This is a genomic window from Lachnospiraceae bacterium (assembly GCA_022794035.1).
Lineage (GTDB): Bacteria > Bacillota > Clostridia > Lachnospirales > Bianqueaceae > CALWPV01.
This window is the reverse complement of the sequence record JAAWDX010000001.1, coordinates 230,376-288,046: the sequence shown is the minus strand read 5'-3', so window position 1 is coordinate 288,046 and position 57,671 is coordinate 230,376. Positions and strand designations below refer to the sequence as shown.

Sequence of the window (57,671 nt, the reverse complement as noted above, 5' to 3'; positions counted from 1 at the left end):
TCTGCAGCGTGGGCGCATAGGAGCTGCCATCCCATTTTTCATAATGCGGCACCTCCAGCAAATCCGCCACGGTGGGCACCAGATCGATCTGATAGTGGAAGGCCTCATCGACAATGCCCTTCTGACAGCCGGGCCACTTGATGATCATGGGGATGTGACAGGTGGGGTAATCTGCGGTGGCATGCTCGGCGTACAGCCCCAGCTCGCCCAGATTTTCGCCGTGATCGGAGGAAATGATGATGGCTGTGTCTTCATAAATGCCCTGCTGCTTCAGCTTGTCAAAGATTTGTCCAATCAAATGATCAGCCCAGTACACGCCGCAGTCGTACTGATCGATAAAGTCCTTGAGCTGCTCGGGCGTGTCTACGCGGCCGGGATGGCGCGGATAGCGCGGATTGGGTGCATCGGTATACATGCCGATTTCCTGCGCGCCATGCGGTCCGGTCATCTGTTTGTGCTCCTCCAGCACCTCGTCTGTGAGCCATGGCAGCTGCGGCTCGTCCTTAAAGGGATTGCCGAGCTCGGCAGGCGCACGGTACGGCGTATGCGGATCCCACAGGTGCACATGCATGTACCAGCTATCGCGGTCCTGATTGCGCTCCAGCCAGTCCAGTGCGATCGGCAGCACTTCTTCGCCGGATTCCATACCGCCTTTTCCTACATTATACATCTCGTTAAAGCCTGCATTATACCACCATGAGGAATGACGCTCCGGGAAAGAGCTGATGGACACGGTGTGCATGCCGGCCTTTCGGAAAATATTGTTAAAGTTATTGCTGTCGTTGCGGTCGCGAAAATCGCGCGGTGCTCCCACATAACGCTTGTCACCGGCTGTGCCGCCATGACCTACCGCGCCGTTATGGATGCCGAACATACCGCTGATAAGGGCGGCGCGGCTGGGCAGACAGGGGGCGTCGCTACAGTAATATTCGTCAAAGCGCACACCTTCTTTGGCCACCTCGTCAAAATTGGGGGTTGTGTTGCGGCTGTACCCATAGCAGCCCATATGATCCGGGCGCAGGGTATCGATGTCTACATATAATACTCTCATTTCACTTCTCCATTCCGAAGCGCTTTAACGCTGAGGGGCGCGGTGCAAATATCAAATTTGCTCCTGCGCTAAAAGCTATTTGTGGCGCTTCGTCACAAATAGCCATGTGAAAAATCAGCTATCGAGCTGATTTTTCACATTACTCTCCTTATATGCTTTATTGCGTGCATTTACCGCAGAGCTCGCAGGCCGTCGGCGTTGCGGCCACGCCGCCCAGCGCCGTTTCACGCAGCTCATAGGGAAGGCTGCGGCCGACCTTATACATGGCTTCTACCATCTCATCAAACGGAATCAGATTGCCTACGCCGCTCAGCGTCATCTCTGCGCAGACCAGCGCATTGGAGGCGCCGACTGCATTGCGCTTCTGGCATGGCGCTTCAACCAAACCGCCGATGGGGTCGCAGACAAGTCCTAGCATGGTGCCGATCACAGAGCTGGCGGCGTCTAAGCACTGCTTGGGCGTGCCGCCCATTAGCTGTACGGCTGCTGATGCTGCCATGGCCGCTGCCGCGCCAATCTCTGCCTGACAGCCTCCCTCGGCGCCGGCGACGGTTGCATTATAGGTAATCAGATAGCCTACGGCGCCGGCGTTGAACAGCGCCTCGACCATCTCTTCATCAGAAAAATGATACTCCTCCTGAAGCGCTCTAAAAACGCCCGGGATTACTCCGGAACTGCCGGCTGTCGGCGCTGCTACGATCAGACCCATGGAAGCATTGACCTCTAATACGCCCATGGCATATGACATGGCTTTTGAGATCATACTGCCGCAGATGGGCTCTGTCTCCTTACGATGCGCGGTAATCTTTTTCGCCTCGCCGCCGATCAGGCCGCCCATAGAATGAATCTCCTGCGTCTGCCCTTCCTCCACTGCTTCCTTCATAATATCATAAGAATGCCGCATACGCGCGCGGATGCTCTCCTCATCACTAGAGAAATAACGGATTTCCCGATCAATCATTGCCCGGGAAATGCTGCAATTTTGCTGACGGCAAATTTCCAATAATTCTTTTCCATTTACAAAATTTAGCATGGCTTTTCTATTTCTCCTTATAATTGAATCAGATTCACCTGCTGAATCGCCGGAAAAGCCTTTACCTTTTCTACAAGCGACTCCGGCAGTTCATCATCGGCCTCGATAACGGAAAAGGCAATCTCGCCTTTATTTTCACGATATATATTAAGAAAGGCAATGTTGATCCCCTCCTCAAAAAAGCATTTAGTCACATGGGCTGCCACACCCGGCTCATCCTTCTGCATGATGATCATGGTCTGATAATTGCCAGTGATGCTGATCTCGATGCCGTTGATCCGGCGCAGCAGCGCATTGCCGCCGCCAATGGACTCACCCATGATCTCCATATGCCCGCCCTCGGCATCATCGATCAGAATCTCTACTGTATTGGGGTGCACATCGCGGTTGGTGGTATTGATATCAAACTTATACTCAATCCCGGCTTCTGCGGCATATTGAAAGGAATCACGAATCCGCTTATCCTCTGCGTCGTATCCTAAAATACCGCCGAGCAGCGCCCGGTCTGTGCCATGCCCCTTGTAGGTCCGTGCAAAGGAGCCGTATAAAATGAACCGTACCTTTTTAATCGGCGCCTGCACCATTTTCTTGGCCATCAGCGCAATGCGCAGCGCCCCCGCCGTGTGTGAGCTGGAAGGTCCGATCATATTGGGACCGATTACGTCAAACACACTGATTTCTCTCATGCCTACCTCCCTTTTAAAAATCGGGCGGCCGCCGTCAGAGCGACCACCCGGATTTGATTTCCGCCTGCGGCGGTCAAACAATCGATGATTTGATTTATAGCTGAATTTCTTTGTGTGCTTCAGAAGAATCGTAAATCGCCTGCATCATGCGAGAAGTAATGATATTGACGTCGATATGGGACGGCAATTTTTCACGCGTCTGCGTGCAGTCGAGGAAGGCGCCGATTTCGTTCTCAAAATGATTGGTCATTTTGTAGGTAGGCGTTGTCTCTGTCAGAGCGCCGTCTTTGGTGCTGTACATGGTGAAGCCGCCGCCGTACTGCAGACGAATGCCGGCTTTGGTGCCCATAAAGTCGATATAGGGCTCTGACTTGCCGATGTTCTGCGCCCACGCACCGTTAATGGTGATGACGGGTCCCTCGGTGCGGATGATGCCGACCACGGAGTCTTCTACATCATAGGTACCGTTGACGTCTTTGGTCATTTCGGACCACATATGAGTATACACATAATTTTTCATGTCCTTGCCCAGCTTGCAAAAGGCCTCGCCGCTGACGGTCAGCGGTTTGGGATCTCCGGAGCAGTACATAACGATATCAAGGTAGTGCACGCCCCAGTCGATCAGCGCGCCGCCGCCTGCGATGGCTTTGGTGGTGAAGGGGCCGCCCAGTCCGGGAATCGAACGGTGTGCGCGGAAGCTAACATAGATGCTATACAGCTCGCCCAGTTCGCCGGCGTCGATAATTTTTTTGATGCGGTTGACGCTGTCATTGAAACGGTTGACCACGCCGATGTTTAAAATGCGGCCTGTCTCATGCTGCACCTTCTGCATTTCCAGCGCCTCCTGATAGGTGCGGGCGGCAGGCTTTTCGCAGAGCACATCCTTGCCGGCGCGCATGGCGTCGATAGAAATCTGCGCATGCATGTTGTTGGGCGTGCAAACGGAAATAGCCTGAATCTCCGGATCGGCCAGCGCTTCATGATAGTCAGTAATGGCCGTGCCGCAGCCGTAGGTCTCTACTGCCTTCTCTGCCCGCTCGGGGATGATATCGCAGAAGTATTTGATCTCTGCCTTTTCATTTTTCATGTACGCGGGGATATGCGCTGAATTGGCAATCGTACCGCAGCCGATCACGGCTACCTTGATTTTATCCATAGATAAATCTCCTTTTCGTTGCTCCTCTTTTTTATGAGGATGCTTTATGCCCTTATTGTAAACGCAATGACCTCATTTTTCAATAGTTTTGTGAGGGAAGTTGTAACGCTAGGCCAATCAATCGATCCGTCTGATCCGCCATGAACAGGGGGATATTTAACATATCACCAATCAGAAAATCTACTAAAGCTCTAAAACCTGATCCTCTAATTCATATAGCGTTTTAATCACGGCATCCGGAGCAATCAGCCAGTTTTCATTTACATATCGATTTTTACGGTCAATCAAAACTGCTTTCATCCCAATCGCTTTAGGGCCCACAACGTCTTCTAAATATGAATCCCCCACATATAATGATTCTGCCGCCTTCCAGCCCTGACGCTGCAAAATTTGTTTATAGAATTCTCCCCTAGGCTTATAAACCTGCAGCGACTCCGATGTATACACAGCTTCTATTTCCAGTCCATTCAGAGCCATATTTTCTTTTAATGGCAGCGAATCTGTCGTAGAACCGATTGCAATCCGATACTTCTTTTTGAAATCTGCAATTACCTTTAGCGTATCTTCAAATACACACCTTCCATACAAGGATTCAAGCATAGGCTCTACATCCTTTTCCGCCTCTCCCATAATGCCGTACTCTTCATATATTCGGGCTAAGTCCTTAATAAAAATCTCTTTCTCTGTTACGAATTCAGTCAATGCTTCCATATGCTCCCTATGATATATTTTCCAGACCCTATATACATCATTCGGGTTTAATGTCAGCCCCTTATGATTCAGAATACGTCTTGTTGCTTCTACTGATCCGCTTCCTGTTGAGATCAGAGTGCCATACACGTCAAATATAATATTTTTAATCATGATCTCATCGCTTATAACAGCTTCTCCGCCCACTCCGCTTCTTTAAAGCCAACCAGCACCGCTTCCTCCGTCACCACAAGCGGCCGCTTGACCAGCATCCCGTGACTCGCCAGAAGCTCCAGCTGCTGCTCCTCACTCATGGCCGCCAGCCGATCCTTCAGCTGCATCTCCTTATACATCAGGCCGCTGGTATTAAAAAACCGTTTCAGCGGCAGTCCGCTCCTTTCATGCCACTGCTTCAGCTCCTCATAGGCAGGATTCTCCTCCACGATATGCCGCTCTGTATAGCGTATACCGTGCTCGTCCAGCCATTTTTTAGCCTTCTGGCAGGTAGAACATTTAGGATACCATATCAATATCATCGCAATCTCCTCCTCATTAAAAGTGGTTGAAATTATATCAATAAAATAATATACTGTCAATTGTACCCTTTTCTTTAGAGTAGCATAAATTACGATATATTTTCCAGAAAGGAGCCCCGCTCATGAAACAAGTCGATTTCGGCAGCAGCAAAATCGCACGCGGCATCGCCAAAACCGCCCTCCCCATGCTGGTTGCCCAGATGCTCAGCCTGCTCTACAGCGTCGTAGACAGGATTTACATAGGAAGAATCCCCGGTGAAGGCTCCGCCGCGCTCGGCGCCGTCGGCCTCTGCTTTCCCGTCATCATGCTCATCACCGGCTTCACCAACATGTACGGCATGGGCGGCGCGCCGCTCTTTTCCATGGCCCTTGGCCGCGGTGAAGCGCCAAAGGCGCAAAAACTCATGAACACCGCCTTCCGTCTGCTGTGCCTCACTGCTTTTTTAATTACCCTCTTTGGGGAGCTGTTTGCAGAGCCGCTGCTGCGTCTATTTGGCGCCTCTGCGCTCACCATGCCGGCTGCGCTGAGCTATCTGCGCATCTATCTTTTGGGCACACTGTTCTCGATGATCACCACCGGCATGAACCCTTTCATCAACGCACAGGGCTTTCCTAATATCGGCATGCTCTCTGTGGTGATCGGCGCTGTTTCCAACCTGCTGCTGGATCCTCTGTTCATCTTCGTTATGGATCTCGGCGTGGCGGGCGCCGCGATCGCAACTGTGATTTCTCAGGGGCTTTCGATGCTCTTCGTGCTTTTCCATATCCGCGCGGGCAGGCTGCCGGTCACACTTTCTTTTAAGCGCGAAACCCATGTAAAGGATTATTTTCCATTTGCCAAAGACATCATAGGCCTCGGCAGCGCACTATTTATCATGCAGTGCACCAACAGCCTTGTGCAGATTTCCTGCAACACCATGCTGATGCGTTTTGGCGGCGAGATCTATGTTTCGATCATGACCATCGTCACCTCGGTGCGCCAGATCATGGATACGCCCATCACGGCCATCGTCGAAGGGGCCTCGCCCATCATCAGCTACAACTACGGCGCCCGGCAGGCGCAGCATGTCCGAAAGGCCATCTTTTTGATGACGGGGATCACCATTTTTTACACGCTCATTATGTGGCTGCTGATCGAATGGAATCCGGCGCTCTGGATCTCCATTTTCAGCACCGATGAAGTGCTGCTGCCCAAGGCGGCCCCGGCCCTTCACCTCTATTTCCTGACCTTTGTTTTTCAATCGCTACAGGCCGTGGGCCAGACCGTATTCAAAGCGCTTGGCAAAAAGAAGCAGGCCATCTTTTTCAGCCTCTTCCGCAAGGCCATCATGGTCGTTCCGCTCACCTATCTGCTGCCGCATATTGCCGGCCTTGGCACGAGCGGCGTATTCATGGCCGAGCCCATCTCCAACTTCATCGGCGGCCTCGCCTGCTTCATCAGCATGCTGCTCATCGTGCTGCCCGAGCTAAAGGCCTTTCAAGACGCCTAAACTTCCCCTCCTTCTGATACTATAAATTATTCAAAAACTGACACTTTCAATATGGTCAGTTTGCGATATAATGGGAAATCATTACTACAGAAGGAGGGGGTTTTTTTGTTATCCACCGCGCAAAGCGCTAACCAGACGGCGGCAAAAGCCATGCCCAAGCGGATTGCCGTCATCAATGACTTAACCGGCTTCGGGCGCTGCTCTCTGGCGGTGCAGCTGCCGCTCCTCTCTGTACTTGGGCTGCAGTGCTGCCCTCTGCCCACGGCCATTTTATCCAGCCATTGCGGCTTCGACCGCTTTTTCTTTGATGATTATACCGCCAAGATGCCGGCCTATCTGGCTGAATGGGAGCATCTGCAGCTAACCTTTGACGGCGTGTACACTGGTTTTTTAGGATCAGCCGCGCAGATTGACATTGTACGGAGTTTCATTCAGCGCTTTGCTGAAAATGCATTTGTACTCGTTGACCCTGTGATGGGCGACGACGGCGTGATTCCGCCGCCCTATACCGACGCCCTCTGCGACCAGCTGAGGCGGCTGGCTGCGCTGGCCGATCTCATTACCCCTAATCTGACGGAGGCTGCTAAACTGACTGATATGCCCTATGAGCCTGAGCCGAATGATAAGACCTTATTTTGCATGGCGTCCCGCCTGCTGGCTCTCGGCTGCCAAAGCGCTGTGATTACCGGCATTTTGCGCGGTAGTCAAATGGGCAATCTGATTATCCGGCCTCATGCTGATCCTGAATGGGTTTGGACGGAGCCTACCCCGCAGCGGCGCGTAGGCACAGGCGATCTGTTCAGCTCGCTTCTTTTAGGCCGTCTCCTACAGGGCTATTCGTTAAAGCAGGCTGTTTGTGAGGCTGCCGATTTTGTCGGCAGGGCCATGCATGATTCAGAGCAGCGCCAAATTCCTCTGCAGGAGGGCATTGCCTTTGAACCCTTGCTTTCTTCTTTGTTTTCCGGAAAGGAGCCTCTGCATGCGATCTCCTAAAACTAAAACGCTGGTGCTTTCGGCGTTATTTACCGCCATCATCTTCGTATTTACCGCCTATATCCTACATATTCCGTTTTTAAACGGCTACATTCACTTTGGCGATGCCTTTATATTTTTGGCGGCTTCTCTGCTGCCGCTTCCGTACAGTGCTTTCGCTGCCGCCATCGGCGCCGGGCTTGCTGATCTGCTTACCTTTCCTCTCTGGACGGGGCCTACGCTTCTGATCAAGGCTCTGATCGCACTTTGTTTTTCGGCGCGCACTGAACGCATTATCTGTAAGCGCAATCTCATCGGCCTTGCCGCTGCGCTCTGCATCAACCTAGTCGGCTATTATATTGCCACAGGCCTGCTCTTTGAGGACTGGCTCATCCCCGTTATTCGCTTAGGCACCGATCTTGCCCCGCCTCTTATCAGCGCCTGTCTGTATGTCACTTTGGGGCATTTGCTTGACCGCCTTTCCATCCGCACTCTATTTCAGTAAATCCGGAGGTTTTTTCATGAGCGTTTTATATACCTTTTCTGATAATCTGTATATCAATCTCACCAACCGCTGCACCTGCGCCTGCACCTTCTGCGTACGCAATAAAAAAGACGCTGTTGGCAGCGCCGATTCCTTATGGCTGGAGCATGAGCCTTCTGCTCAGGAAGTCATCGATGAGCTAAAGGGCTGGGATCTGTCCCCCTATCATCAAATCGTATTTTGCGGCTATGGAGAGCCCACTGAGCGCTTAGATGTGCTGCTGGAGGTTGCTCGATACCTAAAGTCCGTCACCGCCACTTCGATTCGCATCAATACCAATGGTCTTTCCGACCTAAGCTATGGAAAGAATACCGCTGCTCTACTGGAGGGCCTGATTGACTCTGTCTCTATCAGCATGAATGCAGGAAATGCAGAGAATTATCTGCAGATCACCCGCAGCAAATTTGGCATCGGCTCTTTTGATGCGCTGCTTCAATTTGCCCAGAACTGTTTGAAATATGTTCCTCATGTGCGCCTAAGCATTGTGGATATTTTGGATCCTGAGGAAATCGAGACCTGCAAGGCCATCAGTCAGCGTATCGGCGTTCCTTTGCTCATCCGCCGGTACGAAGAATAAATTTTATCTATTAAAGGAGTACACCATTATGAAATCCTATTCTACTTCACGCGAGCGCTTAATGAAAATTGTTTTGTGCGGTTTGATTGCTGCGCTCTCCTATGTCGTCTTTACCTTTTTGCAAATCAAGATCTCGCTCCCCGGCGGTGATCAGACCTCGATTCACCTCGGCAACGCTGTGTGCGTGTTAGGCGCACTGCTCCTGGGCGGCCTCTGGGGCGGCATCGGCGGCGCACTTGGCATGACAATTGGCGATCTGTTCGATCCGGTTTATATCCTGTATGCGCCTAAGACCTTTATTTTAAAGCTTTGCATCGGCTTGATTACCGGCCTCGTTGCGCATAAAATCGGCAAGATCTCTGAAACAGAGGATCGGAAGCACATTTTGCTCTATGCGCTGCTTGCCTCCATCGCCGGTCTTTTATTCAATGTAATTTTTGATCCTCTGGTGGGATATTTCTATAAGCTGCTGATCCTTGGAAAGCCAGCTGCCGAACTTACGCTCGCCTGGAATATCGCCTCCACCTCTATCAATGCTATCACCTCCGTAGTCGTATCCACCGCTCTTTATATGGCGCTGCGGCCGGCTATGAAGAAAGCGCATCTGCTGCCGAAAATTAGATGATGTTTCTGCTTTATAGCTCTATGAATCATAAAAGCATCCTTTTCATATAAGGATGCTTTTCTTTTTTGGCAAATACGTTTATTGTATTATTTCATTTTATTGGCCTGATCCTTTTGACATTGCCAATCTGTTTGATCTTTCCATTTTCTACAAGCAGTGCTCCTGCCCCCCGCATGATGGCATATACATCTTTACCCCGTTCTGTAAGTACCCGCCGTATTGCATCGTTTTGCGCCTCTGTTTCCTCATAATGGACCTGAATATAGAAATGATCTAAATATGGAAGGCCATCATAATATCTGAATTCCGGATAATCCTCTTCCGGCGATAAATAATACTCAGAAAATTGAATGACCGCACCGGCACTATAGCCCATGATAACTCCTTTATGCCTCATCAAACTGTCACATAGATCAAATTCTCTAATCCGCTCCATCATCTTATCCGGCAACCCGCCAAGAAAATAAATAATATCGGCATTCTCAATTTTTTGCTTTGCTGATTCCTGCGTATCTGCAAAATAATTGACTATGCTAATATTGCGTTCCGGGATTCCATAAGAAGCAAATGCACTTACGAATCCGTCATAATATTTACCATTTTCTTTGCTGTATAGCAAATTCCAATCTGCTTCGGATTGAACGCGATCATCCCGAAAAGAAAAGGCAACAATCGCAACCAAATCCGTTGGTCTAATATATTTTTTTAATTCATCATAGAGCCAATCAGCATCTATATCATATCCCTCAAGCAAAATGTTAATCATACATCCTGTTCCCTCCTTGTTTAGCATTCACTACTTTAAACTTTCTCAATTCTTCCTTCTTCCTTCAAAAAAACTAATTTTTCATTTTTAAACTTGATATTATTTTTATGTGAAATCATTACTATTGTAACACCCTTTTCATTTTCCATTTCTAGCCATAATTTCAGCTCATTAATTGAATGAGCATCCAAATTAACAAACGGTTCATCTAATATAAGAATTGCCGACTCCTTATATAGAGCCCTAACTATACATATCTTTTTTAATTCTCCGCCCGATACTGTACCGACACTCATTTTCCTTTTAAAATTTTGTAATCCAAAATCACATATTAATTTTTGCAATCTATCTGTGTTAATAGTTTCGCCTTTATTAACAATGTTTTCTTCTAAAGACCACTCTTTTTTTATATACGGATTTTGCGGAACATAACCAATATTCTTTTCCCTATATGATTCAAAACTTTCTTCTGAGTCCATTTTTTTCCACATCACATTCCCGCTTTTTGCCTTTTTAAGCCCCAATAATATATGTAATAAAGTAGACTTTCCGGCTCCATTTTTTCCACATATTCTTATAAAATCTCCCTTGTTCAAATCCAAAAATAGATTTTTTAATATGTATTTCTTGTCATCATTATAATACGATACATCGACCACACTACAAAGTGTATTCATTTCTTCTTTTAAAACTATACTAGATTCTTTTTTAGCGCTTAGTACATCCGCAATGTGATTCGCTGCTGTTATTTTTTCTTGTTGTACCGAAAAGCCCCCACCCAAATAATTTATATTTCCCATAATAATATTGGCAGACTGCAAAGATCCTAAAACTATGCCTAAGGATAATATTTTTTTACTCATGAAGAAAAAACCAATGCCCAAGAAAGATACCTGAAAAAGAAAAAAGACAATTGGAAACACTGCATCAATTTTCGCATAAGTTCCCATTGCATTCTCTCTATTTTTTGCAATTTCTTCATTCATTTTTTTAAAATCCTTAATGAACAAATCATTCTTTGGAAAAGTATATATCAGTTCAAAACATTTAAACATTTTCCTTATTTTCTTATTTATATTATTGTATTTATCCCATAGTTTATTTGCCTTAGCTGATATTCTCCCCGATATAAGTATATTAATTATAAAAATGATTCCACCTAAGACAAAGGATATAAGTAATAATCTCCAGTCTAATATGCCCCCCATTATAATTGAACCAACAATGGCACATAATCCTATAATACTATACCTAAAGTATTCATTATAGATCTGCATTGTTTTTTCAAGTTCATTTATATATATGTCGACCGAAAGGCCTTCAGCTTCACTATCAAATATCTGTTTTAATAGCTTCTCGCGAACTGTTATCTCAGTGCTCCAAAGCAGCCTTTTTCTGAGATACCCTAAACCCAAAATAAGCCCCTGCCAAGCGGTTACATACAAAACAATTACCAAAACTAATATTTTAAATTTTGAAGCATCTCCACAAACAATATCACCCAATACTTTTGTTCCCCAAATACTAATACCTTGCCCCAATAAGTTTAAAATCCCATCAATAACACACAGAATTATAAATCCTTCAAAATGGGACATTTCTCTCTTTAACATCGATAATGTTTTTTTATTCATAATAGTTTTCTCCTATATCAGACTATTATATACCTCGCTTTTTTCCAATAATTCTTTATGCGTTCCTTGTTCTTTGATCATTCCATTTTCCATTATCAAAATATGCTCCACCTTTTTACACACCCGCATATCATGAGTTATAACTATGCAGGTCTCTTCCATACTTGTTAATAAATCTATAAACATATCCACTTTCTTAGCATCTAATCCCTCTGTCGGTTCATCAAAAATTACAATTTTTTTCCGGGCAAGCAAACCTCGTAACACAGATAAGACCTTAGCTTCTCCGCCAGAAATACTAGCTTCTCCTTCCTCCAAAAATCTTTCCTCTTTTCTAATAATTTCTTCAGCAAATAAATTATCTGCTTTTTTTCTAATAACCAAATTTTTAATCGTATCATAACTTTCTTCTTCCTCGAAAACGCTCGCATACTGCATATTCTTTAAAACGGTCTCATTTAAAAATAAAACTTTTTGATCAATATATTGAATATCGCTTTTTCTTCTTTCCCTAACTGTATTATTGTGGACAATAGAAATATCCCCTTCATAATCTTTATATACACCGGATAATATTTTAGCAAGAGTGGACTTCCCCATCCCATTTTTTCCAACAATACATATTTTTTCGCCGCTATTAATACGCAAATTTACATCATTTATGATTTTCTTCTTTTCTTTTAGATAGCTTACATTACTCATAATTATAGCGTCTACTTCTTTATCCGATATTCCTTCTTCATTCAATTCATTTTCTTTTGCTTTAAATATTTTATCAAGATTACTTAGCTCAAGATTACAATCAATATTATTTTCCTGATAAGTGATGATTGAAGAAAATAATACTTTTATTGATTCACTATAAATATTAAATGAAACAAGAGCTCCTATAGAAACTTCTCCTTTTAAAATAAAGTATCCACCAATAATATAGTAAATAACTATATATATCATATTAGAATAATTTTTTAATGTCTCATATAGTTGATTTATTATTTCAATTTTCCATTTATAAGACATTAAACGTTTCTCCTCATCTATCAACTCATTTTCAAATTGTTGTCCGTAGCCTTCGCCAATGAGACATTCTCTGTTATCATTTTTTTCGGCTACATTAAATTCATGGTCTGAAAAAATATCTCTATACATTTTTAATTTTTTCAAGTAATATTTGCCTAATTTAAAAGAAACACCTTGAATAATTAGCAGGCCTAATAAATAAATACACGCTAATTTCCAGTTAATCCAAGCCGCAAATATAATTGCTACAATACCTTCTATAAAAATCAATGGCCATTTCTCAATCAACCATTGTATTTTACTAGATAAATTAAATATCCCTCGCGTAGTGACATCGAAAAAAACTTTTAATTCTTCGTCACTTTTCACTCCGTTTAACTGTAACGCCAATCTATTACGATTATCCCTCTCATAAATAGTCACTACCGTAATTAAACTCTTTTTTCCTATATATATTATTATTACTGATAATATAATAAAAAACACCCCTGCAATAATGGTGGAAACTTTAATGCCAAATTGCAACAAATTGATTACCATAGCTAAACAATAATATTGGACAAAGCTAATAAGGGTGCCTAAAAATAACAATACTTCACCCTTGATTAAAACTTTCTTTAATTTCTCATTATTCCACAAACTTTTCAACAGGCTATTATTTATCATTTTCTCTCTCCTGTATAATATTATCAATATAATTAACTAGTATATTTTTATAGTAATCAAGTTGATAACAAAATTTCATTATTAATATTCCTTATTTTTCTCATTTTCCTCTTACTAATTTTTCTATAACATTTTAAGATTACAATAATGATACCTATGATTTGTCCATTTTGTCAACACTTTCATAAAATATATTTGTTTCTTTTTTCTCAACCTCAGGTTGACTTTTTAATTCCGCACTTAACCTGCCATGTCTTGTAAAGCCCTCCCTTTTCTTTTACAATAAACTATACTGGTACCAGAAGAAAGGAGCTTATCATGCCATACTTTATAAAAGAAACCGAATACCTGCAGAATTATCATCTTCTGACCGCTCTTGTCAAAAAGGAGGTTTTTGGCGAGGTCATTTCCGCCGCGGAAAAACAAAGGGCTGTTGCCAGCTTTTTAACCGGCGTCTGCTGCCCGGAGGATCTCCTAAAATATCAAAAACGCCTGAAAATCCAACCTGACTCCGAGGATCTGTACCCTCATTATTATATTCCGCCCTATCATGAAAATAAAAAGCTGCGGCTGGTGCAGGGCTATTTGCCCAAAACGCATCTGCTCTATGCTAATCATTATGAGCTGGAGATCCTGCGTCTGCTTTTTCTTTTTGATCCTGAAAATCCGGAAGTGAATGCCATGATCCTCCACACACTGCGCCGATTGAAAAACACCTGCTTTGCCAATTCCTGCCTGCAGGGTGAGTGCATCGCGACCGGCATCAGCGTACTTCGTCTTCTTGCTGCCGTGCAGCCAAACGATACGAAGTGGATTGAGGCATTGCTGCAGCCGCTTGGCAGACAGTTTTTGACCTTTGGCCCCGGACAAGCCGCGACGCAAAACGGTATTCCGCTCTCTTATCTGCTGATGGCATTTGCGGACCTGCAAAACGACGCCACCCGCGATTTTATTGCACAAAAAAAGGACTGGCTGTTGGCTCTGCTGCGCAGGCCGTGGATTACCGGCCGCCTGTCAAACGGGAAAATCTCAGAGGGCGATACCTATAACGAAATGGGCAAATACATCCTGAGAAATGCGCTTGGCACTTTGCCGGAATATAAAGACATCCATCGGCACAGAATCTATACCAAAGACGCGGACGGCCGGTGCTATTGTGATATTTAAAAGCAGAAAGGAGATCTCTCATGATTGATTCTAAGAAAATCGCGCAGCAAATCGCATTTTTGCGCAAAGAACGCGGCTACACCGGCGAGGCACTTGCTGAGAAGCTTCATGTAAGTCCGCAGGCCGTTTCCAAATGGGAAAACGCCAAATGCCTCCCCGAAACGGCTATTCTGCCTGCACTGGCTCAGGCGCTTGACTGCAGCATCGATAGTCTGCTGCAGCCTAAGGAGCTTCTGATTTTGGAGGCGTTTTATACAGACGGCCGCGCGCAGATTTCAGTCACGCAGCTGTTAAACACTATGATACGCTCTGACCGGCTGCAGCTCTATGTTCACCCGCAGCTGATTGGAGCAGCTCTGGAGGGGGACCGGCTCAAACTTTTGACAGTTAAATTTCAAACATCCAAGGGCATTTTCTTCTCCTACGCCCTTGAAAATGAAGAGCTGTTTTTAACGCCGGAGTCAAACGGCTACCTGAATGAGCAGCTGTTTGAGATCATCGGCGCTTATTACGGAAACGCAGCGGAGTATACCTCTGCCATGCAGAAAATTCACCACTATGAATATTTCAACTGGCAGCAGATTCCTGTTAATCACGAAACCTTTCCCAGCAGCTCTGCCAGCGATACCACCGAATATCTGACCATCATCTACACCAATGCCGACGGCATCCATACGATCTGCTGCCCCGAAGGCGAAAGCATGATTTATACGCATCACCGTACGCATCTTGCCCTTGAGGATCATGCAAAGCATATTCTAAAAAATGTCATGCCCTTAGCCTTCGGAAACGGTATGGACTGCCCTTGGGCGGGTGCACTGTGTGCCGCCCTGCAATATATGAACGACCCCTACACCTATCAGCAGATCATGGGCATGAGCGGTGCCTGCTACCGCATCTGCTTCACCGACGTCTGGGATTATAGCTGCACCGATGCACTCGTAGCCTTCGACTATGCTCAGCCCCTTTTTGATGCCATCGGCTACCATTTTCACATGGCAGCACGGCTGCAAAAAGCGGAGCGAAGCGCAGAACGCCAAGCGATCATGACCGATATTCAAAACGGCAAGCCCGTACTCGCCATCAACCTGCGCGTGGCTCCCGAATGGGGACTGATTACTGGCTATCTGGAGCATGGCAAACGCTTTTTATGCCGCACCTATTTTGATCAGGCGGCTGTGCTTTCTGAAGCGGATCAGCAAATGATCACAGAACAAAATGAAGGCTATCTGTTCAATGATTTCTGGCCCTTTCTTATCCTTCATTTTGATGAAAAAAAGGAGCGGCCGCAGCCGCTCGAAATTTTAAAAACCTCTCTCTCCATCCTGCTTCGCTCCTTTTATGCTGAAAGCTGCGGCGGCTATCATCAGGGAAAAGCCGCCTATGAGGTATGGATGCAGGCCCTAGCCAAGGACTCTGACTTCTGCCTTGAAAAAGACAGAGAAAACGCCCTGCGCCGGCTCAGCGTCAACGATAATATGCTTTGCCATCTCATCGATTCTCGCCGCTGCGCCGCCGGATATCTGCGGGAGAGTATGGATCTGCTCCCCTCACCACTGCAGGAGACGCTCGCCAAAATTGCGGCTAACTGTCAAAACATTGCCGATATGGCTGCCGATTTTCGCAGCCGCCTAAGCGGATGCCGCCTCTCTTATAATACGCTGACAGCCCCTGCTGCGGAGCTGCCCGCCTCACGGCAGGAACAGGTCCGGCTCCTTGAACGGGCAGAAACGCTGGATACAGAAAGCTGTTCTCTTGCCGAGCAGCTCTTAAAGTCAGTGGAGGCTTAAAATTTTTCTGCCATCTCGTAAATCATGCGTTCCGTTTCCTTCCAGCCCAAGCAGGGATCGGTGATCGATTTGCCATAGATCTGATGATCATCGATTTTCTGCGCACCAGGCTCAATATAGCTTTCGATCATAAAGCCTTTCACCATGCTCCGCAGAATCGGATCATACTTCATGCTGTGCATGACCTCCGAGGCAATGCGCGGCTGCTGCTCATACTGCTTGGCCGAATTGCTGTGATTGGTATCCACAATAATAGCAGGGTTACTCAGTCCCCTTGCCTGATATTCCTGCGCAATGCGCAGAAGATCCTCAAAATGATAATTAGGGATGGTAAGTCCTCGGGAGTCCACACCGCCGCGCAGCACCGCATGGGCATACGGATTGCCCTCTGTGGCAACCTCCCAGTTCTGATAAATAAAATCATGCCCGCTCTGCGCGGCCCGGATAGCATTAAACATGATATCCACATCGCCGCCCGTGCCGTTTTTCATCCCCACCGGGATGTCAAGACCACTGCAGGTCAGGCGGTGCTGCTGATTTTCTACAGAACGCGCGCCCACAGCCACATACCCCAACACATCATCCAGAAAAGCATAGTTGCCCGGATACAGCATCTCATCAGCGGCAACCAGCCCGGTCTCCTGCATCACCCGAATGTGCATATGCCGAATGGCTTTGAGACCCTCAAAGGCATTCGGTTTTTGCGTGGGATCGGGCTGATGCATCATGCCCTTATAGCCCTCGCCCGTTGTACGGGGCTTGTTGGTGTATACTCTCGGTACAATGAAAATCTTGTCGGCAACCTTTTCCTGCACTTTTGCTAGCCGGTGCATATAATCCAGTACGGCTTCTTCATTATCAGCTGAACATGGTCCAACAATGACCATCAGCCGGTCATATTCGCCTTCCATAATTTTTTTCATCAGCGCAATACGGCGCTCACGCATCGCGGCAGCTTTTTCGTCCACCGGAAGCAGTTCCTTCAGATGCTGCGCTGACGGCAGCTCGCGCTCAAATACAAAACTCATACAAATCCTCCTATTTTGCCGGCTGGCCGGCTAATGATTTATTATAATGAATTTCACACGCCAAAGTCAAGACATTGCAATCAAATCCAAAATCTGGTATGATAACCTTATTCTAACAAGGAGACGGCAATGTGAAAAAGCTATTATTTGTGTTTAACCCTAAGTCCGGCCGCGAGCATCTGGCGGCTGATCTGATGGAAATCCTGAATATTTTTGCGCAGCACGGCTATGAGCTGGCGGTGCACCCGACGCAGCGCCGGCTTGACGCCTACGAAACCATCCGCAATCAGGCCTCGGCCTATGACCTGCTGGTGGTGAGCGGCGGCGACGGCACGCTGAACGAATCGGTGCGCGCGCTGATGGCGCTTCCGCCGCAGCAGCGTCCGCCAGTGGGGTATATACCTTCAGGCACAATGAATGATTTTGCTGCCAGCCACCACATCTCCAAAAAAACGCTTGCCGCCGCGGCCGATATCATGCGCGGTGCGGCGCTGCCCTGTGACGTCGGCGGCTTTGAGGATTCGTTTTTCGCCTATGTGGCGGCCTTCGGCGCCTTTACCGACGTGGCCTACGACACCTCACAGGAGAGCAAAAATATGTTTGGCAGCATGGCCTATATTTTCGAGGTTATGAAGCGCCTGCCCTCTCTAAAATCCTACCACCTTACGGTGGAAACGGCTGATACGACTGTGGAGGGCGACTTTTTATTTGGCATGGTGGCTAATACTACCTCGATCGGCGGCATCCGCGTGCGCGCTCATGATATCAGCCTGATCGACGGGCTGTCGGAGGTCATTTTGGTGAAGGCCTCTTCGGCGCCGCTGAATCTGGCCGCAATTTTTTCGGCCGTGGTGGCGCAGGATTTTACCTCGGATCGGTTTGTATATTTAAAGGCACAGGATATTGTGCTGCGCAGCCCGCAGCCCATCCCCTGGACACTTGACGGTGAATATGGCGGGCTGCATCAGACCGTGCATATTCACACGCATCAACGGGCGATTCGCTTCTTGGTTCCGCCTTCTTCTGTGCGCAAACCGCGCAAACATGTGAAAAAGTGATCCGGGGCATTTTTCTATTCTAAGCATTCCGGATCACCTATCTCTTCATTTCCAAGGTACTTGGCATATTCTTTTCCTTCGTAAAAATTCATGATCGGGCGGCGCAGCTTTGACGGAAATAAGGGTAATCCATTTAATGTGGATATGTCCAGCCACTCAACTCCGACCTGATTGACATCATTATGGCGTTCTGCGTTTTCCGCTTTTCCTAAGCAATCGCATGAAAATACCAGATCAATCCGGTGAAACCTTTCGCCGTTGACCCCTTCTATCACAAAAAGAAGTTCTTTACAGATGATATCTAGCCCTGTCTCTTCTTTGACTTCCCGTTCAACAGCCCGTGGAAGCGTTTCTTCGCCTTCCTGACCGCCGCCGGGCAGAATGTACCACTCCTCATTGCCGTCATTTAGCTTGATTGTAAGCAATTTACCGTTTTGAATGATCACTGCTTTTGAGGATGTGCGGATTTGCTTTGGCATAACTGTACCCCTTTCTGTGTTATGTTGAAAATATAAGCGCGCCGCTTCATCATCTGACTGCATGATTTTGCGGCGCTTTTTTTAAAACAGAGAAATAACCCACGGAATAACATAGGTGACGATGCTCATGATGGCGCTGGCCAATAAGAGACCGAGCACGATGGCGGGAAAGGCTTTTTTGAATTTAATGCCGAGAAGGGAAGCGATGAGGCCGCCGGTCCATGCACCGGTTCCCGGCAGGGGGATGCCGACGAATAAAACGAGCCCCCAAAATTCGTATTTGCTGATTTTGTCGCTTTTGCCCATGGCGCGCTTTTCCAGCTTTTCAACGAGCGGCCGGAAAGGTCTGGTTGTTTTAAGCCAATTAAAAAGCGGCGTAATAAGAAGCAGGATGAACGGTGTCGGTAGCAGATTGCCGCCGATACAGATGCCGAGTGCCTGCAGATAAGGAATGTCAAACAGCCGCGCGGCGATGAGACCGCCGCGCAGCTCGAGAATGGGAACCATAGATATGATAAAAACCAATATTTCCTTTGATACGACCCCGCCGAGCGTATCTGTAAACCATTGGATGAGTGTTTCTGCCATTTTAAACCTCCTATAAGTTCGGCTGGCGTCGAACTTAGCAAGTAATCCCTCCGGGATTCTTGCAGTCGTTCTGTTTCTTTATTATATCATGAGTTTGGCAGAATTAGTATATTAATTTAACGCGGCAAAGCCTTTTTCTAAATCGGCAATGATATCGTCAATGTGCTCCGTACCGATGGACAGGCGGATGGTATTTTGCTGAATGCCCTGATCCTGCAGCTCTTCCTCTGTCAGCTGAGAATGCGTGGTTGTTGCCGGATGAATCACCAGCGATTTTACATCTGCAACATTGGCAAGCAGGGAAAAGATCTCCAGATGATCGATAAATTGATGCGCTTCTTTTTGGCCGCCCTTTATATTAAAGGTAAAGATGGATCCTCCTCCATTCGGAAAATAGCGTTTATAAAGTTCATTTTGCGGATGATCCGGCAGGGAAGGATGATTCACTTTTTCTACCAGCGGATGACTATTCAAATATTCGATGACCTTCTTTGTATTTTCTGCGTGGCGCTCTAGGCGAAGCGAAAGCGTCTCTACGCCCTGCAGGAGCAGAAATGCATTAAAGGGTGAAATCGTTGCGCCGGTATCGCGCAGCAGAATGGCGCGAATATAAGTTACAAAAGCAGCCGGGCCTGCTGCCTCTGCAAAGGATACCCCATGATAGCTTGGATTCGCTTCTGCAATCGGCGCATATTTTCCGCTTTTCTTCCAGTCAAACTTACCAGAATCTACAATGATTCCCCCCAGGGTTGTTCCGTGACCGCCTATAAATTTTGTAGCGGAGTGTACAACAATATCCGCGCCATGCTCAATGGGCCGGATCAGATAGGGCGTGCCAAAGGTATTATCAATCACCACCGGAATCCCATGCTGATGCGCAATTTTAGAAATGGCCTCTATGTCCGGAATATCGCTATTGGGATTACCCAGCGTTTCGATAAAGATTGCCTTTGTATTTTCCTGGATTGCCGCTTCCGTTTCTGCCAGATTATGAATATCTACAAATGTTGTCTCGATACCATAATTGGTAAGTGTATGGGCCAGCAGATTATAGCTGCCGCCATAAATTGTTTTCTGTGCTACAATATGATCGCCCTTTTGCGCCAACGCTTCAATGGTATACGCAATGGCGGCAGCTCCGGAAGCCACCGCCAGCGCAGCCACGCCTCCCTCGAGTGCTGCAATTCTCTTTTCCAGTACATCCTGCGTTGAATTTGTCAGTCTTCCATAAATATTGCCGGCATCCGCAAGACCAAACCGCGCAGCGGCATGTGCTGAATTTTTAAAAACATAGGAGGTTGTCTGATAGATGGGAACCGCCCTTGCGTCGGTTGCCGGATCCGGCTGTTCCTGCCCTACGTGAAGCTGCAATGTTTCAAATTTATAACTACTCATGATGATTTTACCTCTTTTCTTAATTAGTAATGGATCTATAACCGGCCAAGTTGTTTGATCTGATGACCTGATTATATATCGCACACTATCCGGTGTCCAATACTCCCTTTATATACTGAGTAATAGGTAAAATCTATATGCTGCCTGCTATTTGCTGTGATGCTGCTGCAAATACCGTTTGAGCTCCTGGGTGTACAACTGCCCCATACTGCTTAAAATCATATTGCTTTTTACAATATATCCAATCTCCATCCGGCCTCCCACCATATCTTCCTCTATTTTAAAGGGAACTGCCGTATAATCTGAGCCGTTAAGCTCTTCACAGATAATTCCGGAGCACAGCGTATAGCCATTTAACCCGATCATCAAATTTAACATGGTGGCTCTGTCGGTTGCTTTAATCATTCTTGTATACTCATTGGTACAAAGGATTTCCTCGGCAAAATAAAAGGATCCTTCCGCGCCCTGCTCAAAAGAAAGGCATGGATAGTCAACAAGCTCTTCAAAGCAAATCTGCTTATTTTTTGCAAGCGGATGTCCTTTCCAAAGATAAACATAGGCCTCGCAGTCAATCAGCTTGTGAAACTCGAGCTGATTGGTCCGTAACAGTTTTTCAATCGCTTTACGGTTAAAATCATTCAAATATAAAATCCCGACTTCGCTTTTAGAGGTGATCACATCGTCAATCACTTCCTTTGTTTTGGTCTCTCTAATCGCAAATTCATATTGCTCTGTGTCAAATTGCTTCACCATCTCCACAAAGCTTTTAATGGCAAAGGAATAGTGCTGCGTGGAAACGCCAAACTTCTTTTTTCGCTCTCCCGCTCTTCCGTATTTATCTCTCAGCACTTCATATTGATGATATACCTGTCTTGCATAAATCATAAATTCAAGGCCGTCACTAGTCAGCGAGATACCGCGGCCGCTGCGATGAAAAATGGCAATTCCTAGCTCTTTTTCGAGCTCCTTTATTGAACTCGTCAACGAAGGCTGTGCTACATATAAAAGCTCCGCTGCCTTATTGAAGGATCCTGTTTCCGATATCGTAATCACATAATGCAATTGCTGTAATGTCATAAGCCCTGCCTCATTTCTTATATTAAAAGCCCTAGGCATCATACTATGACCAAAAACTGTATTTTGTCAATAGCTTGTTTATTTTCTGATTCCTTCTTTTATTGCATGTCGGTTTTTATACTCGATTTTAGCTCACCAGCATGCACCCTATTCATTTGCATGCCGGTAGGCCCATCAGACTGCATGTCTACCAGCATGCATTTAATCAATTTGCATGCTGATTTCCGTTCTACCGTCACTTAAACCAGCATGCTTTTCTTAATTTTGCATGTTGATTCTCTGCCAAAATCAAGTCATCACCGACATGCATTTTAACCGCATGCACGCCGATTTCCTCTCTGCCGTATCCACTGCCGACATGCAAGTTTCTCTAAAAATAATAAATTTCCAAAGTAGGCTGTGCTTTTCACTAAAAAACTCCGATACTAATAATATAAAAATCATTTTCGGAGGTACATCAATGAATTTAGGATTATGGGATATTGAAAATCTGCTATCACAGGCCTATCAGGAACTAACCAACATGCAGCAAACTCTTCTCCAAAAACGCATTCACAGCCCCGGCAGGCTGGAAACTCGTAAAAGCCGTAAACAACCCGAAATATATTACTGCTTTTATACTCACGGAAAGCGGCACACGAAAAAGGTCCCGGCAGACGAAATTTCTACTTATGAACAAGAAATCCGCAGACTCCAAAATATAGAAGCAGATCTGCGCATTACAAGAAAAAAATTAACTCTTGTGAAAAAATGCCTCAAAACACTTCATCTTGACCCTCAGCAGCTTTCAGCTACAGAAAGCCCATCACCTGTTATCCCCTCTTCTGCCGTATACCCTGAGAACTTAAAGCACCTCACGCTGCGCGGCGAATATGTACGTTCCAAGTCAGAAGCCTTACTCGCTAATATTTTCTATTATCATAACATTCCCTATCAATATGAAAAAACCCTGATTTTAAACGGCCGCATGGTTCTCCCCGATTTCACACTTATCGGACCGGACGGCCATGAAATATATTGGGAACATCTGGGGATGCTTCATATTAAAAGCTATGCGCAAAAATGGGCAGAAAAAAACCGTTTCTACACCATGCACCAAATTTCAGAAGGGAACGGACTTGTCATCACACAGGATCGAAACGGCGTTTTTGACGAGCTCGACGCGCTATTTAAAATCAAGGCCCTGCATTTAAGCCGTTTACCGAATTAAAGCCTTGACAATTCTGCGCTGCCTGCGTATAATATGAAACACAAAGTGCAAAGACGGAACGAGTAGTTATGAACGCCAGACAGAGAAAAAAGGCCTTTGGCTGCAAGCTTTTTATGGTCAGCTCATAATGAAAACCACTCCCGAGCCCCTGCTGATATAAGGCAGGCGACTGACCTCGTTATCGGTCAAAGGGATCGCACCGCGCATGCTTAGATGCCGGATGCCGTCCTAAAGTGAAACATCGAGGTGGAACCGTACTTGTATGTACCCCCGAATAAACAGTGTGTTTATTCGGGATTTTTTATTATAAAGAAGGAGGAGTCACATGAAGATTACCTTAAAAGACGGCGTTGTAAAAGAATACGACAGCGCCATGAGCGTGCTTGACATCGCTAAATCGATCAGCGAGGGGCTGGCCCGCAATGCCTGCGCCGGCAAGGTTAACGGCGAAGAGGCAGACCTGCGCACCATCGTAGATAAAGACTGCGACGTTGAAATCCTGACCTTCCAGGATGAGGAGGGTCGTCTGGCTTTCCGCCACACGGCGGCGCATATTTTGGCACAGGCAGTAAAACGCCTGTATCCTGAAACTAAACTTGCGATTGGACCGGCCATCGAAAATGGCTTTTACTATGACTTTGACCGTGAGGAGCCGTTTACACCAGAAGATTTGACGGCGCTGGAAGCCGAAATGAAAAAAATTGTGAAAGAGAATTTGGCGCTGGAGCGCTTTACGCTTCCGCGGGCCGAAGCAATCCAGCTGATGCAAGAAAAGGGCGAACCTTATAAGGTGGAGCTCATCGAGGATCTGCCGGAGGATGCCGAACTGAGCTTCTACCGGCAGGGCGAGTATGTGGATCTGTGCGCAGGGCCGCATCTTTTGAGCACCAAGCCGGTTAAAGCCTTTAAGCTGACATCCATTGCAGGCGCATACTGGCGCGGCAATGAAAAGAATAAAATGCTTACCCGCATCTATGGCACGGCCTTTACCAAGGCGAGCGATCTGGAGGAATATCTGGAGCGCTTGGAAGAGGCGAAAAAGCGCGATCACCGCAAGCTGGGCAAGGAGCTGGGTCTCTTTATGATGGCTGACGAGGGCCCCGGTTTTCCGTTCTTCCTGCCCAAGGGCATGACCGTGAAAAATACGCTCATCGACTACTGGCGCGAGATCCATACGCGTGAAAATTATCAGGAAATTGCCACTCCCATTATGCTCAACCGCCAGCTTTGGGAGACCTCCGGCCACTGGGATCATTATAAAGAAAATATGTATACCACCGTCATTGATGATACGGACTTTGCTTTAAAACCAATGAACTGCCCGGGCGGTCTGCTGGTCTACAAATCGCAGCCGCATTCCTACCGCGATCTGCCGCTTCGCATGGGTGAGCTCGGCTTGGTGCACCGCCACGAAAAATCCGGCGCGCTGCACGGCCTCATGCGCGTACGCCTCTTCACGCAGGATGATGCGCATATCTTCATGATGCCAGAGCAGATCACCGATGAGATCAAGGGCGTGGCCCGCCTCATCGATGAAGTATACAGCCTGTTTGGCTTCAAATATCATGTGGAATTATCCACGCGGCCCGAAAACAGCATCGGCAGCGATGAGGATTGGGAGATGGCGACAAACGGCCTGCGCGCAGCATTGGATGAGATGGAGCTCTCCTATGTTGTCAATGAAGGGGACGGAGCCTTCTACGGTCCGAAGATCGATTTCCATCTGGAAGATTCGCTGGGACGCACCTGGCAGTGCGGCACCATTCAGCTTGACTTCCAGCTGCCCATGCGCTTCGACATCGATTACACCGGCATGGACGGCGAAAAGCACCGTCCCATCATGATCCACCGCGTTGTTTTTGGCTCTATCGAGCGCTTCATCGGCATCCTGATCGAGCACTATGCCGGCAAATTCCCCACCTGGCTCGCGCCCGTTCAGGCCAAGGTGCTGCCGATCTCCGATAAGAACAGCGCTTACGCGCAAAAGGTTTATGCAGCTCTGCGCAGCGCCGGCATCCGTACAGAGTATGATGACCGCGCGGAGAAGATCGGCTACAAGATTCGCGAAGCACAGCTCGAGAAGGTTCCCTACATGATCATTGTGGGCGCCAAGGAGGAAGAGACGCAGACAATCGGCATCCGCCTGCGTGATTCCGGCGAGAACCTGACCATGACGCTGGATGAATTTATTGCCAAGATTAAAGAGGAAATTCAGACTCGCAAGAGCTGATACTAAAAAAATCGCCCTGCTGCTGCAGCAAACTGCAAAAGCAAGGGCGATTTTTTAATTAAGCATAGCAACGCGCAGATTGAGCCACAGCGCATACAAAATCCATGCTGCGTACGGAAGCAGCAGCCAAAAGGCGGCCGGACTTGCCTTCCGATACCGGTCCAGCATAACATACAGCACAAAAACAAGCAGAAGCAGCAGCGTAAAGGCCGCCCAATAGGACTGCAGCCGGAAAAATACAATTGGCCAGGTAAACAAAATCAGAAGCTGCAGCTCATAAAATCGCAGTCCTTCTGATTTAGCCACCGATGGCTCCGAACGATACACCAGCGCGGCAGCAATGCCTAAAAGCAGATACCACAGGGGCCAGACAACGCCAAACAGCTGCGCCGGCGGCGCCCCTTTGGGCAGCACTAGGCTTTCATATAATTCCTGATTGTTTCCCCCTGATGCCAGATAAGAAAGGCCGCCTACCAAAAAAGTGAGTCCTATCGCAACCAAAAAGGGCTGGATCGTTTTCCATATTTTATTCGTCACCTTTCCATTTCCCACCTTCTTATATTTAATACCAGTTTATGTCATGGCAGTGCTTTCTATACCCCGCTCAAGCGCCGCCAACACAAAAAATAAGAGCTGACCAAATCAGCTCTTACAAAAGGAGGAGAAAATTAATTAAACATGAAAAAACTATGGTCTTATCATAGCCTAAAATTGTGAACAAATTATGTACACCGGGTTACTTTCCGTTTAAATATTATGCTACCGTTTCTTAACGCCTCGTTCATTTTTTTGTCATATTTGCATGATACCATATGTTCGACTAAGGTCGAGCTTAACAGCCTTTAGCCGATCATTTGCACGAATATTAAGAAATGAGGATATTTGATATGAACGTTGCCTTTTTCCTATCTCCTAAAAATGAAATTGTTTATTTATATACAGATATGACGCTGCGGCAGGCCATGGAAAAAATGGAATTCCACCGCTACCAGAGCCTGCCCGTTCTCACATCAGACGGCAAATATGCCGGCGTCGTCACCGAAGGCGATCTGCTTTGGGCCTTCAAAAACTATCCGGGCTTTACCTTTGCCGAAGCAGAAAAGATGATGCTCTCGGATATCGCCCGCCATTTCCATTATGACACCGTCGCCATCGATCAGTCCATGGACAGCCTGATTCACACAGCCTACCGTCAAAGCTTCGTACCCGTTGTAGATGACACGCAGGCCTTCATCGGCCTTGTCAAACGCAGCGACATCATTCGCTACTTTTACGAAAAGTCGCTCACCGTCCAGCGTGAAGTCGGGTAACTCTCATGAAAAATCATATGCAAACCATCGGTATCATCAGCGATATTCACGGCAATTACCCCGCCTTAGAAGCCATACTCGAACATATGGCCCATGAACAGGTCGACACCCTTTATTTTCTCGGCGATTATATCACCGACGGTCCCGAGCCGCAGCGCACGCTCGCTCTTTTGCGCCAGGCAGCCCAGCACTTTTCCGTCCTTTTCATCCGTGGCAACCGGGAACAATATCTCATCGACCACGCCAATCACCCTGAGCAGGTCTGGAAACCGGGCCCCGCGCAGGGTGCGCTTTTGTACACCTACCAGCGCCTTACGGCGCAAGACCTCGACTGGTTTCGCTCTATGCCCATCTGTCACAGCCTCAAGGATGTCATCCTTTGCCACGGTTCGCCCAGCAGGGTCAATGAGCTGCTAAATGTAGACGGCACCAACTCTACTGCCGATGAAACCACCGCCAAATGGCTCCGGCAAATCCAAAAGCCGCTGCTGATATGCGGCCATACTCATCGTCAGGGCATCTCCCGCGCTAACGGCCGTACGATCCTCGGTGCAGGTTCCGCCGGACTGCCGCACAATCACGACTGCCTTGCTAGGGCGGCCCTGCTGCATCAAAATGAAGCTGCTGACTGGCAAATTCAGCTGCTTTCCATCCCCTATGATGTGGATGCCATCCTAAGGGCTTATCATCACAGTGAGCTCATGGAAATGGCGCCCGGATGGTCACACGCTAATTGCCGGTTCCTTGCCACCGGCCACAATTATATCCTGAAGCTGCTGAAGCGCACACGCCTTCTTGCTGCCGCGCAGCACCCCGGAATGGACCTTGCTTTGCCGGAAATCCCTCAAGCTATATGGCTGCAAGCGGCGGCGGATCTGGGACTTTTCTCAGAATAAGACAAAAAAAGAACCGGCTGCATCTCTACAACCGGCTGAAAGTGTTTAATAAGAAAACGGGGGTTCTTATTAAACCGAGGTGAGCAATTTCTATCATTACTAGAACGATAGAAGACTGTTATATTGTAGCAAAATATTCCAAGAATGTCAAGCATTCTACTCCTCTATGACAAATTTTTATTTTTACTCGCCCATTTTCATTTGATCGATGGAAATGGCAACGTTGTGTGTAATGGGCTTCCATTCAATTTTCCTAAATAATGCGGTGATGGAAATGGGAATATAGGTGAGCATGAAGATCGGAAATGTAAATAGATATTTTATCTTTTTGCCTGTGCTGCAGCAGATATTTTTCCATTCTGTAACCAGCGTAAAGAGTCCGACGATGATAAACATGCCGTACACGCTGGCCATCATGATGAGCATGGAAATGAACATTCCTTCGAACTGCCCCGTCTCGTTGATCAGGGCATAAATCATGGCGCTTCCGTTGACCAGCATCGTGAGCAGCGATAAGAACAGCGCGGGCATGATGGTCATACACATATCAAAGCAGGAGAAGCTGGCTTTGCAGAAAATACCCGCCAGCAGGTTCTTGCCGTAATTATAAAACACCTGATAATAGCCTTTGGCCCAGCGCAGACGCTGTGTCCAGGACTGCTCAAAGGTTTCCGGCTGCTCGTCATACAGCATGGCATCATGACAGTAGCCGATTTTTTCGCCCTGACATACGCTGTCGACTGTGAACTCAATGTCCTCTGTGAGGAGAAAATGCTTCCATCCGTCATTTTTCTCAACGATTTCACGCGACAGCAAAAAGCCCGTACCGGAAATCGCGCAGCTGGTATTTAAAATCATGCGTGCATTGTTCAGATGTCTGGCCTCGCGCAGAAACCACAATGCATATCCGGCTGAGATCCAATTGCTGCCATAGTTCTTAGAATTACGGTAGCTGGTCAGCACACGATAGCCGGCGGAAAAGGTCTTGTTCATTTCTTCTATATAATGAGGATCCAGCAGATTGTCGGCATCAAATACAAAATATCCGTCGTAATAATCATGTCCATAATCCTCTCGCACCAGATTAAACAGCATTTCCAGCGCATAGCCCTTGCCGACTTTTGTCTGATTATAGCGCTTATATACCTTAGCGCCATATTCGGCTGCCACCTGCGCCGTGTGATCGCTGCAGTTATCTGCTGCTACAAAGACATCAACCAGTTCTCTGGGATAGGTCTGTCGGTTGATGCTTTCCAGCAGCTGACCGATGACGGCTTCCTCATTTCTTGCTGAAATCATCACTGCAAAACGATGCATTTTCAGCTTGCCCTGTGCTTCCAAATGATTAAAACGCTTTGGCTTCTTAATGACTGCAACCAGAATATAGAAAAACTGATAGGCATAAAACAAAAAGAACATCACCTTTACAAAGGTATTAAAAATTTGTAATGCTTCCATACTCTTTCTTCCTTTTATACTAATTTATTAAATATAACCTGCACTTTAAACAGATCTCCGTCTACTAGAATGTCAAACCGTCCGTTCATAAGCTCTGTCAGGCTTTTCGCAATGGAAAGCCCCAGTCCGCTTCCTTCAGTATGCCGCGAGCTGTCCCCTCGGACAAACCGCTCCATCAATTCCTCACCGGAAATGTTGAGCGCATACCGCGATATGTTGCGAAACGTAATGACCGCACATCCCTCCTCCTCCTTCACATCCAGATACACCCGCGTACCCGCCTGTGAATATTTCTGTACGTTGCTGAGAAGATTATCAAAGACACGCCATAAAAGCTGTCCATCCGCCATGACGGGCATTTCATACTCCGGCGCTGTAAGCACCAGCTCCAGATTATGCTCTTTGAGCCGATCGCTGTATTCGCCCAAAAGCTGCTTTAAAAGCTCTGTCATATCCAGCCTGCCCATATTCACTGCAATGTTACCGCTGGAAGCTTTGGAAGCCTCAATTAAATCTTCAATCAGCTTTTTCAGCCGAATGGATTGTCTCTCCAATACTTCAATATATTCCTTTGCTGTCTCATCCTGAACTTCCTGTTTCTTTAAAAGATCCACATAATTGACAATCGAGGTGAGCGGCGTCTTAATATCATGCGATACGTTGGTGATCAGCTCTGTTTTCATGCGCTCGCTTTTCAGCTGCTTCTCTACAGCCGCCCGCACAGCCTCATTGATGCTGTTCAAATTTTCTGCCTGCTCCTTGAGCTCCCCATAAAGCCCTTTTGTATCCACCCGCGCATTCAAATCCCCCAACGCGATCTTTTGGATCCCCTGCCGGATCTTCTTATACCGAAGCTGGAACGCCATGGCCAGACTTGCCGCTACAACGCATGCAAACAGAATATAAAACAGAAAAGCGCCTGCGCTGTTTTCATCGATACACATAACGCCGATGATAAAGGTACTTGCCCCTGCAAGCAAAATCCACAGGAGAGCCTTGCCTAAAAAAGAACGATTTTGATATAGTCGAATGATCATTTCTTTTATCCCGCGATAACACCGGTAAACTATCGTCCCTTTCCATAAATAATGATTTTTGCAGCGCACTGCCAAACTCATTACATAGAAAAGTCCCAATGCAAATATCCCTGTAACGCCGACGCAGGCTCTGATCAGGTCTGTTAGCAGATCTCCATACCCGTTCATTGTTTCCAGCAGCCCCATCAAGCAAAAGCCGCCCAGTATAACCAGTCCCGTCAAAAAATCAAAGGGAAGCTTATGCAGACCTCCTGCATAGATCTCCTCTGTCCCGCGTTTGTGCCCTGCCGCACAGATTAGATAGATGCACAAAACAATCAAAAATACCGATGCAGCAATTGCCAGATTTAATACCGTATAGCGATACCGGAATCCCTCTCCGTACCAATACATATCCGTTTGATATTCATCATTCGCCGTCATTGGATCCACTACATAGCAATGAATGGTATGCTGTATATCTTTCCCTAATTCTTCGCTATATATTTCAAACATATACTCCGTCTCAAATCCATATGACTCGTCGTCCTGATACGTTGATATTGCCTCTCCGCCCTCTTCCTCTATGCGGAAACGGAAATTTGTATTTTCATTGCTGAACTTCTTTTCATACCACTCCAGCTCCTGTTGCCTGCTTCTGTCGCCGGCACCTTCCTTCTCATACATCTGATATGCTAGATAGTATTCATATATTACCATCCTGGCATTGTAATAGGTTCTGTTCTCACAGAGGCTGGTGGCATAGTAATTCCATTCTTGCTGGCTGTAAAGCCCCATGCTCATAAAAACCGCCGTACCCATGATGCTGGCTGTCGACACAATGCACATCAGCAGGCTTAAAATGACAGCTGTAATTTTAATAGGCCAGCTGTAAATAATGCCCTTCACTTTATATACCTCTCTCGATCTTGTATCCTTGTCCCCATACCACCTTTAGATATCTTGGGTCTGCGGGATTGATCTCGATCTTCTCCCTCAAATGCCGGATATGTACGGCCACTGTATTTTCTGCGCCGTACGGATTATCCTCCCACACTTTATTATAAATTACTTTTGATGAAAATACCTTTCCGGGCTCCTGCATCAATAGCTTAAGAATTTCATATTCAGTTCTTGTCAAATTGACTATTTCACCGTCAAGCCGCACAACCTTTGCCTCATCGTCCAGCTCTATGGCTCCTATGCGAAGTATGGATTCTTTTTTCACAGCGCTTCCGAGCTGTACATAACGCCTGAGCTGTGATTTCACTCTTGCCAGCACCTCTACCGGATTGAATGGTTTGGTAATATAATCATCGGCTCCCACGTTTAACCCAAGTATCTTATCGGTATCCTCACTCTTGGCTGTTAATAAAATAACCGGCACATTGCTGAATTCGCGGATGGCTACCATGGCTGAAATGCCATCCATTTCCGGCATCATCACATCCATCAGCACCAGATGAATGTCCTGCTCACGCACCAGATCAATTGCCTCCTTGCCGGTGTAGGCCTCAAAGGTTTGATATTCAGCAGACGTAAGATAAATCTTAAGAGCAGACACAATGTCCCGCTCGTCATCACAGATCAAAATATTATACATCACAGACTCCTTCCAAACTCCCCTGTATTATGCCACCTTTCTTTTTAAAATCCAATATAGTAAACCCTTAAAGTTTTATTAAGATTATATGACTTTTCGTGCATTTTTCACACGGAATGAGGATTGATACAGGCAGACTAAAATGACCCCCTTTTAATGAAGGGGGTCGCTTTGTTTATAGTAGTACCTGAATAAATATATTGGCTCACATAATCTGTCTGCACAAAAGCACAGCTTTTTACAGCTGTATCAACACATCCACTGCGTTCGTATCTGGCTTAACCTTTGACATAATCCTTTCAATATTGCCCTGTTCATCAATGACAAAGGTGGAGCGTTCTACCCCCATCCCCAGCTTACCATTCTGTTTTCTTTCCTTCCATACCCCGTACGCCTTAATTACACTGAGATCAGGATCTGACAGGAGAATATACGGCAGGCTATTCTTCTGCGCAAATTTTGCATGCGCTTCTATGCTGTCCTTACTGATGCCAATGACTTCTGCGCCCTTACTCCTAAACTCTGTATACAGCCCTGCATATGCACAGGCCTGACGCGTACATCCGGGTGAGTTATCTCTGGAATAAAAATAAATCACGACCTTTTTATTTCTAAAATCCGATAGAGAAACATCCTTTCCGTCTTTATCCTTTAAGGTAAATTCGGGTGCCTTTTGTCCCACTTCTAGCATAGTTTCCTTCCTCCTATTCGCTTATCATTTTAATTCCCTTTTCCAGGGTATTTAAGTCCATCATTCCACTGCCTCTCGCAATGAGAGCTCCACTTTTATCTATAAAATAAGTCGTTGGAAAGCTGGTCACATAATAGGCGCTGACCGCCTCTCTTTTGGTATCAAACAGCACCTCAAAGTCAAACTCTTGCTCCTGAATATATGCCTTGGCGCCGTCCACAGTCTCTCTATTGCCGTCGGTTGCATTGATCATCAAAAACTGAATTTCGGGATATTTCTCATAGGCTGTATTAAAATCAGGCATTTCTTCTTTACAATAATAGCACCATGTAGCCCAGAAATTAAGCACAATCGGCTTTCCTATATAGTCGGAAAGCTTAACCTCATTTCCTTCTGCATCCAAAACTGTAAAATCCGGCGCCTGTACTGTACTTGGCACTGCCTCACTTTCCTCACTCGATGCTCCATCTGCAATATTCTGCCTCAGATTGTCCCCTTTATACTCCTGACTTAGCTTATGATATAAAAACAAAGCTCCTGCAATAAGGACTACCAATAAAATCAAGCCGGCAATCCATTTGACACTGCCTTTTTTCATAAATCCCCCTATGAAAGTAAATTTAAAAACCGATCAAATAGTCCAAGCGCCATTAAAAGCCCAACCAACACAAGCAGTGATCCACACACAATCTGAATGCCTCTGTAGTGCCTTTTAATGCTCTGAAATACTCCCTTCAGCTGATCAATCAAAATAGCACTGATTAGAAAGGGAATTCCCAAGCCCAGAGAATAGAGAAGGAGCATCATAACGCCTGTTAAAAAAGCCCCCTCGCTTGCAGCAAGCATCAGCGCCGAGCCTAAAAACACTCCCACACAGGGCGTCCAGCCAACGGAGAACACCATGCCAAACAAAAAGGCTGAAAAAAAGCCAAGCTGCTCTGTTTTAGAAAACCTTATCCCTCTAAAAATGCTAAGCTTAAAAAAGCCAAGATAACAAAGACCAAAAAATATGACAATCACGCCTGTAATCAGATTGACAAGCGTTTTAAATTCATTCAAAATCTGCCCTACCGTACCGGCCAGCGCGCCAAGCAGGACAAAGACCGTTGTAAAGCCGGCTATAAATCCTAACGCATTTTTCAACGTGCCTTTGATATCCCTCTGCATACCGCCGGCAAAATACGAAACATATACCGGTAGCATGGGCAATAAGCACGGGGAAATAAAGGTAATCATCCCCTCTAAAAATGCAATCACATATGACATAATGCACCCCTCTGATTATTTACTATAACAAAAACCCCGAGAAAATACAAATACTTTCTCGGGGTAATCCAAGCAAATTTTTCAAATTATTCTTTAGGCTGCTCCTCCTGCTGACTCAGCTTACCCGTGTACCGATCGATAATCGCCTGCCGCTCTGCATCCAGATTATAGTTCTCCACTTCTTCCTCTGCCAGAGCCTCATCCTCATCCGGCATATAATTCCGAAATACTCTTTCAAGCAGCATGGCAGAAAAATAAAAGCAAAGTCCAAACATAAACACACTGGAAAGCATGTTCCAGAATAGAAAAGCAGCTACGCTGGCAATTAAAAGCGCTGCACACAGCAGTGTGGTAGGCAGATGCTTATTCGCCATCATAAAAGCATACTTAAATAAGTTTTTGGTGGACATCTCAAACCGCGCCAGCAGCGCAAAAATATAGGTGAAAATAAATATCAACTCTATGATTGCAAAGCCCTGTACCGGAAGCACAATATACATCATCTTTCCGTATAGCCCTATGTTGGTCACTTCCAGCCAGATCGCATACCCCAGAAGTCCGCTCACAGCAGTAAAGATCAGGGAAACTATCATCCCCTGCTTATAATTTTGCTTATAGGAATGCCAAAAGTCCCGGAACGTATAGGTCTCTTCTTTTCTCTGGCGCTTGCCCAGCGCTGAAAAAGCAGCGGTTGTCGCCGGGCCCATGTGCAAAAAACAAATAACCGTAAGAACCAGATTAAGAATGTATGTCACCTGATTTGTTACGATCGGCAGATAGCTTAAAACAACGACCGCGATCGGCCCTCCGAATAAAAGCCACAGCATATTGCAATATATTATTTCAAATATCAACGTACCAATTCGCGAAAATGGGCCGTCAATTCCGACTGCTTCCTTAAAAGTCATACAAAACCCTCCTACGCATTACGCAGATCCATTATTTCGGTATATTCTATTATAAACTAAGCGCCGGGAACTTACAAGCGTTCCCGGCGCTCAAATTGTGAACAAACATTAAATTTTACTTGTATTCTTTAAGATCTGCTGCCGCCGCCTCATCAATAATGATCGTAACATCCGGATGCAGCTGCAGGACAGAAGCCGGCACCTGAGGTGTGATCGGACCTTCCAGCGTAGCCGCAATGGCCTTTGCCTTTCCTTCTCCGTTAGCTACGAGCAGAATTTTTTTCGCTTTCATGATCGAACCGATACCCATGCTGATCGCCTTGGTGGGTACATCCTCAATCTTTTCAAAGAAACGGGAGTTAGCCTGAATTGTGCTCTCCGTAAGCGCAACCACATGTGTGGGGCCAACAAATGTATCAGCCGGCTCATTGAATCCAATATGACCGTTGCCGCCGATTCCCAGCACCTGAATGTCAACGCCGCCGATTTCATTCAGCATAGCCTCATAGGATTCGCATGCTTCATTCATGTCTTCTGCATTTCCATCCGGAACATGCACCTGATTTTTATCAATATTGACATGATTAAACAGATTTTCATCCATAAAATAATGATAGCTTTGATCATTAGTCGGCTCCAGCGGATAATACTCATCCAGATTATACGTTTTCACCTGACTGAAATCCAGCATGCCTGCCTCGTACATGCGGATCAGCTCCTGATAGGTGCCGACCGGAGAAGAACCCGTTGCCAGTCCTAAAATTGCATCCGGCTTTACATTGACAATACCGGCCAGAATGGCTGCTGCTTTTTTGCTCAATGTCTCATAATCCTTGCAGACTAAGACCTTTACATTTTTGTTCTTGCCATTGGTGTACCATTTTGCATTAGTTTCCATAAACCTGTTTGCCTCCTACAAATGTTTTGATAATTTCAAAGTCGGCATCTGCCAACAAAATATCCGCATCTTTTCCTACTTCCAAAGAGCCCTTTCTGTCACCCATGCCAATCGACTGTGCCGGAGACAGGCTCGCTGCCGCTACTGCCTGCGGAAGCGACCAAGTCGTATGCTTCACGATGTTCTGCACCGCCTTATGAAGGCGCAGCACGCTGCCGGCGATCGTATCGCTTTCCAGCCGGCATTCAATGCCCTTTACAAACACCTTTTGCCCGCCTAAGCTGTACTCTCCGTCCGGTAATCCGCCGGCACGCATACAGTCGGTGATCAGCACTAATTTGTCCTTTTTGCAGTCAGCTACCAGCTGGAATACACCTGCATGGATATGGAAGGTATCACAGATCATCTCTGTATATACCTCCGGACTGGTAAGGGAGGCGCCTACTACACCGGGATCCCGGTGGTGCAGGCCTGTCTGCGCATTAAATAAATGCGTCACATGATTGCAGCCCCTTGCAAAGCATTCCTTTGCTGTCTTATAATCCGCCGCTGTATGTCCCAGAGAACACACGATATCCGTTTCCTTCGAAATCCGCTCCACAAATTCCATGCCGCCGGGCACCTCCGGCGCAATTGTCACTAATTTAATTACATCGGCAAACTGTTTGGTAAACTCTACATCCGGCGCCTGAATATATTCTGCTACATGCGCCCCTTTACGCTCAACATTGATATAGGGTCCCTCCATATTCACGCCCAGCACCTGCGCGCCGCCCCAACTCTCCGGGTCCTGCTCGCTGGCTTTTTTGGCCTCGCGCACCATTTCAAACGTCTGCGCCAAATGCTCTGCCGGCAGCGTCATCGAGGTCGGCAGCCAGGAGGTCACGCCAAATTGAGTAATCATCCGGCTCATCTTCTGAATTGCGCCGGGCTTATTATCACTCGTATCCTCTCCGCCGCAGCCATGGATATGCACATCGACCAAACCGGGAGAAACATACCGTCCCTCCGCATCTATCATCTCTAAATTCTCATACTGATCCAGCTCAGAAGGCGCTACAATCGCTTCGATCTTTTGATCAAATACGAGCGCTTTTCCTTCTACAATCTGATCCGGCAGAATGATCTTGCCGTTGATAATACATTTCATTCAAAAACCCCTCTTTTCTTCGGATTTTTAATCGCATCTCACAATGCAACTTCTCTCTTATGATACCCTCTTCCGTTTCTCTAGTCAACATTTTTTCAAATTTTTCAAAAACCTTAGCGCTCTTCTCATTCTTTAAGCAATTTAACCTGCTTCCACTTGCCGCTTCGATAAAAATAGGCTCCCATCACAGCACCCACAAGCCAGCCGATCCCCACGGACCAGTACACAGAGCCGCTGCCTATCACACCGCTCAGCGCATAAGCAGACACGACTCTAATTACCAGATCGACAAGCGTAGTAGAGGTAAAGGCAACCATATATCCAGCCCCGCGGCTAACCGCGCAGGTGTTATTTAAAACTACAAAAAAGAAGCTGCTGCTCACCACTACCCTGAGATACCCTACTCCCGCCTGATACACCTCTGCCGACGCCGTCTCATCCACAAACAGGCCAATGAGCTGACGGCCGCAGACAAACACCAGGATCACCGCTGCCGTGCAATACACAAAGTTCATCAGCATCCCTGCCCGCAGACCTTGTCCGGGACGTTCCATCCGGCCCGCGCCAATATTCTGAGCTGTAAAAGTCGCCACAGCCGTTCCCATCGTGGCAATGACCACGGTGAAGAACCCGCTGATCTTAAGCGCAGCGGAATATCCGGCAATAAAATCAGAACCATAGGTATTGACCAATGCCTGCACAAACAGATTGCCAATGCTCACAATCGACATCTGCAGCATTGTGGGGATCCCCACCTTACTCATGCCGGCCAGAAGCTTTTTATCGAAATACGAAACCTTCTCTTCCAGCCGCCGCACCTTAAACAGCAATACACCGATTGCCAGAGCAGACGCGAGCCCCTGCGCAATAAAGGTTGCCCATGCCACGCCGCGCACGCCCCAGTGCAGCACTGCTACAAAAAAGATATCCAGTCCAATATTAAAAACAGTGGAAAACATCAGAAAATACAGTGGCTTTTTAGAATCGCCCAGCGCATTAAAGACGGCATTGGCGATATTATATAAAAACAAAAACGGCAGGCCCCACATATAGATACGCAGATACGAAAGAGCGTCCTCGTAGATCTCCTCCGGCGTATTCATCAGATGCGTCAGCGGACCAGCAAAGCCCTGTCCCACCAGCATCAGCGTCAAACTCAGCACCACAAAAGACAAAACCGCCGTATAAATAGACGTTTTCAGCTTCTTCATTTCTTTTGCGCCAAACAGCTGCGAAATCACCACACTGCAGCCCATGCCTGCACCAGTACCCAGACTGACAAACAATGAAGTAATCGGATTCGACACGCCCACAGCAGCCAGCGCATTCACGCCCGCATACTGCCCGGCGATAATGCTGTCCGCAATATTATAGCACTGCTGCAGCATGCCGCTCAAAATCATCGGGACCGCAAAGCTCAGGATAATCCGCAGCGGACTCCCCTTTGTCATATCTTTCATCTTAGAGTCTCCTTTGCTTCCTGCTCCAGCTCTCGTATGATCGCCGCTATCGCATGATGGTCACAATCTACCGTGATCCGGTCCGCTGCCTCCCGGCAAAGCTCCGCCGCATTGGCCACGGCATAGCCCACGTCTGCCACCTGCAGCATCGATACGTCATTTTCATAATCGCCTGCGCCAATCACCCGGCGCACCCGATCCCCCAAGATCGCCTTCAGCCGCAGGATCGCCGGACCCTTGCCGCCTTCCGCAGGCAGCAGCTCCATCCCTGTCGCCCAGCTTCTCTCAAATTTGTACTGCGGAAACTTCTCCTTCATCAGCTGCTGTACACGCACCGTCTCCTCCGGCGTATCAAAACAAAAATTGACCTTATGCCAGCTCTCTTCCTCCGGCCGAAACAGCTCCTCTATATCGCTGGCGGGCATGTCCAGCCGCCCGATCTTTCCATCGCTCCATCGCACCGAATGGTGCAGATGATCCACAAAGATCAGATGACAGAGCCCCTGCTCTACCACATACCGCACCGCCTCCTCCGGCGGCTCCATCGTGACCTCGTGCAGCACCCTGCCCGTCTCCACATCATAAATGGTCGTTCCATTTCCTACCACCTGATATGTATTGGGCCTAAAATCTGCCTCAAACTGTCCCACATGCTTAGGGAACCGTCCCGTTGCCACCGTGAACAGCCCTCCCTCGCGCTGAAAATAGCGGATCGCCTCCGCATTCTCCCGCGAAAGCTCCCCTTTTCTGTTTGTCATCGTGCCATCACAGTCCGTGCAGATCAAATATCCGTCAAAAATACCCATCGCGCCTCACTCCCCTCTCAGCTTCAAAATTCTCTGCAAGCCCCATTCCCAAAAGGCCCAGTCATGACCGCCGTCATGCTCCTCATACACATGCTCGATCCCCGAGCGCTGCCAATCCTCATGCAGCCCCCTCGTCAAATCCAGCAGCCCATCCTGCTTACCACAGGCCAGATACAGCTTCGGCAGCCGCTCAGCCAGATGGCTCAATGTCCGCACATCATGCACGCTGTCCGCCGCCGCCTGCAAATCTCCAAAAATCTCCTGCAAAAACTCCGGCCTCTCAAAAAACGCGCCGTCCTCCCTGCAGTGCCCCTCCATATCCTGCGTCAGCAGCGCCGAAGAAAGCCCTCCGGCAAAGCCGAAAACCTCCGGATAGAGCAGCCCTGTCCGCAGGGCCCCATAGCCGCCCATAGAAAGTCCGGCAATCCACGTGTCTTCTCTGGACGAAGAGAGCGGCAGCATGGCTCTGGTAAGCTCTATCAGCTCTTCGCCAACAAAGCGTTCGTAATCCTCTTTTCGGCCCGCGGCCGGATGATAAAATCCATTCCCCCCGCTGGGGAGCACAATCGCCAGCTTTTTCTCGTGGGCCGCATTATACTGTCCGAGTAGCCGAAATAGATTGGTGGCTGTAAGCCAGTTGATATAGCTGCCCTGTACGCCATGCAGCAGATACAGGCAGGCGCAGCGCTGGCCTCTCTTTAGCGATTCTGCCGGCAGGACTGCAGCAGCGGTGACTGTGCGCCGCATGGTCTTAGCGTATAGCTCCATTTTTAAGATTGCCATGATCTGCCCTCCTGCATCCAGTCCAGTACATCGCATATATGTCCGTCCCAATAGGTCCAGTTATGTCCTCCCGGCTGCTCTTCATAATGATGCGGGACCCCGTTCTCGTTTAAAAACCGGTGATACTCTCTGTTATCCTCCAGCAGGGGATCCTCGGTGCCAATGCTGAGAAACAGCTGCGGAATCGGCTTTTTCTGCTGAAGCGCCTCTGTGAGCGCCTGCATCACATCCGCATTATGCCCCAGCTGCTCCGCCTCCTGATGAATCGTCAGCCCGGCGGAAAGCCCAGCAGCCTTGCCAAACACCTCGCCATAATGCAGCGCGCAGCGGATGGCGCCGCCTCCGCCCATGGAAAGTCCGGCAATCCACGTGTCTTCTCTTTTTTGTGACAGCGGAAATGCATTCCTCGTAAGCTGCACCAGCTCTTGCGCTAGAAATTTTTCAAAGTTTTCGGCCCGCTCCGGATAATCCAGATAATACGCATTTTCTCCCGAAGGCATCACGACGGCGATCCTTCGCTGCTGCGCCCACAGCGCAATCCGCGAGTTATAAAGCCAGTCTGTATAGTTGCCAAAATAACCGTGCAGCAGATACAGCGCCGGAAACGGCCCTTGCTCTACCGCCTTCTCCTGATCGCAGGGAAGGATCACGTGAATGCCCGTAAACCGCTGTATGGTATTGGCCATGAAATCCATCTGAATCACTGCCATAATCTATCGTTCTCCTTTACATGAAAAACAAGCAAAGGGGCACCGAATCCCCCTTTGCTTTTATCTATCGCTGTCTTTTATATTCTGCACCGCGTAGCGCGCCTCGTCGTACTGATGCACCAGCGCTTTAATGTCCGGCAGAACTTCTCCCACCTCATGCGGGGTCTCATAGGGCTGCACCTTTTTGCCCATCTGTCCCTTCACCTTTTTATAGTACAGCTTGCGGATTTTATTTTCCGGACTGTTGTCAAAAATCTCTTTAAAGCTGCGGCGGCGTGTTTTAGGCTTTGCCGCTTCTTTATAAAAGACCTTCGTCTCCTCATAATTAGGTTCCTGATAGCGGCTTCCTTCGCCCACCTTGCGCACCAGAAAATAAATCATGGCTGCAATCGCTCCCAGCACCAGAAGCACAAATATAATTTCAAGAAGCTTTTCAAGGATCAGCCAGATCACCCCGCTCTCCATCGTGCCAAACATCTGGGCATACGACTCATTGATCGTCTCCTCCTGCACGGCCTCCTCTTCCAGCGTCTCCTGTGTTGGCTCTATGCTGCCAAAATACCGCAGCATTCTCCGCAGCATCAGCAGCGACTTCTGGCCTAACAGGCCAAGCATATCTCCCAGTCCCAGCAGATACAGCACCAAAAATACGGCAGCGGCAATGCCGAAATAGCCGTATAGCATCTGATTGTTAAAGCGAAGCATGCGCCGCAGTGAGAAATTGCCCTCTTTGTCAATATTGCGCAGCGCATCATGCACACCGATCCAGTGCTCGTAGTACATAAACAGCGCCGCATAGATAAAGGCCTGCACGATCAGCAGCGTCTCATACCCTTCGCGTTCACGGCTCACGGAGAGGATATAGATACAGATCATGGCAACCATAGAAAACAAAAGTACCATCATCGAGGCCTCCCTCTCGTTTTCCTTGGAAACCTGCCGCACCGCGCCGTATACCGTCAGCGCAAGCCAGTAGACGATTCCCAACGTTGTCAGCACGAGATCGGGCGAGAGCAGCAGCCATGCCGCCTGTACCAGCTGCACTAAAATAAAGAGGATCAGGCTATGCAGATGCCGGCGCAGCACAGTCGAGAGGCAGGGCATCAAGAAAAAGCCTATTGAAAAATACAAATACTGATATCCGTTTCCGATATCATATGCTCCATAGCAAATCAAAACGGCCGCGGGGGCGAATAAGAGAAAAACCTTAAGCGCTTCTACCCAGCTGGGATACCGAACAATTTTCCGGTAGCTTATCGCTTCCCGATCATATCCATATGTTTCGCTCATCCCTACCTCCTCACACCTTGAAGAAATAAAAATCTTCTACGTCTTTCTCCAGATTCTGCACCCGAAGCTCCATCTCCAAAAAGTCTATCTCTGAGATCGGCGCAAGCCACATGCATGAATCCGTATAGCTGCGCAGCTCATTGTATTTCTGCACCATCTCCTTGCTGTAGCAGGCGCTGATGATCACATAATAATCCTCTGCCTGTCTCTTCTCCTGCAGATCTTCCAGTACCTGCGGCCCAGCCGTCCCTGTCACGGTCATATCTAGGCGTGCCAATGTCTCCAGCACCGAATCAATATGATTTTCACTGCAGCCTGCTCCGACCCGCGGCTCCTGCTGCTCTAGGCTGTCCTGCCCATTGCTGTAAAAGCTTGCCGGCACGCCGTCCCGCTCCAGGCGGCTGATCATAGCAGCCGCTAAACGCAGCCCCGCCTCATACACAGGCTCATCATAGTAGTTGGTGCTTTTGTCAGTGAGCAGCAGCACATGCACCGTTTGATCAACGGTATATTCATGCGTGTTCACCAGCCATTTTCCGCCTCTGGCGGAGGCTTTGAAATTGATGCTCTTAAAGCTGTCATGCGGCTGATAATCGCGGATGCCTTTGAATAAAAACGGATCCTCCAGCGTGTACCGCTTGGTTGCCATGGTTCCGATCATCTTTTCATAGGGCACATCGAAGTTTTCCTTGGCCATGCTGACTGGGTACACGGTGATCTGCGCATGGTTATCCACTATTTTCACAAATTTGCTGGTGATGAACATATCATAGCTCAAAAGATCCAGCTGGCGAATCTGATATACGCCGCGCCGCTTGAGCAGCAGCTTGCTTTTGCGCGTGATCTGCTGATGAAATAGAATATTAAAGATATCGCTTTTGAACAGATTATCAGTTTTGCCGTTGCGGATGATCTGAAACTTGAGCTGCACCCACGGCAGCGGCAGCAGCTTGTTGTTGGTCATAACTTCGACCAGCTCTGTCTCCTGCCCTTCAAACATGTATTGATCGCGCAGCTTGACTTCTGCCGTTAGTCGCTTATTCCAGTACTTTTGGTAGACCTTCTTTTGAATCCACAGCATGAGGCCTACCACGATTAAAATAATTAATACTGCCATCGAAGCCTCATCCCTCCTGCTTCGAGAGCTTCCATTCCTCCGTGGGCACCTCCACTGATTCTAAAATATCCTGAATCAGCGTTTCAATCTGCGTCGATTTGTTGCGCTGACTGCCGCGCAAAATGATGCGGTGTCCCAGCACAGGAACGGCCAGCGCCTTGATATCATCCGGAATCACATAGCTGCGGCCCTGAATGGCGGCCAGTGCCTGCGCTGTTTTCAGAAGCGCCAGATTGCCACGCGGGCTCACGCCCAGCTGCACGCTGTCAGCCGTTCTCGTTTTATCCACAATATCCACCGTATAGGCCGCGATATCCGGATGGATGGTGACCTGTTTAACGCTTTCCTGCATTTCCAAAAGCTGCTCGCGTGTGCAGACCGGCTCTACCGCTTCAGCCGGCACCTCATTCACAAACCGGCGCAGGATTTCAAGCGTATCCTGCTTCTCCGTATACCCCATGGAAAGCTGCATCAAAAACCGGTCAAGCTGTGCCTCCGGCAGCGGAAATGTGCCCTGCGTCTCCACCGGGTTCTCTGTGGCAATGACAAAAAAGGGCTGTTCCAGTACATAGGTATGCCCGTCAACGGTGATTTGCTTTTCTTCCATGCTCTCCAGCAGACTGGACTGCGTGCGGGGCGTGGCTCTGTTGATTTCGTCGGCCAGCAGCACGTTGGTAAACAGCGCGCCCTCCCGGAAAACAAATTCACTTTCTTTTTGATTATAATAATTGATGCCGATCAGATCCGAGGGGAGCAGATCCGGCGTGAACTGAATCCGTTTAAATTTGGTATCCAAGGACTTGGCCAGTGACTTAGCCAGTACGGTTTTTCCGGTGCCCGGCACGTCCTCCAGCAGCACATGGCCTTTGGCCAAAAGCGCCGCCAAAATCAAATTGATCTTATCTGATTTGCCGACGACAACCTTTTCCATATTTTCTTTTATTTTCTGGGTAAGTGCTTGAATTTCTGCAATTTGCATTGAAACATCCTTCCTTCTCTTGTTAATTATTCTTTATTGTATCATTGTTTTTAGTGAAAGTAAATAAAAACCGCTGACAAGCGGCGTTAAAATTGTCACTATTCCTTTAAAATGACCTTCCTTTTTCTTTGAAATTATGATAGACTATAGTGGCTTTATTAAGGATATTTTTCTAATTATATTCTGGGAGGAATTTCTATTATGAAATCATCAGTACGAGAAGCCATTAAAACACATGGGCGTGTTCTGCTTCTTATGGTTATCGGCAGTCTGATTTATTCTGTCGGCATGAACCTGTTTTATACTAAACAGCACCTGCTTAGCGGCGGCGTCACCGGCTTTGCCCAGCTTCTTAACTATCAGTTTGGCCTGCCGATCTCTTTAATGATTATTTTACTGAATATCCCGCTTTTTTTAATTGGCTGGAAATTTGTCAGCCGCAAGTTCTTTTTATATAGCCTTGCAGGAATGGGTATTTTCTCCCTCTGCCTCCAGCTGGGACATCCGCTTTCCGTCCCGTTTGAAAGCCCTCTCACGGCTGTCGCACTGGGCGGTGTATTAACCGGACTTGGATTGGGCATTATCTACCGCAGCGGTGCCTCCTCGGGCGGAAGTGACATCATTGCCAAGGTACTGCATAAATATTTTTCTATCAACATGGCGACCACCGGTCTTTTTGTGAATGCCGTTATTATCTCCCTTTCTATGCTGATCTATGGTCTGGATCAGGCGGTGCTTACGCTCTGCGCTATGTTCATTGGCTCTCAGGTGACCTCTTATGTCATCGATGGGATTGACCATCGCCGCGCTATCACGATTATCACGGCTAATCCGCAGAGCCTTTCTAAGGCTTTGATGGATGGCCTGGGCCGCGGCATCACGATTATGAAGGCGACCGGCGCCTACACCGGCGATGAACGGTACATGCTTTACTGCGTGATCAGCAAGCATCAGCTGTCTCCTTTAAAAGCACTGGTTAAAAAAACGGATCCCCATGCCTTTTTGACCATCACTACGGTCAATGGCGTCTATGGACGCGGCACCAGCTTTTTCTCCATGGATCATATTGAGTAGGTACATATTGCAGGGGGAATGCTGTGGATGCTGTGGACGTTGTGTATTTCATAGCCTAGTCAGCGCTGGCGGAAATCCAAAAAATGGCGGAGAAATTTCCTCCGCACTCGGGCTCTTAGATTAAAATGGCGGAATTTTTTCCGCCATTTTTGATTTGGCGCCGCTTGCTAACGGGTATTTTTCAGCTACTTCATGACCGTTCCGCTATACACGGTGGAAAAAGTTCAGCTAAATCGTCCTCTTCCGCCAGTGGCGGCTGAAAACGAGGCCAGAAACGCAGACCAGAAATACAGGCCACAAATACGATGTCAGAAGCGCAAGCCCAAAGCCTAGCCCAAAACGCATCTGTCAATCCGACGCCTGACGGGAGCGCTGATTTGTATGTATCTGGTGATAATAATCCCCTGCCTTCCCGTCATGAATTTGATTAAAAAAACCTGATTTAAAAAGCGCGTTTTCCTTGTGTTTATGCGGTTTTTATGATATACTAGGAATGGTACAAGTTCGGCGTGTTCCGCGCTGAACTTATGTTATGTTAGGAGGTTTATTCATTGAGCAAAGATAAAAATCAGCTGAACCTGACGGATCCCGGATTGGATGCCAAGGATCAGGAAGCAAGAGATATTTTACTAGATGCTAAGCCCGATTCAGACAAGGCGGACTATCATCATGAAAGTCAGGCAGTGGCGGCCGACTTAACGGTCAGCGGTGAATATACCGCCAGCCAGATTCAGATTCTGGAGGGACTGGAGGCTGTGCGCCGCCGCCCCGGTATGTATATTGGCAGCACCTCGGCCCGCGGCCTTCATCACCTTGTATATGAAATTGTGGATAATGCCGTTGATGAGGCGCTTGCCGGCTTCTGTAATAAAATCACAGTTACCATCAATCCCGACAACTCGATCACGGTCACCGATAATGGCCGCGGTATTCCGGTAGATATCCAGCCGCAGAAGGGCATCTCCGGCGTAGAGGTTGTTTACACGATCCTGCACGCCGGCGGAAAATTCGGCGGCGGCGGATACAAGGTGTCCGGCGGCCTGCACGGCGTAGGCGCCTCCGTTGTCAACGCCCTTTCCAACTGGGTTACCGTTCAGGTACACATCGGCGGCAAGCTGCATGAGATCCGCTTTGAAAAGGGACATACGGTAGAACCGCTCCATGTGATCGGCGACACCAATAAGACCGGCACCACCGTCACCTTTTTAGCTGACGACACGATCTTTGAAGAAGTCAATTATGACTTTGACACGCTCGCCCAGCGCTTACAGGAGACCGCCTTCCTTACCAAGGGCCTGAACATCACGCTGGAGGATCTGCGCGAGGACAAAAAGCAGAAAAAGAAATTTCACTACGAGGGCGGTATCCGTGAGTTTGTGGCCTATGCCAACCAGAACAAAACGGCGCTCTACGATAAGATCATGTACGCCGAGGGCATGAAGGACGGTGTGTATGTGGAGGTCGCTCTGCAGCATAACGATTCGTACAACGACAGCACCTTCACCTTTGTCAACAACGTGCATACGCCTGAGGGCGGTACGCATCTGATGGGCTTCCGCGCGTCCTACACGCAGGTGCTCAATGACTACGCCCGCAAAAATAATATCTTAAAAGAAAATGAAAAGAATCTGTCCGGCGACGATGTGCGCGAGGGTCTGACCTGTGTGCTCAGCGTAAAGCTGGGCGACCCTCAGTTTGAAGGTCAGACCAAGCAGAAGCTGGGCAATACCGAGGCTCGCGGCGCTGTGGCCGCCGTTCTGACAGACGGCCTTACCTTCTTCCTTGAGCAGAACCCCAACATCGCGAAAACGATCTTAAATAAAGCCATCATGGCCGCCAGAGCCCGTGACGCTGCCCGCAAGGCCCGCGACCTGACCCGCCGCAAAACGGCGCTCGAAAGCACCAGCCTGCCCGGCAAGCTGGCAGACTGCTCCGACCGCGATCCCAAAAACTGTGAGATCTACATCGTCGAAGGCGACTCTGCCGGCGGTTCCGCAAAAAATGCGCGTTCCCGGCAGACGCAGGCCATTTTGCCGCTGCGCGGTAAGATTTTGAATGTGGAAAAGGCACGGCTGGACAGGATCCTCGGCAATGCCGAAATCCGGGCGATGATTACTGCCTTTGGCACGGGTATCCACGAGGATTTTGATATCAACAAGCTAAGATACCATAAGATCATTATTATGACCGATGCTGACGTGGACGGCGCGCATATCCGCACGCTGATGCTGACGTTTTTCTACCGCTTTATGCCGCAGCTGATCGAGCAGGGCAAGGTGTATATTGCGCAGCCGCCGCTGTTCCGCGTGGAGAAGTCGAAAAATGAGGTGCATTATCTGTATTATGAGAATGAGCTGAATCCCTTGCTGGAGAAGCTGGGCATGACGGAGCAGCAGATTGCTGACGGTGTGCAGCGTTATAAGGGACTGGGCGAGATGGACGCTGATCAGCTCTGGGAGACGACGATGGATCCGGCGAACCGCATCCTGCTGCAGGTGCAGATGGAAGATGCGGCGGTGGCCGATCAGATCTTTACACTGCTGATGGGCGACAAGGTGGAGCCGCGCCGCGAGTTTATTGAGGCACATGCAAAATATGCCCAAGTGGATACTGTTGGATGAGGAGGTAGACTATGGACGAAAATCAGACGCCGCAGCATGACCGGATTGAGATTGTCAATCTGGAAAAAATGATGAAGGACAGCTTTATTGACTATGCCATGAGCGTAATTACCACGCGTGCGCTGCCGGATGTGCGTGACGGCATGAAGCCCGTTCAGCGCCGCATTCTGCACGCGATGAATGAGCTGGGTTTATCCCCGGACAAATCCTACCGTAAATCAGCCCGTATCGTGGGCGATACGATGGGTAAATACCACCCACACGGCGACAGCTCTATTTATGAAGCCATGGTGCGCTTGGCACAGGACTTTTCCACGCGCTATATGCTGGTCGACGGGCACGGCAACTTCGGCTCGATGGACGGCGACGGCGCTGCCGCTATGCGTTATACCGAGGCGCGCCTGAGCAAGCTTTCGATGGAGATGCTCTCGGATATCAATAAAAATACCGTTGACTTTACCGCCAACTTTGACGGCTCTTTAAAGGAGCCCACCGTGCTGCCCGCACGCTTTCCCAACCTGCTGGTGAACGGAACCGGCGGTATCGCCGTTGGTATGGCCACCAGCATCCCCCCGCACAATCTGGGCGAGGTGATCGATGCGGTTGTGAAAATCATCGACAACCACATGCTCGAGGACCGCGATACCACCATTGACGAGCTGATGCAGATTGTAAAGGGACCTGACTTCCCCACCGGCGCAACCATTTACGGCGTGCGCGATATTGAGCAGGCCTACCGCACCGGGCGCGGGCGCGCAGTTGTTCGCGCGAATATGGAGGTCGAAGAGCTTCCGGGACACCGCCAGTGCATTGTGGTCTCCGAGATTCCTTATCAGGTGAATAAAGCGCGTTTGGTCGAGCGTATTGCTGAGCTGGTTAAGGACAAAAAAATTGAAGGGATTTCTGATCTGCGCGATGAGACCAACCGTAACGGTCTGCGGATCGTGATTGATTTAAAGCGCGATGCCAATGCGCGGCTGATCATCAATCAGCTCTATAAAAATACACCCCTGCAGGATACGTTTAGCATCAACATGCTGGCCCTTGTGAATAATGAGCCTAAGGTGCTGAATTTAAAGCAGATGCTCACCTACTATCTGGATCATCAGAAAGAGGTTGTAACGCGCCGTACGCAGTATGATCTGGATAAGGCACAGGCGCGTGCGCACATCTTAGAGGGTCTTTTAAAGGCGCTGGACTACATTGATGAAATTATCTCCATTATCCGTGCTTCCTCTAACGTGGCCGAGGCAAAGGCAAACCTGATCGCCCGCTTTGAGTTCAGCGATGCACAGGCACAGGCAATCGTGGACATGCGTCTGCGTGCGCTGACCGGACTGGAGCGCGACCGTCTGCAAAATGAGTATGATGAGCTGACAGAAAAGATTCAGGAGTATTTAGCCATTTTAGGAAATGAAAATATACTGTTCAGCGTGATCAAGGAAGAGCTGCTGGTACTGAAAACCAAATATGCAGATCCGCGCCGCACCTATATTACTTATGAGGAAGGCGAGATCAACTTAGAGGATTTGATCAAAAACGAGAGCTGCGTCATCACGATGACCAATCTTGGCTACATCAAACGCACCTCCTTAGACATGTATCACAGCCAGAACCGCGGCGGCAAGGGCATTAAGGGTATCGAAACCCGCGAAGAGGATTTTGTAAAGCATCTCTTCATCGCTTCCTCGCATGATTATGTGCTGTTCTTTACCAACTGGGGCCGCGTATACCGCATGAAGGCTTATGAGATCCCCGAGGCAGGCCGCACGGCCCGCGGCACGGCCATTGTGAACCTGCTGTCGCTGAGCGGCGGCGAACAGGTCAGCGCTGCCATTCAGATGAAGGAAAAGCGCGATAAGGGCTATCTGCTGATGGCGACCAAAAATGGTATTATCAAAAAGACAGATCTTGCTGAATACAGCAATATTCGTACGAATGGACTGATTGCTATTTCCCTTCAGGAGGGCGATGAGCTGATCGAGGTTAAGCGCTCCAGCGGCAAGGATGAAGTGCTCATGGCCACCAAGCGCGGCCAGATCATTCGCTTCCGCGAAACTGATGTGCGTACGACCGGCCGCAGCTCCATGGGCGTAAAGGGTATTACGCTCGGCGCTGGCGATGAAGTGATCGGCGTGCAGCTGACCTCGCAGGGAGATTCCGCGCTGGCCGTTACCGAAAACGGTATGGGCAAGCGCACGGCTCTGACCGAGTTTTCCGTGCAAAAGCGCGGCGGCAAGGGCAATCTGTATTACCGTATTACCGCCAAGACCGGCGATGTGGTTAGCTTTAAGCTGGTTTCACCGGATCAGGATCTGATGCTGATTACGAGCGGAGGCGTTATCATCCGCCTGCGCGTACAGGATATCAGCGAGATCGGCCGCGTGACCTCCGGCGTGAAGCTGATGGGACTTGATAAGGACACCAAGATCGTCAGCATCGCGAAGATTCGCGAAGAGAAAATTGAAGAGGATTCCGCCGAGGAATAAAATTGAAAGCAAGTTTATAACAAGCCCTTCCGCATTATTTGCGGAAGGGCTTGTTTTTGCATGTTGGTGATAATCATTCCCGGGTTCCTATCGACATGCAAATTCACTGTTTGCATGTCCATGTCAATCATTCCCGAACGTCCTTCGACATGCAAATTCACTGTTTGCATGTTGGCGGCAATCATTCCTGCGCCCCCTCCGACATGCAAATCCACTGTTTGCATGCCCATGTCAATCATTCCTGCGCCCCCTTCGGCATGCAAATCCACTGTTTGCATGTCCATGTCAATCATTCCTGCGCTGCCTCCGGCGTGCAAATCCACCATTTGCATGTTGGTGATAATCATTCTCACGCCCCCGCCAACATGCAAAAGAAGGGCTTCCTTAGCTGCCGCTTGGCAGCCTAAGGAAGCCCTTCTTTCTTTTTATTTCTTCTTACTCTTCTGCACTCTCAGAATCACAATCACAGCAAGCAAGATAACTGCTGTCAGCAGCACCACCAGATACGGCGCTGCATTCGCAGAATCGCCTGTCTGAATTCCACCGGAACCGCTGTTCTCCGGCTCCTGTGGTTTTGGCTCTGCAGGCTCTTCTGGCGCAGCTGGTTTCTCATACTGAACGATGTCAGCCGCTTCTACCGCCACGATATGACCATCAATATCTGTACCAGTCGCCGTCGCTTTATTTGTAATATCCACCACCGGCGCATCTCCCAAGCCTTCACCAGAAACCGCCATCTGATACCGCAGCCAATAGGTTCCTCCCGTGAGAACTGCCTCCGGAAGCACAACCGTAAAGCTATGCGTCTCCTCATCGTAGATATTCTCAATCTGCAGCGGCTCTACCGTTCCATCCGGATGAATCAGCATCCACCCATCAGGCTGCAGTGCCAGCTGCTCAGGCAGCGTATCGGTAACTGTCACATTCCGCCATACCGAACCCAGCTGCGTATTGGCAATCTCTAGCTCATATTCAAGCACATCGCCAATTTCCAGCTTGCTGGCCGGATGCGTCAGATTGCGCGACGTCTTCGTCAGCTTTGGTCCTGGTGTCAGCGGTCTGTCCTTCTCATCCGGATACACCTTCTCCGTCGTCGGGCCGCCTTCATCCACCCAGTCGTCCTCCGGCGGGAAGTACGGGTCACCCGGCTCGGTATTCTCATCGACCCCAGGCGTCGGCTGATCACTGCCCGGCAAGGAAGGATCCTTACCATTCGCCCATGCGATATTACCAATATTATAATCCTGAGGACTGCCCACCAGCTTCGCCGTAAATACCAGCTGATACGGCTGCTCCGAAGTCACGTCTCCCAGATACACCGAAATGATTCGGCTGGTCTCATCATAGACCGCGGCATCCAGCGTGATATCTCCGTCCGGTGTCCGCAAAACGATGTTTGCAGTATCCAGTTCAAGTCCCTCCGGAATCCGGTCGCGCAGGACAGCATCCTTCCACGTTGAGCCCGCCTTAGTGTTCTTCACAGTCAGCGTATACTCAATCGTATCGCCGACCTTGCTCTGCTCATCCGTGCGGTCCAGATTATGAGCCGTCTTTTCCACCAGCGGCGCCGGCGCAGCCGGCAAAACGCCGTCCTGATCCGGTTTATCCAAATCGCTCGGGTACACAGGAGCCGTTTCCTCGCTGACAGGTGTCTTATCAGGCGCCGTACCGGCCGCCAAAGCGACGTTACCAATATCATTACCAACAGCCTCCGGCAGAACCAAGACCTTAAAGCTGATCTGATAATGCTGATTGTACTGCACATCGCCCAAATTCACCGTAAGGCTTCGATTGACAGCATCATACTGAACGCTCAGATCCTCTGGTGCCGGCAGCTTGCTGCTGCCAATGATTTCACTCAGCTCTATACTGCTTTCCAGAACCTCTAGCCCTTCCGGAACATCATCCTTGATCTTAACATTCTTCCAAACAGCCCCCGGCTCACTGTTCCAGGCATCGATCGTATAGGTCAGTGTATCGCCAACACGGGTATGCTCTGGATGGGCGCTATTGTTGGAAACAGTTTTCGTCAGATGCGGAGCCGGCGCTTTCGGAAGCACGGAGGTCGTACCGCCAGGGTATACCTTCTCCGTCACCGCTTCCACAATGTGCTGCGGATCCCGGTCCGTTGTACCTGAATTGGTTCCCACGGCCTTAACCGCGTTACCAATATCCTGACCGGCAGCTTCCGGCTCAACCTCTGCATTAAAGTCAAGCTCAAACTTATCTGCCTTTGTCATGTCTCCCAGCGAAGCACTGATCGTGCGCGTAGCAGCATCGTATACTGGCAGGACGCTTGTGATCTGCGTTTTGCTGCCATCCGCATTCACCCTGTAAAGCTTCATAGATGCTGTATCCACCTTCAGACCTGCGGGAATCACATCACTCAGCGTGACATTTTCCCAGATCGCCTGATCGGTATCATTCCATACGCTAATGGTATACGGAATCACATCACCAACGGTTGCTCCGCCGCCGCCTGCCTGTTTTTCAAGACCCGGCAGCACCACGCCATCCAAATATACAATAACATGATGATCGCGCTTAACATCCTCTCGGTTCATTTGAATCACTGTGCTGGTCTTGCCAATCAAATCCTCGCGCACTGCGCCATCCACCTTCACCATTGTGACCTTATGATCCCCAACGGCCCAGCTGGCTTCATGCGCGCCGGCCGCCATGCCTCGGCCTGCACCATAGACACGGATATCCGGATCGTTGCTTCCAGGACCTACTACATCGATGCTAAGCGAGAAATCATTGGCATCCTGCGGATCCGGTGGCGTACCGCGTTTGAGATAAACCTTAACCGTTGTATTGGCCTGCACATTGGTTAGCCCTACACGGCTATCGCCTTGCAGATTTGCATCCTCCAGATCATTGATATCGCTTTCCAGATTGTTGCGTACTACGCTGATATGATCTACGTAATATCCTTCATCGAGCGTCCAGCCAATCGATGTATCCGAGCCAGCGGCCACATTCTTTGCAACCTCCCGCTCTCCTCGTCCGTCGACCAGCTCAACGTTAACCTGATAAGGCGCATAATCACTTGTGCCATTATTATCTACAAAGACATATTTCACGCTTTGCTGCTGCGTTACATCACGGAAATAGAATGTATTCTGGAACTCATTTTCCGTGAATTTCGTATAGTCTTCTGCCCTTGCGCTAAGCAGCGCAGTGGGCGCCGCCAGCCTGCGTCCTGCTCTTCTGAGCATTCTCGCTGCCGGCTGCTCTTCCTCTGTCGGTTCTCCTGGCAAAGGCATATCCGGATCCGGAAGAAGCTCGGGGATGATCTCTCCCTGCTGCAGAAGCTTGCCATTCAAAATCACGCTCTCCAGCCGGTATCCCTCATTCGGCAAACCGCGAACGATACCAAAGTTTTCTCCCCAGTATACCGTACCAGATTTTACAACCTCGCCATTTCCTTCATAGCTTACTTCTACATTGACCAGATTTTCCGCAAGGTATACTTCGATCTTGTGGTTCTGATCCAGATTTGTAAAGGTAAACATATTATTTGACGGAATCTCAATGCTCTTACCGTCTACATAGACTCGATCCACCTTATAATGATTATTCGCATCGCCCTTCCACTGCACGGTGACATCCGAACCAGGAAGTGCTGCTGTCTTAGGCGTAATCTCGCCCAGACCATCATAGATATAGGTTTCAATCGTATATGGCGTTACATCATCCGGAATTTCTACCGGCTTTTTCTTCTCGCAGATGACTTCCACCACATGGTCATCACCCTCTACCAATACCTCAAGCTGATGATCTGCCGGAATGCTCACAGCCTTGCCATCGACCAATACAGCCTTCACATAGCAATCTTCTGCCGGCGTCCAGCTCACCACCGCCTGATCAGCCTTCCTGAGATTAAGGAACGGGCCATTGATTGTACCATTGGTGATTTGGGTATAGATGTCATAGAAGAAATCATCATCGCTTTGCATTTCATTCTCGCAGATCAAAACAACCAAATAGTCTGCATCGATATTCTGAATCGTGTACCGGTTATTTTCCGCATCTGAGATATCCATCTCGGTGCGCGATCCATCTTCTCTGCTGATTTCATACAGCATGACACTCTTGATGCTGCATCCATCCGCCGCAGCCCATGTAATTTCGCGATCGGTTCCTGCTGTTACTGTACCGCCGCCGGTAATCACACCATTGGTTGCCTGCGTATCGATCTGATAGGAATAGATCAGCGGAGGCTCATCATCCGGCTGCTTCACACAGCTAACCTGAATCAATGTATTCGCCGTGATACTGTCAAGCGTATGCTTCCAGTTCTGCGCATTGTCAAGCCCTTCCGTGAGCACCGTTTTATTGCCATCTGCATCGGTGATCGTCACCTGATCAACCGTATATCCGTCGCCCGGCCGCCATGCTACCTCAAAGCTGCTTCCTTTCTTAACGGAACCGCCATTGCTGATCCAGCCGCTGTTGATCTCCGTTGTAACCGTAACAAAGCTATCATCCGCCGGCCCCTGCTTGCTGACATATACAACAAAATCATTGTTTGCATTGACAGTAAACGTAAAGCCGTCCTCCGTCATGCCTGCGGCCATATCCGCTGCTGACATGATGTTATTGTTTCGCGTCACCTTATCGATCTGCCAGCCGGGTTTAGCTTTCCACGTAACAGCAATTTCTGTTCCTTCCAGCACCGACGGCAGCGACTCACTCAGCTCTAGCCCGCTGGGATCACCGTGCGGCAAAATGGTAATGCCGTAATATACAGGCTCCTTTTCCACATGCTTACCCGTATACACAATAATCTCATGGTCCTTGGTCACATTGTTGAAGGTATACTCACCCTTCTGCGCATCACAGCCCGGCAGGCTGTTATAGCTCACGCCGTCAATGACGATTCTGGTTACATCATAGCCATCGGCCGCCTGCCATGTAGCTTTGGCTGAACCGCCATCCTCTACATACTCTGCAGGATTTCCATCCACGATCACGGCATGCGTACCGCCGTTATCCACTATGACATTGATCACATGTGTATTGACTGGCTGATCCTTCAGCTGACTGCGTACATCCACGGTGTGATTGGCTCTGATCGGATTAAAATCGATATAGCCATCCGCCGCATTGGCGTATGGGTTACCGTCCACCATAACAGAAACAATCTCATAGCGGCTGTCCACCGTCCAGCTTACCGTATAAGATGAATGCTCTTCATCTGTGGTGAAGGATTCGCTGATACTGCCATGATCGATCGAGGTTGTGATCGTAAACGGTCCCTCGTTAGGCTCCTCTTCTTCATCCCTGCATTCCACCGTCAGCACATGATCGCCGCTGATGCCAATGAGCTTCAGCCGGCCATCTGCTAGCAGATCCGGCCGTTCTACCTGATCCAGCTTAACGCTGACCACATGATAGCCCTCCTGCGGCGTCCAGCTGATTTCAAAATCCGTACCCTTTTCCAGTTCATATACGCCAAACTCATTTTCCGGTTCAAAAGTACCGTTGATGATATTGGCCTCCAGATATACCTTTTCATCCGGCTCTGGATCCTCGCCCGTCTTCGGGATTTCACATACAACAACAATGCTATGACTGCCGGTGATATCCGTAAAGGTCAGGCTGTCTCCTGTTTTCTTGATCTGCTCCTCTGCCATCGCTACGCTGTCAATGATAACACTCTTGACCTCATAGCCTGCGTTGGGCGTCCATGTCACGGTGTGACTCTTGGTACCATAATTCAGCGTACCGCCGCCTGTCTTGGTACCATTGGTTACCATAACCGAAATTTCTACCTTATCCGGCTTCTCTGGCTCATCTTGAGGTCCATATTCCACATAGACCGTATGATTCTCACGGACATCCGTGAACTCATAGGAGGTTATTCCCTCTGCCAGTGCCACCTCTACATTATCAACCTTAAATACCTTCAGCACCAGATTGTCTTCATGCTTCCAAGAAACGCTATGCGCGCTGCCTTCTGGTATATCTGTTTTGGTGGGCGTAATCATGGTCACATTCTTCGCATCCGTTGCCACGGTATACGCAGGAATCTTTTCACATTCTACGCTCACTGTATGGTCACCGGCAATATTCGTCAGTTCAACCATGCCTGCTGCCGAAACAGCCTGATCATCAACCAGTACTCTTGTGATACGATACCCCTCGGCCACCGTCCACTCGATCTTTTGGTATGCCCTATCGGCTGCGCTTGTCAGCGTAACCGTCGGTGTAATCGTTCCATGATCGATATGCGTATAAATATAGTTTTTCGTATTGCCCGGATCCAGCGATGCATCCGGCTCATACTCTACAACAATCACATGATCTGAGATGACATTCTGAAGCGTCAGGCTGTAGCTGCCGTCGCCATGATCCGTATATGCATCCGCACTTAACGAAATCCCATTCATCTGTACCGACTTAAGCACAAAGCCTGCCATGCCGCTCCATGTCACAACGCTGCTGCCGCCGTCTTCTACCAGAGCCGGAGCCGCGCTGATGGTTCCGTTATCGTTTGAAACCGTAATCGTATGCTTCTCGATCTGCCGGCACTCTACATCCACGCTATGATCGGCGGCAATATCCGTAAAGGTCACGCTGCCTGCTTCTGTAAGCTCAGGTCGCTGCACGCCGTCAATCTTCACCTGCGCTACCCGGAAGCCTTCCGGTGCGCTCCAGGCAATCGTCTGGCTCTGCTTTTCCTCAGGTGTGCTTACTGTAACCGGAGCCGTAATCGTACCGCCATCGGTAATCCGCGTACTGATCGTATAGGCCGCTTCCGGATCCGGATCCTCACTGCCGATTCGTTCGCAGACAATGATCACACTGTGATCACTGCTCATAGCATCAAATGTGAACGACTCCAGTGTAACCGGTCTGGCAGAATCATCAATGATAATAGACTTGACCTCATAGCCAAACTCAGGCTCCCAGGCAATCGTTGTAGACTCTCCGGCCTTAACATGCGTCTGACCGCTCACCGTACAGTTTTTCGCTGTCACAGCTACGTCAAAGTAAACTTCCTCTTCCGGAGTGTCAGCATTTTGTTCAGAGGTGATCACCACATGGAATACCTCATCCTTAGCCGCCCCCGTAATCGTATAGCTGCCGCCGGTATTGGCATTTCCGATATCCACCGGCTGGTCATTTACCGTTACCGAAACAATATGCTCGCCTGCTGCAGGCTTCCAGGTAACGGTATGATCCGTCCCTACCTGTACTTCACAGTTGCCGCTGGCTATCGCACTGCCCGGCGTAACATCAACATAATAGATCTCGCTTACAGCCATGCTCAGGCAGGTTACCTGAACCGTATGGTCACTGCTGATATCGTTAAACGTATATTCCGTACAAACGGGAACCTGTGCTCCGTCTACTACCACACTGGCAACATAGCTGCCCGGATCCGGCGTCCAGCTCACCGTATAGGAATCTCCTTCTCTAACGGAGCGCACTGTTTTGCCGTCATCCATGCTGCCGCCATTGATACCGGTAACGATCTCATAGAATCTTTCGTCGCCGCCTAAATCAATCTGGCTTCTTTCTTCACAGGAAACCATGATCGAGCAGTTCCCCGTCACATTGGTAAAGGCATAGAGCCCGCTGTCGGCTGCTGTCAGCTCACGGGTTGTTCCGTTTTCTGTTACCTCTATCTTCGTCACACGGTAATCCGATTTGGCATTCCAGGTCA

The 57,671-nt window shown here is 48.4% G+C and carries 48 protein-coding genes (2 of these 48 cut by a window edge); 15 read left to right on the top strand and 33 right to left on the bottom strand.

What is annotated here, in order from left to right:
• The 6 genes from HFE64_01305 to HFE64_01280 form a co-directional block, all read right to left on the bottom strand.
• Nucleotides 1–1,051, bottom strand: the 5' portion of a protein-coding gene (locus tag HFE64_01305; protein ID MCI8632109.1) for a sulfatase. 407 nt of this gene lie to the left of the window's left edge; 1,051 of the gene's 1,458 nt are visible here — the first part of the coding sequence; it begins with the start codon at nucleotides 1,049–1,051; its stop codon lies off the left edge, out of view.
• A 157-nt stretch (nucleotides 1,052–1,208) separates the two neighbouring features.
• Nucleotides 1,209–2,084: an L-serine ammonia-lyase, iron-sulfur-dependent, subunit alpha gene (gene sdaAA / locus HFE64_01300; protein ID MCI8632108.1), complete on the bottom strand. Its 876-nt coding sequence runs from the start codon at nucleotides 2,082–2,084 to the stop codon at nucleotides 1,209–1,211.
• A gap of 17 nt (nucleotides 2,085–2,101) precedes the next feature.
• Nucleotides 2,102–2,770: an L-serine ammonia-lyase, iron-sulfur-dependent, subunit beta gene (sdaAB, locus tag HFE64_01295; GenBank protein MCI8632107.1), complete on the bottom strand. Its 669-nt coding sequence runs from the start codon at nucleotides 2,768–2,770 to the stop codon at nucleotides 2,102–2,104.
• A gap of 94 nt (nucleotides 2,771–2,864) precedes the next feature.
• Complete coding sequence (locus tag HFE64_01290) at nucleotides 2,865–3,926, bottom strand: Gfo/Idh/MocA family oxidoreductase (GenBank protein ID MCI8632106.1); 1,062 nt, start codon at nucleotides 3,924–3,926, stop codon at nucleotides 2,865–2,867.
• A gap of 183 nt (nucleotides 3,927–4,109) precedes the next feature.
• On the bottom strand, nucleotides 4,110–4,790 hold the full coding sequence (locus HFE64_01285; GenBank protein ID MCI8632105.1) for an HAD family hydrolase: 681 nt from the start codon (nucleotides 4,788–4,790) through the stop codon (nucleotides 4,110–4,112).
• An 11-nt stretch (nucleotides 4,791–4,801) separates the two neighbouring features.
• Nucleotides 4,802–5,152, bottom strand: a complete 351-nt coding sequence (locus HFE64_01280) for an arsenate reductase family protein (protein ID MCI8632104.1) — start codon at nucleotides 5,150–5,152, stop codon at nucleotides 4,802–4,804.
• Nucleotides 5,153–5,274: 122 nt separating this feature from the next.
• Here HFE64_01280 and HFE64_01275 point away from each other — a divergent pair, with 122 nt between their 5' ends.
• The 5 genes from HFE64_01275 to HFE64_01255 all read left to right on the top strand — a co-directional run bounded on the left by HFE64_01275 (nucleotide 5,275) and on the right by HFE64_01255 (nucleotide 9,360).
• On the top strand, nucleotides 5,275–6,642 hold the full coding sequence (locus HFE64_01275) for an MATE family efflux transporter (GenBank protein MCI8632103.1): 1,368 nt from the start codon (nucleotides 5,275–5,277) through the stop codon (nucleotides 6,640–6,642).
• Between the two features lie 105 nt (nucleotides 6,643–6,747).
• Nucleotides 6,748–7,635, top strand: coding sequence for a pyridoxamine kinase (locus HFE64_01270; protein ID MCI8632102.1), 888 nt, complete (start codon nucleotides 6,748–6,750; stop codon nucleotides 7,633–7,635).
• Nucleotides 7,622–8,119: a TIGR04002 family protein gene (locus tag HFE64_01265; GenBank protein ID MCI8632101.1), complete on the top strand. Its 498-nt coding sequence runs from the start codon at nucleotides 7,622–7,624 to the stop codon at nucleotides 8,117–8,119. Before HFE64_01270 ends, HFE64_01265 begins: the two co-directional genes overlap by 14 nt.
• Before the next feature lie 16 nt (nucleotides 8,120–8,135).
• Nucleotides 8,136–8,735, top strand: a complete 600-nt coding sequence (locus HFE64_01260) for a TIGR04100 family radical SAM protein (protein MCI8632100.1) — start codon at nucleotides 8,136–8,138, stop codon at nucleotides 8,733–8,735.
• 28 nt (nucleotides 8,736–8,763) lie between these two features.
• Nucleotides 8,764–9,360, top strand: a complete 597-nt coding sequence (locus HFE64_01255) for an ECF transporter S component (protein ID MCI8632099.1) — start codon at nucleotides 8,764–8,766, stop codon at nucleotides 9,358–9,360.
• Between the two features lie 91 nt (nucleotides 9,361–9,451).
• Here HFE64_01255 and HFE64_01250 read toward each other — a convergent pair whose 3' ends face one another.
• Genes HFE64_01250 through HFE64_01240 form a run of 3 tightly spaced genes read right to left on the bottom strand, consistent with a single transcriptional unit; the run spans nucleotide 9,452 to nucleotide 13,446 of the window.
• Complete coding sequence (locus HFE64_01250) at nucleotides 9,452–10,126, bottom strand: type 1 glutamine amidotransferase-like domain-containing protein (protein MCI8632098.1); 675 nt, start codon at nucleotides 10,124–10,126, stop codon at nucleotides 9,452–9,454.
• 35 nt (nucleotides 10,127–10,161) lie between these two features.
• Nucleotides 10,162–11,760 (bottom strand): ABC transporter ATP-binding protein, encoded by a 1,599-nt coding sequence (locus HFE64_01245; protein ID MCI8632097.1) that lies wholly within the window; start codon nucleotides 11,758–11,760, stop codon nucleotides 10,162–10,164.
• A 12-nt stretch (nucleotides 11,761–11,772) separates the two neighbouring features.
• Nucleotides 11,773–13,446, bottom strand: coding sequence for an ATP-binding cassette domain-containing protein (locus tag HFE64_01240; GenBank protein ID MCI8632096.1), 1,674 nt, complete (start codon nucleotides 13,444–13,446; stop codon nucleotides 11,773–11,775).
• Nucleotides 13,447–13,764: 318 nt separating this feature from the next.
• Here HFE64_01240 and HFE64_01235 point away from each other — a divergent pair, with 318 nt between their 5' ends.
• Nucleotides 13,765–14,613 carry a hypothetical protein gene (locus tag HFE64_01235; protein MCI8632095.1) on the top strand — a complete coding sequence of 283 codons (849 nt, stop codon included), beginning with the start codon at nucleotides 13,765–13,767 and terminating at the stop codon, nucleotides 14,611–14,613.
• A 20-nt stretch (nucleotides 14,614–14,633) separates the two neighbouring features.
• Nucleotides 14,634–16,403 carry a helix-turn-helix transcriptional regulator gene (locus HFE64_01230; GenBank protein ID MCI8632094.1) on the top strand — a complete coding sequence of 590 codons (1,770 nt, stop codon included), beginning with the start codon at nucleotides 14,634–14,636 and terminating at the stop codon, nucleotides 16,401–16,403.
• Here HFE64_01230 and HFE64_01225 read toward each other — a convergent pair.
• On the bottom strand, nucleotides 16,400–17,431 hold the full coding sequence (locus HFE64_01225; GenBank protein ID MCI8632093.1) for a 3-deoxy-7-phosphoheptulonate synthase: 1,032 nt from the start codon (nucleotides 17,429–17,431) through the stop codon (nucleotides 16,400–16,402). The genes HFE64_01230 and HFE64_01225 overlap by 4 nt on opposite strands.
• A 131-nt stretch (nucleotides 17,432–17,562) precedes the next feature.
• Between HFE64_01225 and HFE64_01220 the strand changes: the two genes are divergently transcribed.
• Nucleotides 17,563–18,489: a diacylglycerol kinase family lipid kinase gene (locus HFE64_01220; GenBank protein MCI8632092.1), complete on the top strand. Its 927-nt coding sequence runs from the start codon at nucleotides 17,563–17,565 to the stop codon at nucleotides 18,487–18,489.
• 14 nt (nucleotides 18,490–18,503) lie between these two features.
• On the opposite strand, the gene HFE64_01215 is transcribed toward HFE64_01220, so the two are convergent.
• The 4 genes from HFE64_01215 to HFE64_01200 all read right to left on the bottom strand — a co-directional run bounded on the left by HFE64_01215 (nucleotide 18,504) and on the right by HFE64_01200 (nucleotide 22,028).
• The gene (locus tag HFE64_01215; protein MCI8632091.1) at nucleotides 18,504–18,968 is read right to left on the bottom strand and encodes an NUDIX domain-containing protein; all 465 of its coding nucleotides are present in this window, start codon (nucleotides 18,966–18,968) and stop codon (nucleotides 18,504–18,506) included.
• Nucleotides 18,969–19,049: 81 nt separating this feature from the next.
• Nucleotides 19,050–19,556 (bottom strand): small multi-drug export protein, encoded by a 507-nt coding sequence (locus HFE64_01210; GenBank protein MCI8632090.1) that lies wholly within the window; start codon nucleotides 19,554–19,556, stop codon nucleotides 19,050–19,052.
• A gap of 111 nt (nucleotides 19,557–19,667) precedes the next feature.
• Entirely contained in the window at nucleotides 19,668–20,951 is a 1,284-nt protein-coding gene (locus HFE64_01205; protein ID MCI8632089.1) for an O-acetylhomoserine aminocarboxypropyltransferase/cysteine synthase, read from the bottom strand.
• Nucleotides 20,952–21,098: 147 nt separating this feature from the next.
• Nucleotides 21,099–22,028, bottom strand: a complete 930-nt coding sequence (locus tag HFE64_01200) for a LysR family transcriptional regulator (protein MCI8632088.1) — start codon at nucleotides 22,026–22,028, stop codon at nucleotides 21,099–21,101.
• Between the two features lie 268 nt (nucleotides 22,029–22,296).
• Between HFE64_01200 and HFE64_01195 the strand changes: the two genes are divergently transcribed.
• Both HFE64_01195 and thrS read left to right on the top strand, forming a co-directional pair.
• Nucleotides 22,297–23,238: a hypothetical protein gene (locus HFE64_01195; protein ID MCI8632087.1), complete on the top strand. Its 942-nt coding sequence runs from the start codon at nucleotides 22,297–22,299 to the stop codon at nucleotides 23,236–23,238.
• A gap of 325 nt (nucleotides 23,239–23,563) precedes the next feature.
• Complete coding sequence (thrS, locus tag HFE64_01190; GenBank protein MCI8632086.1) at nucleotides 23,564–25,468, top strand: threonine--tRNA ligase; 1,905 nt, start codon at nucleotides 23,564–23,566, stop codon at nucleotides 25,466–25,468.
• Between the two features lie 54 nt (nucleotides 25,469–25,522).
• Here the strand turns inward: thrS and HFE64_01185 are convergent, their stop codons facing one another.
• Nucleotides 25,523–26,005, bottom strand: a complete 483-nt coding sequence (locus tag HFE64_01185) for a tryptophan-rich sensory protein (GenBank protein MCI8632085.1) — start codon at nucleotides 26,003–26,005, stop codon at nucleotides 25,523–25,525.
• Nucleotides 26,006–26,355: 350 nt separating this feature from the next.
• Here HFE64_01185 and HFE64_01180 point away from each other — a divergent pair, with 350 nt between their 5' ends.
• Nucleotides 26,356–26,778 (top strand): CBS domain-containing protein, encoded by a 423-nt coding sequence (locus HFE64_01180; GenBank protein ID MCI8632084.1) that lies wholly within the window; start codon nucleotides 26,356–26,358, stop codon nucleotides 26,776–26,778.
• Nucleotides 26,779–26,783: 5 nt separating this feature from the next.
• Nucleotides 26,784–27,674: a hypothetical protein gene (locus tag HFE64_01175; GenBank protein ID MCI8632083.1), complete on the top strand. Its 891-nt coding sequence runs from the start codon at nucleotides 26,784–26,786 to the stop codon at nucleotides 27,672–27,674.
• Between the two features lie 183 nt (nucleotides 27,675–27,857).
• Here the strand turns inward: HFE64_01175 and HFE64_01170 are convergent, their stop codons facing one another.
• The 16 genes from HFE64_01170 to HFE64_01095 form a co-directional block, all read right to left on the bottom strand.
• The gene (locus HFE64_01170) at nucleotides 27,858–29,132 is read right to left on the bottom strand and encodes a glycosyltransferase family 2 protein (protein MCI8632082.1); all 1,275 of its coding nucleotides are present in this window, start codon (nucleotides 29,130–29,132) and stop codon (nucleotides 27,858–27,860) included.
• 14 nt (nucleotides 29,133–29,146) lie between these two features.
• The gene (locus HFE64_01165; GenBank protein MCI8632081.1) at nucleotides 29,147–31,057 is read right to left on the bottom strand and encodes a HAMP domain-containing histidine kinase; all 1,911 of its coding nucleotides are present in this window, start codon (nucleotides 31,055–31,057) and stop codon (nucleotides 29,147–29,149) included.
• 1 nt (nucleotide 31,058) lies between these two features.
• Complete coding sequence (locus HFE64_01160; GenBank protein ID MCI8632080.1) at nucleotides 31,059–31,751, bottom strand: response regulator transcription factor; 693 nt, start codon at nucleotides 31,749–31,751, stop codon at nucleotides 31,059–31,061.
• A gap of 238 nt (nucleotides 31,752–31,989) precedes the next feature.
• On the bottom strand, nucleotides 31,990–32,442 hold the full coding sequence (gene bcp, locus HFE64_01155; GenBank protein ID MCI8632079.1) for a thioredoxin-dependent thiol peroxidase: 453 nt from the start codon (nucleotides 32,440–32,442) through the stop codon (nucleotides 31,990–31,992).
• A gap of 13 nt (nucleotides 32,443–32,455) precedes the next feature.
• Nucleotides 32,456–33,040: a redoxin domain-containing protein gene (locus HFE64_01150; GenBank protein ID MCI8632078.1), complete on the bottom strand. Its 585-nt coding sequence runs from the start codon at nucleotides 33,038–33,040 to the stop codon at nucleotides 32,456–32,458.
• A gap of 8 nt (nucleotides 33,041–33,048) precedes the next feature.
• The gene (locus tag HFE64_01145) at nucleotides 33,049–33,708 is read right to left on the bottom strand and encodes a cytochrome c biogenesis protein CcdA (protein ID MCI8632077.1); all 660 of its coding nucleotides are present in this window, start codon (nucleotides 33,706–33,708) and stop codon (nucleotides 33,049–33,051) included.
• An 86-nt stretch (nucleotides 33,709–33,794) separates the two neighbouring features.
• On the bottom strand, nucleotides 33,795–34,616 hold the full coding sequence (locus HFE64_01140) for a DUF624 domain-containing protein (protein ID MCI8632076.1): 822 nt from the start codon (nucleotides 34,614–34,616) through the stop codon (nucleotides 33,795–33,797).
• A 115-nt stretch (nucleotides 34,617–34,731) separates the two neighbouring features.
• Nucleotides 34,732–35,514: a glucosamine-6-phosphate deaminase gene (gene nagB / locus HFE64_01135; protein MCI8632075.1), complete on the bottom strand. Its 783-nt coding sequence runs from the start codon at nucleotides 35,512–35,514 to the stop codon at nucleotides 34,732–34,734.
• Nucleotides 35,504–36,664 (bottom strand): N-acetylglucosamine-6-phosphate deacetylase, encoded by a 1,161-nt coding sequence (gene nagA / locus HFE64_01130; GenBank protein MCI8632074.1) that lies wholly within the window; start codon nucleotides 36,662–36,664, stop codon nucleotides 35,504–35,506. Before nagA ends, nagB begins: the two co-directional genes overlap by 11 nt.
• Before the next feature lie 125 nt (nucleotides 36,665–36,789).
• Nucleotides 36,790–38,124 carry an MATE family efflux transporter gene (locus HFE64_01125; GenBank protein ID MCI8632073.1) on the bottom strand — a complete coding sequence of 445 codons (1,335 nt, stop codon included), beginning with the start codon at nucleotides 38,122–38,124 and terminating at the stop codon, nucleotides 36,790–36,792.
• Nucleotides 38,121–38,930: an HAD-IIB family hydrolase gene (locus tag HFE64_01120; GenBank protein ID MCI8632072.1), complete on the bottom strand. Its 810-nt coding sequence runs from the start codon at nucleotides 38,928–38,930 to the stop codon at nucleotides 38,121–38,123. The genes HFE64_01125 and HFE64_01120 overlap by 4 nt, the downstream gene beginning before the upstream one ends.
• Nucleotides 38,931–38,936: 6 nt before the next feature.
• Complete coding sequence (locus HFE64_01115; GenBank protein ID MCI8632071.1) at nucleotides 38,937–39,713, bottom strand: acetylesterase; 777 nt, start codon at nucleotides 39,711–39,713, stop codon at nucleotides 38,937–38,939.
• A complete protein-coding gene (locus HFE64_01110; GenBank protein MCI8632070.1) occupies nucleotides 39,701–40,423 on the bottom strand; it encodes an esterase family protein in 723 nt (240 codons plus the stop codon). Before HFE64_01110 ends, HFE64_01115 begins: the two co-directional genes overlap by 13 nt.
• 60 nt (nucleotides 40,424–40,483) lie before the next feature.
• A complete protein-coding gene (locus HFE64_01105) occupies nucleotides 40,484–41,713 on the bottom strand; it encodes a hypothetical protein (GenBank protein MCI8632069.1) in 1,230 nt (409 codons plus the stop codon).
• 10 nt (nucleotides 41,714–41,723) lie between these two features.
• The gene (locus HFE64_01100) at nucleotides 41,724–42,830 is read right to left on the bottom strand and encodes a DUF58 domain-containing protein (protein MCI8632068.1); all 1,107 of its coding nucleotides are present in this window, start codon (nucleotides 42,828–42,830) and stop codon (nucleotides 41,724–41,726) included.
• A 7-nt stretch (nucleotides 42,831–42,837) separates the two neighbouring features.
• Nucleotides 42,838–43,809: a MoxR family ATPase gene (locus tag HFE64_01095; protein ID MCI8632067.1), complete on the bottom strand. Its 972-nt coding sequence runs from the start codon at nucleotides 43,807–43,809 to the stop codon at nucleotides 42,838–42,840.
• A gap of 201 nt (nucleotides 43,810–44,010) precedes the next feature.
• Here HFE64_01095 and HFE64_01090 point away from each other — a divergent pair, with 201 nt between their 5' ends.
• The 3 genes from HFE64_01090 (at nucleotide 44,011) to gyrA (ending at nucleotide 49,993) form a co-directional block, all read left to right on the top strand.
• Nucleotides 44,011–44,883 carry a YitT family protein gene (locus tag HFE64_01090; protein ID MCI8632066.1) on the top strand — a complete coding sequence of 291 codons (873 nt, stop codon included), beginning with the start codon at nucleotides 44,011–44,013 and terminating at the stop codon, nucleotides 44,881–44,883.
• 623 nt (nucleotides 44,884–45,506) lie between these two features.
• Nucleotides 45,507–47,504 carry a DNA topoisomerase (ATP-hydrolyzing) subunit B gene (gene gyrB / locus HFE64_01085; protein MCI8632065.1) on the top strand — a complete coding sequence of 666 codons (1,998 nt, stop codon included), beginning with the start codon at nucleotides 45,507–45,509 and terminating at the stop codon, nucleotides 47,502–47,504.
• Nucleotides 47,505–47,515: 11 nt separating this feature from the next.
• Nucleotides 47,516–49,993 carry a DNA gyrase subunit A gene (gene gyrA, locus HFE64_01080; GenBank protein MCI8632064.1) on the top strand — a complete coding sequence of 826 codons (2,478 nt, stop codon included), beginning with the start codon at nucleotides 47,516–47,518 and terminating at the stop codon, nucleotides 49,991–49,993.
• A gap of 14 nt (nucleotides 49,994–50,007) precedes the next feature.
• On the opposite strand, the gene HFE64_01075 is transcribed toward gyrA, so the two are convergent.
• Nucleotides 50,008–50,340 carry a hypothetical protein gene (locus HFE64_01075; protein MCI8632063.1) on the bottom strand — a complete coding sequence of 111 codons (333 nt, stop codon included), beginning with the start codon at nucleotides 50,338–50,340 and terminating at the stop codon, nucleotides 50,008–50,010.
• Nucleotides 50,341–50,418: 78 nt separating this feature from the next.
• On the bottom strand, nucleotides 50,419–57,671 hold the 3' end of the coding sequence (locus HFE64_01070) for an isopeptide-forming domain-containing fimbrial protein (protein ID MCI8632062.1). It continues 14,560 nt past the right edge of the window; the window shows 7,253 of its 21,813 coding nt (coding positions 14,561–21,813); its start codon lies beyond the right edge, outside the window; it ends in the stop codon at nucleotides 50,419–50,421.

Coding starts and splice junctions, on each gene's coding strand:
- sdaAA (MCI8632108.1), bottom strand. CDS start 2,084: ATGCTAAATTTTGTAAATGGAAAAGAATTATTGGAAATTTGCCGTCAG.
- sdaAB (MCI8632107.1), bottom strand. CDS start 2,770: ATGAGAGAAATCAGTGTGTTTGACGTAATCGGTCCCAATATGATCGGA.
- HFE64_01290 (MCI8632106.1), bottom strand. CDS start 3,926: ATGGATAAAATCAAGGTAGCCGTGATCGGCTGCGGTACGATTGCCAAT.
- HFE64_01285 (MCI8632105.1), bottom strand. CDS start 4,790: ATGATTAAAAATATTATATTTGACGTGTATGGCACTCTGATCTCAACA.
- HFE64_01280 (MCI8632104.1), bottom strand. CDS start 5,152: ATGATATTGATATGGTATCCTAAATGTTCTACCTGCCAGAAGGCTAAA.
- HFE64_01275 (MCI8632103.1), top strand. CDS start 5,275: ATGAAACAAGTCGATTTCGGCAGCAGCAAAATCGCACGCGGCATCGCC.
- HFE64_01265 (MCI8632101.1), top strand. CDS start 7,622: ATGCGATCTCCTAAAACTAAAACGCTGGTGCTTTCGGCGTTATTTACC.
- HFE64_01260 (MCI8632100.1), top strand. CDS start 8,136: ATGAGCGTTTTATATACCTTTTCTGATAATCTGTATATCAATCTCACC.
- HFE64_01255 (MCI8632099.1), top strand. CDS start 8,764: ATGAAATCCTATTCTACTTCACGCGAGCGCTTAATGAAAATTGTTTTG.
- HFE64_01250 (MCI8632098.1), bottom strand. CDS start 10,126: ATGATTAACATTTTGCTTGAGGGATATGATATAGATGCTGATTGGCTC.
- HFE64_01245 (MCI8632097.1), bottom strand. CDS start 11,760: ATGAATAAAAAAACATTATCGATGTTAAAGAGAGAAATGTCCCATTTT.
- HFE64_01240 (MCI8632096.1), bottom strand. CDS start 13,446: ATGATAAATAATAGCCTGTTGAAAAGTTTGTGGAATAATGAGAAATTA.
- HFE64_01235 (MCI8632095.1), top strand. CDS start 13,765: ATGCCATACTTTATAAAAGAAACCGAATACCTGCAGAATTATCATCTT.
- HFE64_01230 (MCI8632094.1), top strand. CDS start 14,634: ATGATTGATTCTAAGAAAATCGCGCAGCAAATCGCATTTTTGCGCAAA.
- HFE64_01225 (MCI8632093.1), bottom strand. CDS start 17,431: ATGAGTTTTGTATTTGAGCGCGAGCTGCCGTCAGCGCAGCATCTGAAG.
- HFE64_01215 (MCI8632091.1), bottom strand. CDS start 18,968: ATGCCAAAGCAAATCCGCACATCCTCAAAAGCAGTGATCATTCAAAAC.
- HFE64_01210 (MCI8632090.1), bottom strand. CDS start 19,556: ATGGCAGAAACACTCATCCAATGGTTTACAGATACGCTCGGCGGGGTC.
- HFE64_01205 (MCI8632089.1), bottom strand. CDS start 20,951: ATGAGTAGTTATAAATTTGAAACATTGCAGCTTCACGTAGGGCAGGAA.
- HFE64_01200 (MCI8632088.1), bottom strand. CDS start 22,028: ATGACATTACAGCAATTGCATTATGTGATTACGATATCGGAAACAGGA.
- HFE64_01195 (MCI8632087.1), top strand. CDS start 22,297: ATGTTGATTCTCTGCCAAAATCAAGTCATCACCGACATGCATTTTAAC.
- thrS (MCI8632086.1), top strand. CDS start 23,564: ATGAAGATTACCTTAAAAGACGGCGTTGTAAAAGAATACGACAGCGCC.
- HFE64_01180 (MCI8632084.1), top strand. CDS start 26,356: ATGAACGTTGCCTTTTTCCTATCTCCTAAAAATGAAATTGTTTATTTA.
- HFE64_01175 (MCI8632083.1), top strand. CDS start 26,784: ATGAAAAATCATATGCAAACCATCGGTATCATCAGCGATATTCACGGC.
- HFE64_01170 (MCI8632082.1), bottom strand. CDS start 29,132: ATGGAAGCATTACAAATTTTTAATACCTTTGTAAAGGTGATGTTCTTT.
- HFE64_01160 (MCI8632080.1), bottom strand. CDS start 31,751: ATGTATAATATTTTGATCTGTGATGACGAGCGGGACATTGTGTCTGCT.
- bcp (MCI8632079.1), bottom strand. CDS start 32,442: ATGCTAGAAGTGGGACAAAAGGCACCCGAATTTACCTTAAAGGATAAA.
- HFE64_01150 (MCI8632078.1), bottom strand. CDS start 33,040: ATGAAAAAAGGCAGTGTCAAATGGATTGCCGGCTTGATTTTATTGGTA.
- HFE64_01145 (MCI8632077.1), bottom strand. CDS start 33,708: ATGTCATATGTGATTGCATTTTTAGAGGGGATGATTACCTTTATTTCC.
- HFE64_01140 (MCI8632076.1), bottom strand. CDS start 34,616: ATGACTTTTAAGGAAGCAGTCGGAATTGACGGCCCATTTTCGCGAATT.
- nagB (MCI8632075.1), bottom strand. CDS start 35,514: ATGGAAACTAATGCAAAATGGTACACCAATGGCAAGAACAAAAATGTA.
- nagA (MCI8632074.1), bottom strand. CDS start 36,664: ATGAAATGTATTATCAACGGCAAGATCATTCTGCCGGATCAGATTGTA.
- HFE64_01125 (MCI8632073.1), bottom strand. CDS start 38,124: ATGAAAGATATGACAAAGGGGAGTCCGCTGCGGATTATCCTGAGCTTT.
- HFE64_01120 (MCI8632072.1), bottom strand. CDS start 38,930: ATGGGTATTTTTGACGGATATTTGATCTGCACGGACTGTGATGGCACG.
- HFE64_01115 (MCI8632071.1), bottom strand. CDS start 39,713: ATGGCAATCTTAAAAATGGAGCTATACGCTAAGACCATGCGGCGCACA.
- HFE64_01110 (MCI8632070.1), bottom strand. CDS start 40,423: ATGGCAGTGATTCAGATGGATTTCATGGCCAATACCATACAGCGGTTT.
- HFE64_01105 (MCI8632069.1), bottom strand. CDS start 41,713: ATGAGCGAAACATATGGATATGATCGGGAAGCGATAAGCTACCGGAAA.
- HFE64_01100 (MCI8632068.1), bottom strand. CDS start 42,830: ATGGCAGTATTAATTATTTTAATCGTGGTAGGCCTCATGCTGTGGATT.
- HFE64_01095 (MCI8632067.1), bottom strand. CDS start 43,809: ATGCAAATTGCAGAAATTCAAGCACTTACCCAGAAAATAAAAGAAAAT.
- HFE64_01090 (MCI8632066.1), top strand. CDS start 44,011: ATGAAATCATCAGTACGAGAAGCCATTAAAACACATGGGCGTGTTCTG.
- gyrA (MCI8632064.1), top strand. CDS start 47,516: ATGGACGAAAATCAGACGCCGCAGCATGACCGGATTGAGATTGTCAAT.
- HFE64_01075 (MCI8632063.1), bottom strand. CDS start 50,340: ATGATTATCACCAACATGCAAATGGTGGATTTGCACGCCGGAGGCAGC.